This window comes from Aeromonas sp. MR7 (assembly GCF_963899385.1).
Lineage (GTDB): Bacteria > Pseudomonadota > Gammaproteobacteria > Enterobacterales > Aeromonadaceae > Aeromonas > Aeromonas bestiarum.
Genome location: NZ_CAWQXH010000001.1, coordinates 1 through 57671, shown reverse-complemented (window position 1 = coordinate 57671; position 57671 = coordinate 1). Strand labels below are relative to the sequence as shown.

50 protein-coding genes, 3 tRNA genes and 1 pseudogene (1 of these 54 running past the window's edge) are annotated in these 57671 nt (G+C 59.6%); 32 read left to right on the top strand and 22 right to left on the bottom strand.

Annotated elements, in window-relative coordinates; genetic code table 11:
• Positions 1-1193: the 3' portion of a basic amino acid/polyamine antiporter gene (locus tag AACW87_RS00270; RefSeq protein WP_241326260.1), read on the top strand. The gene continues 208 nt to the left of window position 1, outside the view; only the last 1193 of its 1401 coding nucleotides appear in the window; the start codon falls outside the window, past its left edge; it ends in the stop codon at positions 1191-1193.
• Positions 1194-1269: 76 nt separating this feature from the next.
• Here the strand turns inward: AACW87_RS00270 and AACW87_RS00265 are convergent, their stop codons facing one another.
• Positions 1270-2103 carry a sterol desaturase family protein gene (locus tag AACW87_RS00265; protein ID WP_241326259.1) on the bottom strand — a complete coding sequence of 278 codons (834 nt, stop codon included), beginning with the start codon at positions 2101-2103 and terminating at the stop codon, positions 1270-1272.
• A 273-nt stretch (positions 2104-2376) separates the two neighbouring features.
• Here AACW87_RS00265 and AACW87_RS00260 point away from each other — a divergent pair, with 273 nt between their 5' ends.
• A complete protein-coding gene (locus tag AACW87_RS00260; protein WP_241326258.1) occupies positions 2377-2739 on the top strand; it encodes a hypothetical protein in 363 nt (120 codons plus the stop codon).
• An 88-nt stretch (positions 2740-2827) separates the two neighbouring features.
• On the opposite strand, the gene AACW87_RS00255 is transcribed toward AACW87_RS00260, so the two are convergent.
• The 4 genes from AACW87_RS00255 to AACW87_RS00240 form a co-directional block, all read right to left on the bottom strand.
• The gene (locus AACW87_RS00255) at positions 2828-3571 is read right to left on the bottom strand and encodes an amino acid ABC transporter ATP-binding protein (RefSeq protein ID WP_042870747.1); all 744 of its coding nucleotides are present in this window, start codon (positions 3569-3571) and stop codon (positions 2828-2830) included.
• Positions 3555-3677, bottom strand: a complete 123-nt coding sequence (locus AACW87_RS00250) for a hypothetical protein (protein WP_276203900.1) — start codon at positions 3675-3677, stop codon at positions 3555-3557. The genes AACW87_RS00255 and AACW87_RS00250 overlap by 17 nt, the downstream gene beginning before the upstream one ends.
• On the bottom strand, positions 3661-4620 hold the full coding sequence (locus tag AACW87_RS00245; RefSeq protein WP_241326257.1) for an amino acid ABC transporter permease: 960 nt from the start codon (positions 4618-4620) through the stop codon (positions 3661-3663). The genes AACW87_RS00250 and AACW87_RS00245 overlap by 17 nt, the downstream gene beginning before the upstream one ends.
• Positions 4621-4714: 94 nt before the next feature.
• A complete protein-coding gene (locus tag AACW87_RS00240) occupies positions 4715-5503 on the bottom strand; it encodes a transporter substrate-binding domain-containing protein (RefSeq protein ID WP_042870751.1) in 789 nt (262 codons plus the stop codon).
• 499 nt (positions 5504-6002) lie between these two features.
• Between AACW87_RS00240 and AACW87_RS00235 the strand changes: the two genes are divergently transcribed.
• Positions 6003-7136 (top strand): GGDEF domain-containing protein, encoded by a 1134-nt coding sequence (locus AACW87_RS00235; RefSeq protein WP_241326256.1) that lies wholly within the window; start codon positions 6003-6005, stop codon positions 7134-7136.
• Between the two features lie 4 nt (positions 7137-7140).
• Here AACW87_RS00235 and AACW87_RS00230 read toward each other — a convergent pair whose 3' ends face one another.
• From AACW87_RS00230 to AACW87_RS00195, 8 genes are all read right to left on the bottom strand, one after another.
• A complete protein-coding gene (locus AACW87_RS00230) occupies positions 7141-8484 on the bottom strand; it encodes an MFS transporter (protein WP_241326255.1) in 1344 nt (447 codons plus the stop codon).
• A 24-nt stretch (positions 8485-8508) separates the two neighbouring features.
• On the bottom strand, positions 8509-10029 hold the full coding sequence (gene uhpB / locus AACW87_RS00225; RefSeq protein ID WP_241326254.1) for a signal transduction histidine-protein kinase/phosphatase UhpB: 1521 nt from the start codon (positions 10027-10029) through the stop codon (positions 8509-8511).
• Entirely contained in the window at positions 10026-10616 is a 591-nt protein-coding gene (uhpA, locus tag AACW87_RS00220) for a transcriptional regulator UhpA (protein WP_042036506.1), read from the bottom strand. Before uhpA ends, uhpB begins: the two co-directional genes overlap by 4 nt.
• A gap of 223 nt (positions 10617-10839) precedes the next feature.
• Positions 10840-11235 carry a nucleoside diphosphate kinase regulator gene (gene rnk / locus AACW87_RS00215; RefSeq protein WP_043137446.1) on the bottom strand — a complete coding sequence of 132 codons (396 nt, stop codon included), beginning with the start codon at positions 11233-11235 and terminating at the stop codon, positions 10840-10842.
• Between the two features lie 229 nt (positions 11236-11464).
• Positions 11465-12199 (bottom strand): substrate-binding periplasmic protein, encoded by a 735-nt coding sequence (locus AACW87_RS00210; RefSeq protein ID WP_241326253.1) that lies wholly within the window; start codon positions 12197-12199, stop codon positions 11465-11467.
• A gap of 80 nt (positions 12200-12279) precedes the next feature.
• Entirely contained in the window at positions 12280-12963 is a 684-nt protein-coding gene (locus AACW87_RS00205) for a hypothetical protein (protein WP_241326252.1), read from the bottom strand.
• 53 nt (positions 12964-13016) lie between these two features.
• Positions 13017-14408, bottom strand: coding sequence for an alkaline phosphatase (locus AACW87_RS00200; protein ID WP_241326251.1), 1392 nt, complete (start codon positions 14406-14408; stop codon positions 13017-13019).
• Positions 14409-14431: 23 nt separating this feature from the next.
• Entirely contained in the window at positions 14432-15823 is a 1392-nt protein-coding gene (locus AACW87_RS00195) for an alkaline phosphatase (RefSeq protein WP_241326250.1), read from the bottom strand.
• 331 nt (positions 15824-16154) lie between these two features.
• Between AACW87_RS00195 and ylqF the strand changes: the two genes are divergently transcribed.
• Together ylqF and AACW87_RS00185 are read left to right on the top strand one after the other, a co-directional pair.
• Positions 16155-17105 (top strand): ribosome biogenesis GTPase YlqF, encoded by a 951-nt coding sequence (ylqF, locus tag AACW87_RS00190; protein WP_241326249.1) that lies wholly within the window; start codon positions 16155-16157, stop codon positions 17103-17105.
• 437 nt (positions 17106-17542) lie between these two features.
• Positions 17543-18691 (top strand): MFS transporter, encoded by a 1149-nt coding sequence (locus AACW87_RS00185; RefSeq protein WP_241326248.1) that lies wholly within the window; start codon positions 17543-17545, stop codon positions 18689-18691.
• Positions 18692-18868: 177 nt separating this feature from the next.
• On the opposite strand, the gene AACW87_RS00180 is transcribed toward AACW87_RS00185, so the two are convergent.
• From AACW87_RS00180 to dinG, 3 genes are all read right to left on the bottom strand, one after another.
• Complete coding sequence (locus AACW87_RS00180; RefSeq protein WP_241326247.1) at positions 18869-19777, bottom strand: histone deacetylase family protein; 909 nt, start codon at positions 19775-19777, stop codon at positions 18869-18871.
• A 76-nt stretch (positions 19778-19853) separates the two neighbouring features.
• Positions 19854-20513, bottom strand: a complete 660-nt coding sequence (locus tag AACW87_RS00175; protein ID WP_241326246.1) for a YccT family protein — start codon at positions 20511-20513, stop codon at positions 19854-19856.
• Positions 20514-20687: 174 nt separating this feature from the next.
• On the bottom strand, positions 20688-22760 hold the full coding sequence (gene dinG / locus AACW87_RS00170) for an ATP-dependent DNA helicase DinG (RefSeq protein WP_043137422.1): 2073 nt from the start codon (positions 22758-22760) through the stop codon (positions 20688-20690).
• 382 nt (positions 22761-23142) lie between these two features.
• Here dinG and AACW87_RS00165 point away from each other — a divergent pair, with 382 nt between their 5' ends.
• The 3 genes from AACW87_RS00165 to AACW87_RS00155 all read left to right on the top strand — a co-directional run bounded on the left by AACW87_RS00165 (position 23143) and on the right by AACW87_RS00155 (position 26743).
• Complete coding sequence (locus AACW87_RS00165; RefSeq protein WP_241326245.1) at positions 23143-24219, top strand: porin; 1077 nt, start codon at positions 23143-23145, stop codon at positions 24217-24219.
• Positions 24220-24451: 232 nt separating this feature from the next.
• Entirely contained in the window at positions 24452-25393 is a 942-nt protein-coding gene (locus AACW87_RS00160; protein WP_241326244.1) for a hypothetical protein, read from the top strand.
• 159 nt (positions 25394-25552) lie between these two features.
• A complete protein-coding gene (locus AACW87_RS00155) occupies positions 25553-26743 on the top strand; it encodes an amino acid aminotransferase (RefSeq protein WP_241326243.1) in 1191 nt (396 codons plus the stop codon).
• A gap of 188 nt (positions 26744-26931) precedes the next feature.
• Here AACW87_RS00155 and AACW87_RS00150 read toward each other — a convergent pair whose 3' ends face one another.
• From AACW87_RS00150 to AACW87_RS00140, 3 genes are all read right to left on the bottom strand, one after another.
• Positions 26932-28434: a helicase HerA-like domain-containing protein gene (locus AACW87_RS00150; RefSeq protein ID WP_241326242.1), complete on the bottom strand. Its 1503-nt coding sequence runs from the start codon at positions 28432-28434 to the stop codon at positions 26932-26934.
• A 129-nt stretch (positions 28435-28563) separates the two neighbouring features.
• Positions 28564-29058: a DUF2062 domain-containing protein gene (locus AACW87_RS00145; protein WP_098983574.1), complete on the bottom strand. Its 495-nt coding sequence runs from the start codon at positions 29056-29058 to the stop codon at positions 28564-28566.
• Positions 29052-29570 (bottom strand): DUF2062 domain-containing protein, encoded by a 519-nt coding sequence (locus AACW87_RS00140; protein WP_241326241.1) that lies wholly within the window; start codon positions 29568-29570, stop codon positions 29052-29054. The genes AACW87_RS00145 and AACW87_RS00140 overlap by 7 nt, the downstream gene beginning before the upstream one ends.
• A 27-nt stretch (positions 29571-29597) precedes the next feature.
• On the opposite strand from AACW87_RS00140, the gene AACW87_RS00135 reads away from it, so the two are divergent.
• From AACW87_RS00135 to AACW87_RS00020, 24 genes are all read left to right on the top strand, one after another.
• Entirely contained in the window at positions 29598-31796 is a 2199-nt protein-coding gene (locus tag AACW87_RS00135; protein ID WP_241326240.1) for a DNA internalization-related competence protein ComEC/Rec2, read from the top strand.
• 260 nt (positions 31797-32056) lie between these two features.
• On the top strand, positions 32057-33826 hold the full coding sequence (gene msbA, locus AACW87_RS00130; RefSeq protein WP_241326239.1) for a lipid A ABC transporter ATP-binding protein/permease MsbA: 1770 nt from the start codon (positions 32057-32059) through the stop codon (positions 33824-33826).
• Positions 33826-34821, top strand: coding sequence for a tetraacyldisaccharide 4'-kinase (gene lpxK / locus AACW87_RS00125; RefSeq protein ID WP_241326238.1), 996 nt, complete (start codon positions 33826-33828; stop codon positions 34819-34821). Before msbA ends, lpxK begins: the two co-directional genes overlap by 1 nt.
• A gap of 167 nt (positions 34822-34988) precedes the next feature.
• Positions 34989-35177: a Trm112 family protein gene (locus tag AACW87_RS00120; protein ID WP_042036532.1), complete on the top strand. Its 189-nt coding sequence runs from the start codon at positions 34989-34991 to the stop codon at positions 35175-35177.
• A complete protein-coding gene (gene kdsB, locus AACW87_RS00115; protein WP_241326237.1) occupies positions 35174-35953 on the top strand; it encodes a 3-deoxy-manno-octulosonate cytidylyltransferase in 780 nt (259 codons plus the stop codon). Before AACW87_RS00120 ends, kdsB begins: the two co-directional genes overlap by 4 nt.
• 212 nt (positions 35954-36165) lie before the next feature.
• Entirely contained in the window at positions 36166-36810 is a 645-nt protein-coding gene (uvrY, locus tag AACW87_RS00110) for a UvrY/SirA/GacA family response regulator transcription factor (RefSeq protein ID WP_011706579.1), read from the top strand.
• 129 nt (positions 36811-36939) lie between these two features.
• A complete protein-coding gene (uvrC, locus tag AACW87_RS00105; protein WP_241326236.1) occupies positions 36940-38793 on the top strand; it encodes an excinuclease ABC subunit UvrC in 1854 nt (617 codons plus the stop codon).
• Positions 38794-39108: 315 nt separating this feature from the next.
• Entirely contained in the window at positions 39109-39663 is a 555-nt protein-coding gene (gene pgsA, locus AACW87_RS00100; RefSeq protein WP_042036538.1) for a CDP-diacylglycerol--glycerol-3-phosphate 3-phosphatidyltransferase, read from the top strand.
• A 183-nt stretch (positions 39664-39846) separates the two neighbouring features.
• Positions 39847-39922 (top strand) — tRNA-Gly (locus tag AACW87_RS00095).
• A gap of 35 nt (positions 39923-39957) precedes the next feature.
• Positions 39958-40031, top strand: a tRNA-Cys gene (locus AACW87_RS00090).
• Positions 40032-40072: 41 nt separating this feature from the next.
• Positions 40073-40159: transfer RNA gene (locus tag AACW87_RS00085), tRNA-Leu, on the top strand.
• A gap of 262 nt (positions 40160-40421) precedes the next feature.
• Positions 40422-41630 carry a tyrosine-type recombinase/integrase gene (locus AACW87_RS00080; protein WP_241326235.1) on the top strand — a complete coding sequence of 403 codons (1209 nt, stop codon included), beginning with the start codon at positions 40422-40424 and terminating at the stop codon, positions 41628-41630.
• Between the two features lie 82 nt (positions 41631-41712).
• Positions 41713-42639 carry a hypothetical protein gene (locus tag AACW87_RS00075; protein WP_241326234.1) on the top strand — a complete coding sequence of 309 codons (927 nt, stop codon included), beginning with the start codon at positions 41713-41715 and terminating at the stop codon, positions 42637-42639.
• Between the two features lie 117 nt (positions 42640-42756).
• Entirely contained in the window at positions 42757-42966 is a 210-nt protein-coding gene (locus tag AACW87_RS00070; protein ID WP_241326233.1) for a helix-turn-helix transcriptional regulator, read from the top strand.
• A gap of 140 nt (positions 42967-43106) precedes the next feature.
• A complete protein-coding gene (locus tag AACW87_RS00065; protein WP_241326232.1) occupies positions 43107-43964 on the top strand; it encodes an antA/AntB antirepressor family protein in 858 nt (285 codons plus the stop codon).
• Positions 43965-44294: 330 nt separating this feature from the next.
• The gene (locus tag AACW87_RS00060) at positions 44295-44465 is read left to right on the top strand and encodes a hypothetical protein (protein WP_162096738.1); all 171 of its coding nucleotides are present in this window, start codon (positions 44295-44297) and stop codon (positions 44463-44465) included.
• Positions 44462-44821, top strand: a complete 360-nt coding sequence (locus AACW87_RS00055) for a hypothetical protein (protein ID WP_241326231.1) — start codon at positions 44462-44464, stop codon at positions 44819-44821. Before AACW87_RS00060 ends, AACW87_RS00055 begins: the two co-directional genes overlap by 4 nt.
• Positions 44818-45072, top strand: a complete 255-nt coding sequence (locus AACW87_RS00050; RefSeq protein WP_241326230.1) for a hypothetical protein — start codon at positions 44818-44820, stop codon at positions 45070-45072. The genes AACW87_RS00055 and AACW87_RS00050 overlap by 4 nt, the downstream gene beginning before the upstream one ends.
• Complete coding sequence (locus AACW87_RS00045) at positions 45069-47873, top strand: DUF927 domain-containing protein (protein ID WP_241326229.1); 2805 nt, start codon at positions 45069-45071, stop codon at positions 47871-47873. The genes AACW87_RS00050 and AACW87_RS00045 overlap by 4 nt, the downstream gene beginning before the upstream one ends.
• Before the next feature lie 952 nt (positions 47874-48825).
• A complete protein-coding gene (locus AACW87_RS00040; protein WP_241326228.1) occupies positions 48826-49821 on the top strand; it encodes a hypothetical protein in 996 nt (331 codons plus the stop codon).
• A 248-nt stretch (positions 49822-50069) separates the two neighbouring features.
• The gene (locus tag AACW87_RS00035) at positions 50070-50294 is read left to right on the top strand and encodes a helix-turn-helix transcriptional regulator (RefSeq protein ID WP_106551751.1); all 225 of its coding nucleotides are present in this window, start codon (positions 50070-50072) and stop codon (positions 50292-50294) included.
• Between the two features lie 336 nt (positions 50295-50630).
• Positions 50631-50945: a hypothetical protein gene (locus AACW87_RS00030; protein ID WP_106551752.1), complete on the top strand. Its 315-nt coding sequence runs from the start codon at positions 50631-50633 to the stop codon at positions 50943-50945.
• 25 nt (positions 50946-50970) lie between these two features.
• Positions 50971-51798 carry a hypothetical protein gene (locus AACW87_RS00025; RefSeq protein ID WP_241326227.1) on the top strand — a complete coding sequence of 276 codons (828 nt, stop codon included), beginning with the start codon at positions 50971-50973 and terminating at the stop codon, positions 51796-51798.
• A gap of 90 nt (positions 51799-51888) precedes the next feature.
• The gene (locus AACW87_RS00020; RefSeq protein ID WP_241326226.1) at positions 51889-54351 is read left to right on the top strand and encodes a phage tail tape measure protein; all 2463 of its coding nucleotides are present in this window, start codon (positions 51889-51891) and stop codon (positions 54349-54351) included.
• A gap of 771 nt (positions 54352-55122) precedes the next feature.
• Here the strand turns inward: AACW87_RS00020 and AACW87_RS00015 are convergent.
• The 3 genes and pseudogenes from AACW87_RS00015 to AACW87_RS00005 all read right to left on the bottom strand — a co-directional run.
• Positions 55123-55917, bottom strand: coding sequence for a hypothetical protein (locus AACW87_RS00015; RefSeq protein ID WP_241326225.1), 795 nt, complete (start codon positions 55915-55917; stop codon positions 55123-55125).
• 699 nt (positions 55918-56616) lie between these two features.
• On the bottom strand, positions 56617-57258 hold the full coding sequence (locus AACW87_RS00010; RefSeq protein ID WP_241326224.1) for an acyltransferase: 642 nt from the start codon (positions 57256-57258) through the stop codon (positions 56617-56619).
• A 71-nt stretch (positions 57259-57329) separates the two neighbouring features.
• Positions 57330-57545 (bottom strand): annotated as a pseudogene (locus AACW87_RS00005) (hypothetical protein); the annotation flags it as partial.
• Positions 57546-57671: the final 126 nt, after the last annotated feature.

Here is a 57671-nt window from a genome sequence, read left to right as displayed (position 1 = left end):
GCGGCATCTACAGCTATGCCCGCGCCGGCTTTGGCGATCTGGTGGGTTTTTTCTCCGCCTGGGGTTACTGGCTGTGCGCCACCATAGGCGTGGTGGGCTATCTGGTGATCGCCTTCGCCGCCCTTGGCAGCTTCGTCGATACGCCAACCGAAATCTGGTTTGGCGAGGGCAACACCCTAACCGCCTTTATCGGCGAATCCTGCATCCTCTGGGCCGTGCACCTGCTGGTGGCCCGTGGCGTGCAGCAGGCCGCCCTGTTCAATCTGGTGGCGACCCTGGCCAAGAGTCTGCCGCTGCTGCTGTTCATCCTGTTCGCCTGCTACTGGTTCGACCCTGTGACCTTCGCGGCGGATCAGGGGGGCAGCACGCTTGCTGTGCCGGTCTCCGAGCAGGTGCGCAATACCATGCTGATCACCCTCTGGGTCTTCACCGGGATCGAAGGGGCGGCCGTGCTGTCGGCCCGTGCCAGAAACAAGCGAGATGTGGGCACGGCCACAGTGCTGGGGGTGGTGCTGGCGCTGCTGCTCTATGTGCTCATCTCTGTGCTGGCGCTGGGGATATTGAGCCGCCCTGAGCTCGCGGCCCTGCCCAACCCCTCCATGGCGGGGCTGATGGCCCAGATGACAGGCTCCTGGGGCAAGCTGCTCATCAGCGTCGGCCTCATCGTCTCGGTGCTCGCCTCTTACGTGAGCTGGACCCTGTTCTCGGCCGAGGTGCCCTTCAGTGCGGCGCGCCACGGCGCCTTTCCGGCCATCTTCCGGCGCCAGAATCGCAACGGCACTCCCATAGCGTCGCTGTGGCTCACCAGCCTGACGGTGCAGGGCTGCCTGCTGCTGGTGTGGTTGCTTGGCAAGGGGTATACCAGCCTGCTGCTCATATCCACCTCCATGATCCTGGTGCCCTACCTGCTGATCGGCCTCTTCCTGCTCAAACTCTCCTTGAGTGGCGAGGGCAATGGCCTGATGCGGACTGTAGCGCTGGTGTCGAGCGGCTACGGCCTCTGGCTGCTCTATGCCGCCGGGGTGGAATACCTGCTGCTCTCCTTGCTGCTGTACGGGCCGGGCCTGCTGCTGTTTCTCTACAGCCGCCGTCAGCTGGCTGGCGCCGAACGACTTAGTGGCCGCGAGCGACTGCTGGCCGGGATAACCCTGGTGAGCCTGATTCCCGCACTCTGGTCATTTGCCCATGTCTGATCCGGGCCTGTGACTGGTAATGAAAGAGAGCGCCCTGGTGGCGCTCTCTTTTTTTACTCTGCTGCAAGATTCAGATTCATACGCGGCCAGCCGGCTTGCCAAACAGCACGCCGAGTTTCTGCTGCCAGGGGAGGCCGCGGGCCTCGCGCAGCATGTCGCGCCACTCGTGGAAGGTGAGGGTGAGCGGATTGAAGCTGCGGACCGGCTTGGTGATGCCGAAGCGGCAGGGCTCGGCGGGGTCCTCCTCCACGAAGGTGCCAAACAGCCTGTCCCAGATAATGAGCACGCCGGCGAAGTTGCGGTCTATGTATTTGGCGTTGCTGGCGTGGTGCACCCTGTGGTGGGAGGGGGTATTGAAGACCCACTCAAGCCGGCCCAGCTTGCCCACCACCTGGGTGTGAACGAAGAACTGAAAACCCAGGCTGAGCAGCACGGTCGCCACCACGGCTTGGGGCGGGAAGCCGATGAGGATCATGGGGATCCAGAACAGCCACATGCCTGAGATTGGGTACATCAGACTCTGGCGAAAGGCGGTGGAGAGGTTGAGTCGCTCCGAGCTGTGATGCACCACGTGGGAGGCCCACAGCCAGCGCACATGGTGGCTGGCAAAGTGGAACAGCCAGTAACAGAGATCCTGCAGCAAAAAGAGCAACAAGATGCTCCAGAGATTGAGTTCTATGTCGAACAGGCGCCAGCCCCAGAGGGCGTCATACAGGTAGGCGATGGCGATGGCCGTCAGTGCATCGCCCCCCTGATGCATCAGGGCCAGGGTGGCGTTGGCGAACAAGTCTCGCCACTGGTAGGTGGCGGTGGGAAAGGCCGCCCCGTGCTTGCGCAGGTAGAGCATCTCCCAGCCGATAAAGGCCAGGAAGATCGGGGAGAGATAAAGCAGCAGCAGTTGCACATCCATGTCGGGCATCCGGTTTGACCAGTTGGGTTCCAGCATACCGAATAGATTTAAAATTTCATTAACATTTCATGTCCCAAGCCGTGCAGGCCCTGCCGGGGCACAGATTCAACGGCTTGTTTTTACTGACAAATAGTGACCGTTGATGACATGCCCTTGGATGCACCATCCCGAAGCCGGCACCCTGTCGTCTGGTGGGTCCTCGCTTACACTGGAACAATGAGCGTCCCGATTGGGGACTCGATGGGTGGCAAGGTGCCGGTAATGGAGGGGAGGATGAGAACGATCCATTTATATGTCGTGCTCGGCCTGCTGAGTGCGAGTGCGCAGGCGAATGACAGCTTCAACAGCGAGCTGAGTCATTTCATCGGTGGCGCGGCCATGGGGGCGGGCTTTACGGCGATCGCCGATCATTACGGCTATCGGGAACAGAGAGGCTGGATCGGGTTCGGGGTTTCCACCGGGATCGGGGTGGTGGGAGAGCTGGCGTCGAGAAACGGCGAGTTCTCAGCCCTCGACGCGGGTGCCAATGCGCTGGGGGCGGTGATTGGCGCCTTTGCCACCGAGCACTGGATCCTGGCCCCCGTAGTGCTGCCCGAGCAGCACTACGCAGGACTGATGACCCGTTATCGCTTCTAAGAGCCAGCCGCGCTGGCCACTTTACTGATGGGCATCAATAACAGAGGGAGCCATGGGCTCCCTCTTCTGCTCTCTACGGCTGTCAGCGTCAGAGCACCTGACTCAGGAACTGGCGCAGGCGCGGGGAGGGGGGATTGTCGAAGAAGTCGGTCGGCTTCTCATCCACCAGCAGCTCACCGTTTTCCATGAAGAGCACCCGATCCGCCACCTCGCGGGCAAAGCCCATCTCGTGGGTCACCACCACCATGGTCATGCCCTCGCGGGCCAGCCCCTTCATGACGTCCAGCACCTCGCCCACCATCTCGGGGTCGAGCGCACTGGTGGGCTCGTCAAACAGCATGATGCGCGGCTGCATGGCGAGTGCCCGGGCTATGGCCACCCGCTGTTGCTGGCCGCCGGAGAGCTGGGAGGGATAGCTCTCGGCCTTGTTCGACAATCCCACTTTCAGCAGCAGGGCCTTGGCCCTGTCCCGCGCATCGTTGCGCGACAGCCCGCGTACTTTTTGCGGTGCCAGGCAGATGTTGTCCAGCACGTTCAGGTGGGGGAAGAGGTTGAAGGACTGGAACACCATGCCAACCTCTTCCCGCAATTTGTTGACGTCACCCGGTTCGGTCAGGCTGATGCCATCGACCACTATGTTGCCGTCGTTGATGGTCTCCAGCTGGTTGAGGGTGCGCAGGAAGGTGGATTTGCCCGAGCCGCTGGGGCCCACTATCACTACCACTTCCCCTTCGGCCACCTGGGTGCTGACGTTTTTCAGGGCGTGCACCTCGGTGCCATAGAATTTTTCGACACCTGTCGCCTTGATGATGGGATCAGTTGCTGCGCGCATGTTTCACCTCCAGACGGCGTACCGGGAAGGTGCGGGGCGTGCCTGTGATGGCAGCACTTCTAGACTCCTGTTGAGCCTTGATAATGGGATCAGTTGCTGCGCGCATATTTCACCTCCAGACGACGTACCAGGAAAGAGAGAGTGCCAGTCAACACCAGATAGAGCAGGGCCACGGTGAACCACACCTCGAACGGACTGAAGGTGGAGCTGACCACCTCGCGCCCCGCCTTGGTGAGATCCGTGATGGAGATGACAGACACCAGGGAGGAGTCCTTGATGAGGTTGATGAACTGGCTCGCCAGCGGCGGCAGTACCCGCTTGAAGGCTTGCGGCAGTATGACGTAACGCATGGTCTGGGCCGAGGTGAGCCCCAGGCTGCGACCGGCCTCCATCTGCCCCTTGTGAATGGAGCTGATGCCGGCGCGCACGATTTCGGCCACATAGGCGCCGGTAAAGACGGCCAGCGCCGCGACCCCGGCGGTGAACCTGTCCAGGTTCAGCACTGTGCCGATGAAGAAGTAGACGATGAAGATCTGCACCAGCAGCGGCGTGCCGCGAATGAGCTCCACATAGGTGACCGCCAGATTGCGCAGGGCCGGGTTCGGGGAGAGGCGGGCCAGGCCTGCCAGGGTGCCGAGCAGGATGGCGAACACGCCCGCCACCAGAGAGAGCTTGACCGTGACCCAGACGCCCCAGGCGATGGGGCCTGCGGTCCAGGTGAGTTCGGTATCCAGGGTATCGCCCCGGAAGATGGTGTCCCCTTCGGCGACCTTCACCCCTGTGCTGGCGATGGCCTGGCGTTGATTGGGGTCGAGATCGTTTTGCAGGAACAGCTTGCCCTGTTCGGCGCTGGTGGTACCGGCGACCACTGTGCCGTCAAATTCGGCCAGGTTGTTCTGTTCCGCCTGATAGGCGATGTATTGGGGGATCCGCTCCCAGCGCCAGGTGTAATCCACGGACTGAACCGCTTTATAGATGCCGAATACGGCAGCCAGCAGCATCAGCAGGAAGACGCCGTGCCAGAGCAACTTATTGGGTTGTTTTTCCATCTGTCTTGTTGGGTTGTGCACTGTCGCAACCTCGTTGTAGTTATTTATTGTGTGGGGATCTGCGTGAAGGGGCGGCAGGCCGCCCCTTGCGAGGTTACTTGAGCTGATTCAGCCAGGCGTTGGATTCGAACCACTTCTTGTAGAGGCGGTCGTAGCTGCCATCACCCTTGATCTGGCGCAGGTAGTTGTTGAACCAGTTGAGGGTGTCCTGGTCGCCCTTGCGGATAGCCCAGGCCAGAGGTTCGAAGGTGAACGGCTTGTCCAGGTGCACCACGGCGCCTGTGTTCTGGGAGGCGAAGATGGCGTTGTAGGGCAGGTCATAGACGAAGGCATCGACCTTGCCGTTGATAACTTCCAGCTTGGCGTCGTCCTGGGTTTCAAACTGCAGCAGGGTGGCTTTGGGGATCAGACGCTTGACCGCCTGCTCGCCCGTGGTGCCGAGCTTGACCGCGATCTTGTACTTGGGATCGTTGAGATCGCTGAAGGACTTGATCTCGCCAACCTTCTCCTTGCGCAGCACTATGGTCTGGCCCACGACTATGTAGGGATCGGCGAAGTTGACGCGCAGGTTGCGCTGGGGGGTGACTGTCATGCCGCCCATGATGACGTCGAACTTGTCGGTCAGCAGCGCCGGAATGATGCCATCCCAGGCGGTGTTGACGAACTCGACCTTCACGCCCATCTCCTTGGCGACCATCTTGGCAAGATCCACATCGAAACCTATGTACTGGCCCTGTTTGTTGGTCATTTCGAAGGGTTGATAGCCGGCGTCGAAGCCGACCCGCAGCACACCGCGCTCCAGCACGGCGTCCAGAGTGGAACTAGGCGCGGCACTGGCCAGCCCGCAAAACAGCAAGGTAGATAGAATGAGTTTTTTGATCATAAGTGACGTCTCTGTCGATGTTGTGTTCAGCCTTGAACCTGCTCCCGTGCGACTCCGTGGCACAAGAGACTGCTGCATCCGGCAACAGGCAAGACAGGATTATTGTCTTGGTTGAGGCAAAAGCCCCATATGAGATTCCATTTCCTGTGTGCTGAGTGAAAAATGTACCAAATTCCGATTGTGCCAGATGACTCAATAGGTTAGTGGCGCTTTTTCCCCGTGACTGCACTCATAAAATCACACGAAAACAACATATCTATCTAATGGAGCGGGTTCAAGTCCAAAATGCCCGCGGGACACTTTGTTACACCGAGCCCTCTCATCAGCGGTGTCAAACGTTACTCACCTTGCGGTGGGTCGCAGGGTAGGGATTCTTATGAGGCATTTTTAGCGGAATTTTATGCAACAGGTGAACTTTTATTGAGGATTTACTCAGACGCCACTGGGTCTTGTTTTGCGCTTCAAATATACTCAGTTACCTTCGTTTAGTGGCACGGGTATGGACGCCTCAATACTGCTCAAGCTGGATGTATTCACCCTGATGATCATGGCCCTGGGTGGCTACAGCCTCGGTTTTATCACCCTCTCCATCATATGGTCGACCCACAGGGAGATCCCCGGACTCGGACTCTGGTGGTGGTCGAGCCTGTGCGCCCTGGCGGCCCAGAGTCTGTTCACCCTGCAGGCCTTCATGCCCAATCTGGCGGGGATCTGGCTGGCCAACCTGCTGATCACCGTCTGCCTCGCCCTGATGCCGCTGGCGCTGCAGCGCTTCTTCGGCAAGCCCCTCAGCTGGCGTGCCACCGCCCTGTTCATGCTGATCTATGTGCTGATCCTGAGCTGGAGCATCTTGTTCAACGAACAGATGGCGCCCCGGGTGCTGCTGGCCTGCCTGAGCTACATGGTGCTGGGGGCGGTGATCGTCTTTCTCATCTGGCGGCATGGCTATCCCGCCTACCTGCCCGCCGTGCTGGTGTTCACCGTGGTCAATATCCTGCTATACGGCTTCAACCTGATGCGGATGGGTTTTCTGCTGCAGGGGGATGCCCGGGTGCTGATGGATCAGAGCGGCGTCAATGTGCTGCCCTTTCTCTCCATGCTGATGGGCAGTTACCTCTCCACCTTCGGGGTGCTGCTGCTCTGTACCCAGTACCGGGCGCTGGCGCTGCGCCAGCAGGCCAGCCACGACTCCCTGACAGGTCTGCTGAACCGGCGCGGTTTCATGGAGCGGATGGCGGCGCGGCGGGTGAGCGAGTTTGGCGCCCTGGCCGTGCTGGATCTGGATGACTTCAAGCAGATCAACGATCGCTACGGCCACGAGGCGGGGGACAGGGTGCTGGCGGCCGTCGGTGCCTACCTGGGCGGACGGCCCGAGCTGGTGGCCAGCCGCTTTGGCGGCGAGGAGTTTGTCGTGCTGCTGCCGCAGGAGGATGAGCAAGCCCAGCAGGCGCGCTGCGAGCAGATATTGCAGGATCTGGCGGCGCTGGAGCTGGACGGCATCGGCATCACGGTCAGCATGGGGCTGGCGCGCTGCCAGCACGGCTGGCATTTCGACACCCTGTTCAGCCAGGCCGACGGCGCCCTCTATCAGGCCAAGCGAGAGGGCAAGAACCGGATCTGCCGCCTGGCCTGACGCCTCAAGGCGCCAACTCCACTTCCGGGGCCTGGGTGCGCGGCGCCTGGGCCTTGAGGAAGGGAAGCAGCAACAGGGCCGAGACCCCGGCCGCCACCGAGATCACCACGAAGAAGCCGTTCCAGTGCCAGATCTCCATCACCTTGGCCAGCGGATAACCCGACAGCGCCGCCCCCATGTAGGCGAACAGGCCGACGAAGCCGGTGGCGGCCCCCGCCGAGTTTTTGTGGGAGCACTCGGCCGCCGCCATGCCGATCAGCATCTGGGGGCCGAACACGAAGAAGCCGATGGTGAAGAAGCAGGCCGCCTGCATCACATAGCTGAAGAAGGGCATCAGCCACAGCGACCCCACCGCCAGCAGTATCCCTACCGCGAAGATGAGGTTCATGGGCCCGCGGTTGCCGTTGAACAGCTTGTCCGATCCCCAGCCCGCCACCAGGGCGCCGATAAAGCCCCCCACCTCGAACATGGAGATGGCCGAGTTGGCGCTCATCAGGTTGAAGCCGCGCTGCTCTGTCATGTAGAGATTGCCCCAGTCGTTGATGGCGGTGCGCACCACGTAGACCAGCACGTAGCAGCAGGCCAGCAGCCAGATGTAGGGGTTGCCGAGCACGTATTTGCGCAGGATCTGGCGAGGAGATAGGCCCGCATCCTGGGTCTGCTGGGCGATCTCCAGCGCATCCTGGCGCCACTCGCCGACCGTGGGCAGCCCCATGGCACTCGGGGTGTCCCGCAGCCGCCAGCAGAGGAACAAGCCGGTCAGAATGGCGATAACGCCGGGCACTATCATGCCGTAGCGCCAGCCGTGTTGCAGGGCAATGGTGCTGACGATGAGCGGGATCAGGGCCCCGCCCACGTTGTGGGCCGTGTTCCAGGCCGACCACCAGAAGCCGCGCTCGGTGCGCGAATACCAGCTGGTGAGCAGCTTGGAGCAGGGGGGCCAGCCCCAGCCCTGGAAGAAGGCGTTGGCGACCCAGAGTGCCGCAAACAGCCACAGCGACGAGGAGAGGCCGAACAAGATGTTGATGACCCCGGTGGCCATCAGCCCCAGCCCCATGAAGTAGCGGGGGTTGGCGCGGTCGCTGATGATGCCGGAGAAGAACTTGGAGCAGCCGTAAGTGATGTAGAACAGAGTCCACAGCATGCCGATGTCTGACTTGTCCAGCATGCCGTCCGCCAGCATGTCCGGCATGGCGAAGTTGAAGCTCTTGCGGGTGAAGTAGAAGACCGCATAGCCCAGGTACATGGTCAGCAGAATATGCAGCCGCCAGTGACGGTAGCTGGCATCGATCTCGGTCTGATCGCGGATGAGCGGCTGGGGCGGCGCGCTTCTCATAAAGCTCAGCATGCAGGGCCTCGCTGGATAAGGGGGTCAGCCATGAGGCTCCTCCCGTTTGCGATTGGGCAGGGCCACGGTCAGCTGGGTGCCGTGGATGCAGGAGAGTTGCAGGCTGCCGCCGAGGGCCTGCACCCGCTCGCGAATGCCGAGCAGGCCATACCCCTGGGGCGTGCGGTGCTCCGGCAGGCCGCAGCCGTCATCCTCCAGCAACAGCAGTAGGCGCTCGGCCTGGCGATGGGCGCGAATGGTGACCGAGCTGGCGTTGGCGTGTTTGACCACGTTGTTGAGCCCCTCCTGACAGACCCTAAACAGGGTGACCCGCTGGGCGTCGGAGAGCCCCTCGTCCGCCAGCTGCCACTCGAGCCGGGTGACGATACCGCGGCGCTCCAGCTCCAGCTCCCGCAGCAGGCCGCGCACCGCCTGCTCCAGACTCATGTCGTCGAGCTGGCGCGGGCGCAGGCGACCGAGCAGGCCGCGCACCGCATCGTAAATACCGAGCGACAGGGTTTCGATGAGGGCGCTGCTCTGACCGACGCCGGCGTTGTCCGGCGCGAGACGCCGTACTATGCCGGCCTGGGTGCGGATGGCTGTGATGGTCTGGCCTATGTCGTCGTGCAGCTCGCGGGCCACCTCCTTGCGGATGCTCTCTTCTGTCTCCAGCAGCCGCTCGGTGAGCTGGCGGTTGTGGGCGAGCTGGCGGGTCAGCGCCTGATTGAGCTCGCGCTGGCGCTGGATGCCGGCCCCCAGCAGCAGGCCGGTCAGGCTCTGGGCCAGCAGGGAGAGCAGCAGATCCAGCGGGTGTTCGTGCCAGGCCTGGCCCGCCATCAGGGCGACCGTGTTCATCAGGGTGGCGAGCAACGCCCCCTGCCAGCCGTAGCGCCAGGCCATGGCCATGATGGGAATGGCGAGGCAAAACGGGGTGAAGCGCACCAGCGAGTCCGGCAGGCCGAGCTGCAGCCAGAGGCTCAGCACGAACAGCAGCAGATACCAGACCAGATGACGAAAGCGCCAGTCCACCGGTTGATCCACCAGCGCAGGTCCGAGCGGCACCCAGGTGGCGCGGGTGAGGTAGTGCCAGATCAGCATGCAGGTGGAGGTGAGGGTCAGGCCGCCGGTCAGGGTGAGCAGCAGGGCTGTGAGGCCATCTTCCCCGGCCAGATGCCAGAGCAGGGATTGCAGCAGCGCCGCCACAGTGACGGTGGCGAGCAGCACCAGCAGCTGTTGCCAGTCGTTGCGCACCTGCTGGCGGCGGGCGATGAGCAGCGGCAGCAGGGTGAGCAGGCTGCCCGCCTGGATCAGCGGCCACAGCGGCAGTCCCACCTCCTGATTGAGCCAGTAGAGCAGCAGGGATTCACACAGCAGCAGCGGCGGCCAGTAGGCGATCGGGCTTTGCAGCAAGAGGCCGAGGCGCAGGCCGAACGGGAACAGCAGCACCGCCAGTATGGGGGATCCCGCCAGATGCAGGCTGATGCTCCACAGGCAAAACCAGCCGGCGGCAAAGATGAAGCTGGCCGCCAGCGAGATGGCGACATAGCTGGCGAGACGGGAGATCACCAGCTGTCCAGCATGCGGTGGGCCAGCTCCACGTTGTTGCTGACTTTCAGTTTGTCCATCAGGTTGGCGCGGTGCACGTGCACCGTCTTGGGGGAGAGGCCGAGCTGTTCGGCGATGGCTTTGACCTCGAGCCCCCGCGCCAGCAGCTGCGCCACTTCCCGCTCCCGGTTGGTGAGGGGATCCTGACTGTTGCAGGCCAGCTTGTGGGCTATGTCCGGGGTCAGGTAGCAGCCACCGTGGGCGGCGGTGCGCACCGCGGCGATCAGCTCATCCGGGCTGCAGCGCTTGGAGAGAAAGCCCTTGGCACCGGCCTGCAAGGCCTGTTCGATCAGTGCCGGACTGTCGTGCACCGACAGCATCACCACGGCGAGGCCGGAGGGGAGGCGCTTGAGCAGGTCCAGCCCGGATTGATCCGGCATTGAGATGTCGCACACGCACAACTGCACGCCGCTGCCCGGCAGCCCGGCGAGGGCGTCGGCGGCCGAGCCGAATTCGGCCACGACCTTGAGATCGGGCTCGAGATTGAGCAACTGGGCAAAACCGGAGCGGACGATCTGGTGATCGTCGATGAGGGCAATCTTTATCATGATGTCAGCCTGAAATCTGCGGCCAGGGTGCTGGCGCGGCCAACAAGATACCTGCCGCCTCGCTCGGGCTCAAGAGGAAGGGCGCATTGTGGTCGGTATGGTGGGTGCTTCCGCCCCAAAGCTTGATCGGGATCAGGGAGGGGATGGCTTTGCACCCGGCCTGGGCCTGGGAGAACACGCGCCGTCCCCCCGTGGTGCTCGGGTCGGCGCGTGCCCGTGGCGGCTAGCGGTGCAGCTCGCCCGCCCGTTCCGGCTGATAGACCACTTCCAGGATCTCGACCTGGATGGTGCGCCCGGCGGGGCCCGGCCAGGCGATGCTGTCACCCACCTTCAGCCCGAGCAGGGCGCTGCCGACCGGAGCCAGCACTGAGATTTTGGACTCATCCCCCTGCACATCCTTCGGATAGACCAGGGTCAGACAGAAGTCGTTGCCGCTGCTCTGCATCTTGAAGCGCACAGTGCTGTTCATGGTCACCACGTCCGGCGGCATGTCGGCCGGCTCGCGCATCTCGGCGCGGTCCAGCTCCTCCTGCAATGCCAGGTGCTGCGGGTGGTTGCCGAGCAGTTGCTCGATGCGATCGAGATCCAGGCTGGAAATCACGAGATGAGGTCTTTGCATAGGATATTCCTTATCAATGGGTCATATGACCAGGATGGCGGGCAAGCTGGTCGCAAAAGGGGGTCGATACGAAAAAACAGATCGGGAACGCATGCCCCCGAACGACTCGCTGTCAGGGGCGAGGGCGGGGGCTCAACGGGGTGTGAGCTGGCTTGGAAAAATCATGAACGCTTTCATGGGGATACCATAACCATTCTGGACTGCTTTGGCAATTATCCTGATAGGCTTGTCAGGGGGCCTGATAATCGTACTGCTTGATGATGCGCGCCAGGCTGCCATCGTCGCGCATGGCGAGAATGGTCTTGCGCCAGCGCAGCGCCTCGGCAGGGGGAAAGCGGGGGCTGGCGGCAAGGTAGAGTGCCGTCTGTTGCAGGGTGTCGCCGCGCACCAGATCCGCCAGCGGCAAGCCGGCCTGCTGCTGGTTGTCGCGGGCGCTGTTCCAGGCCACGGCCCAGCCCTGAATGCGATCCAGCGCCAGCTTGCTGGCATTGCTGACCTCCTCGGCCACCACATCCTGTTTCACCTGGCCAAGCGGCTGGATCAGGCTCTGGCCATAGGATCCGCGCATCACCCCTATGGTCAGGCCGGGCAGTGCCTTGACCGAGAGTGGCTCGGGGTGGTGCTGGCGATGGCTGACCAGCACGAAGGCTTCGTCCAGCAGGGGGGCAATCCAGAGAAACAGCGGCTCGCGCTGGGGGCTTTTGACCGGTGGCACCAGCAAGACGTTCTGGCGATGGCGGGTCTGGCTGAGGGCGCGGGCCAGCGGCATCAGCTCTATGGTCAGCGGCTCCTTGAGGCGGCGGGCGGCTTCCTCCAGCACCTCTATGGCCATGCCGCTCGGGGCGCCCTGATAGGAGCGGATGACATAAGGGGGGATCTCGGCCGCGATGACCACAACGGCATGGGCCTGAATGGCCGGAAAGAGCAGGCTGCAGCACAACAGCATGAGAACGGGAATGCGCATAGGAGACCGGATCAGGGATGAGTACACAGAGTGTAACATCCCGTTACCGCAAGTCAGCTCACCCCATTCAGGGTGGCGCGTCAGTCGAAGAAATCCCTCAGATCCAGGGTCTGGTAGCCCTCCAGCTGCAGCCAGGGCAGCTGCTTTGGCAAGGGCTTTAGGGTCACCTCCATCCGGTAGCTGCGATAGCCGTCCAGGCTTGCCGACTCCACCACCAGCGGCAACTGCCAACGGCTCGACCAGAGGATGCGGGTGCGCTGCCTGCCCTCGCGCCCTTCATACCAGCGCGCCTGCTCGGGGGCGGCCTCATCGAGGGGCGTCATCCCTTGCAGCAGGGCCGGGTTGACGAGGTAGCGGATCCGCTCCCAATCCGGCTTGAAGGCCACCTGGCCATACTCTTCCTCCGGCACCTCCACCAGCTGGTTGTGCCAGCTGTCGGCGTAGCGCAGTTGCAGATCCCCCTGTGCGTCGCGGGTCACCCAGCGCGCCGCCATCTGATGGGTGAAGTGCTTGTGGCCCGGGTTGGCATCGTGGGTGGCGTGATAGGCGCGTGCCAGCGGCAGCGGGATCAGCCGCTGGCTCCACACCTGGTTGCCGACCCGCATCCACTTCTCCTGCCAGCTGTTTTCCTTGGCGATGCCATCGCTGCTGGTGACCCTGTCGTGATAGCTGATCCGGGCGGCCAGATCGGGGGTCTCCTCGGCATGAGCCTGAAAGGAGAGGGCGCTGCCAAGCAGCCATAACGGAAGTAACAGTCGCATCATGCTTGATCGCTCGAAAGAGCAGGGCCCGGGTTCAGGAACCCGGGCCCTGCCGCTTACAGGCCGAGCGCCTCCCGCAGTTTGCCGAACACCTTGGTGTTGTCCAGCGTGCCCTTGAAGCGGCTGCTGCCGGCGCCGTCCGCGAACAGCATCACATCGCCGCCGCCGTGGGTCTCTGAGCCCAGCTTGACGCCCGTCTCCTGCAGGTAGTCATCCGCCATCACCTCATCGCTGGTGAGGGTGGGGCGCACCGCCGGGCGGTTGGGGCCGTTGCCGAACACTAGCGTGGTGAAGGGTTTGCCATCCACGTCGTTCTGGGTCGAGCCGTCGGCGTTCTTGACCAGATCCAGCACCTTGTTGCCCTTGGCGGAGTAGCCGTTGATGGTCATGGTGTGGTCGTGGTCGGCGGTGACCACGATCAGGGTATCTTTCAGGTCCACCTTGCCGAGCGCCGTCTTGACCGCTTCATCCAGCGCCACCGCATCGGTCAGCGACCGCTTGGCATTGGTGCCGTGCAATGCGTGGTCGATGCGGCCCCCTTCCACCATCAGGAAGTAGCCCTGGCTGTTCTGGCTCAAGAGATCGATCGCCTTGGCCGTCATCTCCGACAGGGACGGCTGGGTATTGGCCGCCCCCTTGGCGACGCGGTCCAGCTCGTAGTCGAGGTGGGACTTGGCGCTGAACAGGCCGAGCAGCTTGCCACTGCTGATCTTGGCCAGATCGCTCTGGGTGGTGACATAGCTGTACCCCTGGGCGGTCAGCTCGGCGGTGAGATCCCGGCCATCGGCGCGGCCGCCCTTGTTGCTGGCGCTGTAGGGGGTCCAGTGATTGGCACCGCCCCCCATCAGCACGTCCACCCCGTCCCCGAGGGCGGCGTTGAAGCCGGCCCCGCCCGGTACCGCCTGCTCGGCGATGGCATAGGCGGCATCCCGGTGGCATATATGGGCATAAGTCGCGGCCGGGGTGGCATGGGTCAGCTCAGTGGTGGTGACGGCGCCGACCGACTTGCCCGCCGCCTTGGCCAGCTCCAGTATGCTGGGCACAGGCGTGCCGTTGTCGCTGGTGCAGTTGTTGATGCCCTTGTTGCCGTTGGCATCCTTGGCCGGTGCGACGGCCCTGGTGTCGCTGCTCATGGCGATCACCTCGTTGTTCATCTTGACGCCCGTGGTGTAGGCCGCCATTGAGGGGGCCGAATCCGTGGTCTGGGCATCGTTGGAGAAGGTCTTGATGCGGGCGCTGCGTGGCAGCTTCATCATCTCCAGGTTGCCCTCTTCACCCACCTTGAACAGGCGGGTGGCGGTGAGCACAGTGGGGCCCATGCCGTCACCGATGAACAGGATGACGTTCTTGGCATCGCTGGCCTGGGCCTGGGCTGCGCCGCCGAGGGCGGTGAGCAGGGCGGTGCAGACGAGGGTTCTGTGCAGGTTGTTTTTCATGGTTCTTTTCATGGATCCTTTCATGGGAATGCTCCTTACAGCCCGGCTGCAGCCTTGACCTTGCCAAACACGGCGGTGTTGTCGAGTGAGCCGTGGAAGCTGTCCGCTCCCTGGCCGATGGCGCCGAGGAAGACATCGGTGCCGCCATGGGTCTCGTTGCCGATCTCGCCCACCTTGACCACTACCTCCTGGTGATAGTCGTTGGCGGAGACGGTGGCGTCATCCAGCGCGGCGACGTTGCTGCGCGGGCCATCCACCCGGTTGTAGCCGTTGCCAAAGCCGATGATGGTGTAGGGCATGCCATCGCTATCCTTGCTCGGTTCGCCTGTCTCGTAGTTCCTCACCAGCCCGAGCACGCCCGGGTTGTCGGCCGTGGTCTTGCCGGTGCGCTTGGCATAGCCGTTGAGCACCAGGGTATGGTCGTGGTCGGCGGTGACCACTATCAGGGTGTTTTTCAGCTCGGGGTCGGTTTTCTTCACCTCGTCGATGGCGGCCTTGATGGCGTTGTCGAAGGCGAGGGTATCTTGCAGGGCGCGCTTGGCGTTGGTGTCGTGCAGGGCGTGATCGATGCGTCCCCCTTCCACCATCAGGAAGTAGCCCTTCTCTTTATCCTTGAGCTGCTTGATGGCAGCCAGGGTCATCTGGGTAAGGGAGGGCTCGCTGGCGGGCCTGTCCAGGTCATATTTCATGTGACTCGCCCCAAACAGCCCAAGCAGCGGCTTGCCCGCCTCGGCCTTGTTCAGCTCGTCCAGGTTGCTGGTGAACTGGTAGCCCTTGGCCTGCATCTCGCTGATGAGGTTGCGGCCATCCTCCCGCTTGCCCTTATCGGCTTTTGGCAGGAAGAAGCCGCTGCCACCGCCGAGCACCACGTCCAGCCCCTCTTTCAGGGCGCCGTTGTAACCGGTGCCGCCCGGCACCAGCTGGACGGCGATGTCATTTTCCAGATCCCGGTTGCAGATGTGGGCATAGGTGGCGGCCGGGGTGGCGTGGGTGACCCGGGTGCTGGTGACCACACCGGTGCCGCGGCCATCGGCCTTGGCCAGCTCCAGCAATGTGGTGACCGGCTTGCCGGCACTCTTGCTGCAGTCGCTCTCATAGGTGGCATCGCCGTCCATGCTGATGACACCGTTGTTGCTCTTGACCCCTGTCATGTAGGCCGCCATGGAAGGGGCCGAGTCTGTGACCTGGGAGTCGTGGGAGAAGGTCTTGATGAAGGCCGTCTCCGGCAGGGTGTCCATGGTGAGACTGCCCTCTTCCCCGACGCCGTAGATGCGGGCCGCGGTCAGGGTGTTGAGACCCATGCCGTCACCGAGGAAGAAGATGACGTTCTTGGCGCCGGGCGCCGGAGTGTCGCTGTCGTTGTTGGAGTTGCAGCCGGCGGCCAGGGCGGCGCCGATCATCAATGCAAGTCCTGCCATTTTTCTCATTGGGGTTCGCTCCTTGTAAAACCTGAGCGAAGCCTAGAGGGATCAGATGACACTTTTAGTGGTTATCGATGACAATCCGGTGAAGGCAGGGTTTGAATGTGATGTTGTATCAATCAGTTATCTGCAAATCTCGGTCGAGTGACGCCAAGGTCTTCGCTGGCGGCAAGGGGGCGCGATCCTTGGTGGTTTGCGCTCATGAGGCTAGAATGGCCTGTCAAATCCGGGCATCCACAGGTAAAATACGCCCCCTTGCGACGCCTGACGTCCGCCATTGCCCGCCGCTCGTTCCATAGCAAGCCAGCGCCCGCAGCCCCTACAGAGAGTAACGGATATGTCCATCAACTGGTTCCCCGGCCACATGCACAAGGCCCGCAAAGAGATTGCCGAGGTCATGCCCCAGGTCGATGTCATCATAGAGATGCTCGATGCCCGCATCCCCTTCTCCAGCGAAAACCCGCTGGTGCCAGAGTTGCGCGGTGATACCCCTGTTATCAAGGTGCTGAACAAGGCCGATCTCGCCGACCCCGAGATCACGGCGCTGTGGGTGGCCCACATGGAAAAAGAGAAGGGGATCAAGGCGCTGCCGCTGACCCAGCAGGAACCGGAGAAGATCAAGCAACTGCTGACCCTGTGCCACGAGATGCTGCCGGAGCGCAACCTCGACCTGCGCGGGGTGCGCGCCATGATCATGGGCATTCCCAACGTGGGAAAATCCACCCTGATCAATACCCTGGCCGGGCGCATCATAGCCAAGACAGGCAATGAGGCGGGGGTGACCAAGTCCCAGCAGCGGATCAAGCTGGACAACAACGTCATCCTGACCGATACCCCAGGCTTCTTGTGGCCCAAGCTCAACCCGCCCTCCTGCGGCTATCGGCTGGCGATCACCGCCGCCATCAAGGACACGGTATTTGACTACGCCGACATCGCCATGTTTGCCGCCGATTACTTCATCAAGGCCTATCCGGAGCGTGTCAAGGCGCGCTACCAGATAGCCGATCTGCCGGAAACCGAGATCGAGCTGCTGGAGCTGATCGCCCGCCAGCGCGCCTTCATGCGCAAGGGGGGCCTGGCCGATCTGCACAAGGCGTCCGAGATCCTGGTGAACGAGTTCCGCGCAGGCTTCTTGGGTCGCATCTCGCTGGAAACCCCCGAGATGGTGAGTGCCGAGATAGTGGCGGCCGAAGAGGACGCGGCGCAGAAGGCCAAGGAGAAGGCCGAACGGGAAGACGAGCGTCAGGCGCGCGCCCGTCGCAAATACGCCAGGAAGCGTCAGAAATAGCCGCTATTGTGCTTTATATAAAGAAGAGGCGACCCCGGGGTCGCCTCTTCTGTTAGGGCGTTCAGGGTCAGAACAGGGGCCAGGCAAGCCAGTGGTGCGCCCAGGTCGACATGATGGTGTGCCCCTCGAACCGGTAGCCGTTACCGGCCACTGTTTGTTTTTTCCGTCTGCTGTTGAGCGCCAGCAGCCCGTCGCCACACTCATGACGTCGCTAAAGGTTGATGACGATGATCGACCGACCATGCCCCGCCATGGCGGCCAAAAATCCCGTTAATCAAGGGGATAAGCCAGATATCGAAAGGGGGTCGTGAGGTGCCGATCAACGCGGCAACGCCTGCGCGGAGAAAAACATCGCCTGCGCGATTTCAGGCCGATTGACAATGCCGTTGGCGGTGGCATGATGCGCTCGCATTTTGACTCTCCTCACGGTTTTATCCATGACCACATACACCCGCCCAGTGCTGTTGTTGCTCTGCGGCCTGCTGCTGCTGACCCTGGCCATCGCGGTGTTGAACACGCTGGTACCACTCTGGCTTGCCCATGACAATCTGCCGACCTGGCAGGTGGGCATGGTCGGCTCCTCCTATTTCAGCGGCAACCTGTTGGGAACCCTGCTGGCGGGGGCGCTGATCAAGCACTGCGGGTTCAACCGCAGCTACTACCTGGCGTCCGTCCTCTTTGCCGCAGGCTGTGTCGGCTTGGGGCTCACCCTTGGCTTCTGGAGCTGGCTCACCTGGCGATTCATCGCCGGCATTGGCTGCGCCATGATCTGGGTGATAGTGGAGAGCGCGCTGATGTGCAGCGGCAATGCGCGCAATCGCGGACGGCTGCTGGCCGCCTACATGATGGTCTATTACCTGGGAACCGTGCTCGGGCAACTGCTGGTCAGCAAGCTGTCGACCGCGCTGATGGATGTGCTGCCCTGGGTGACCGGTCTGGTATTGGCGGCTATCCTGCCGCTCTTGTTCACCCGCATCGTCAGTGAGCGCAGCGAACAGCAGGGGGCAACCCGGGTCTGGCCTATGCTGCGCCTGCGGCAGGCGCGGCTCGGGGTCGATGGCTGCATCATCTCCGGCATGGTATTGGGGTCGCTGTATGGCTTGATGCCGCTTTATCTGAACCACCGCGGGGTGAGTGATGCCGGCATTGGCTACTGGATGGCGGTGATGGTGAGCGCGGGCATCCTGGGGCAGTGGCCGGTGGGCCGTCTGGCGGATCGGTTCGGGCGCCTGCCGGTGCTGCGGGTGCAGGTGCTGGTGGTGATCCTGGGGTGCGGGGCCATGCTCAGCGGCGTGGCGATGGGCCCGGCGCTGTTTGTGCTGGGCGCCGCCGGTTTTACCCTCTACCCGGTGGCCATGGCATGGGCCTGCGAGAAGGTCGAGCACCATCAGCTGGTGGCGATGAATCAGGCGCTGCTGCTGAGCTACACCATCGGCAGCCTGCTGGGGCCGGCCTGTACCGCACTCTTGATGCAACACTACTCGGATAATCTGCTGTTCATCGTGATCGCTGGTGTGTCGTGCATTTATCTGCTGATGTTGCTGCGCAAGCTGGGTGAACATCCGACGCCGGTGGCCCACGCCTGATGCTGCTCGCGCGTCGATGTGCAGCGCATGACGCGTTCACGGGTTGGCTTTGCTCATGGTGACCTCGGCACGGCGCAGTCGTGCTGCACATTAAAGAAGAGGCGGCCCCGGGGCCGCCTCTTCTTTTACGGGAACCCACTTTTACAGGAACCCAGATTTGGTCAGCAAGCGGACTGTTTATGGAGCGTCTTGACCGAAGCGACGGCGCGCCTCCTCGAACAGAGAGAGGTGCAGCGGGATCAACTGCTGCCAGTCGCGCCGATAACCGCCGCCCGGTACGGCCGCAATGGGCAGTCCGTGCCGGTAGGCGCAGTCAAATACCATGGCATCGCGCTGGCGTACCCCCTTGTCGCTCAAGGAAAGGTAGCCAAGCTCATCGCCCTGGTGCACATCGACCCCGGCCTGATAGAGGATGAAGTCGGGGGCATAGAGCCGCAGCGCCAGGTTGAGCGCCTCTGTCAGCGTGGTGAGATAGGCATCGTCCGCCATGCCGCTTGGCAGGGCAAAGTCCATGTGGGAGGCGGGCTTGTGGCGGGGGAAGTTGTGCTCCCCGTGCAGGGAGAGGGTGATGATGTCGCGCCGGCCCAGGCACAGTGCTGCACTGCCATCCCCTTGATGTACATCGAGATCGACGATCAATACCTGCTCGCAGCGCCCTTCGTCCAGACAAACCTGGGCGGCGATCACCAGATCGTTGAACAGGCAGAAGCCGCTGCCAAAGTTCCGATGGGCATGGTGATAGCCGCCGGAGATCTGCAGGCCGCAACCCTGTTCGAGGGCATGGCGGCTGGCGGCAAGGGTGGCGCCCACCGAGCGCAAGGTGCGTTCAATGAGCATGGGGGACCAGGGAAAACCGAGCTGGCGGATGGCGCCCGTATCGAGGTTGCCGGCGAGGGCAGCATCCACATAGGCGGCATGGTGCACCCTTTTTATCTGCTCAGGGGTGGCGGGTGCGGCTTCTGTCAGCGGATAGCCGAGGTTGCCGAGGCGCTCAAACAGCGCCTGATACTTGGCCAGCGGGAAGCGGTGACACTCGGGCAGGGTCAGGGCGGAGTAGAGAGGATGATAAAAGATGCGCAGTGACATGAAAGCAGGGCCTTGGCGGATATGAAGAAGGGGAGCCAGGCTCCCCTTCTTGCACTAGATGGCATTCAATACGCCATTACTGCTGCTGAATAACCCAGATCTGGAAGGCTTTGCGGGTTTCTGCATCGGCCTTGTTGTACCAGCTCTGCAGCTGGGTCAGGGCTTCCGGGTTGCTCTGAGCCTTGCTCGGGGCAACCTGGACCGGCGCGCTGGCGGCGGCCATGACGGCGGCGCTGGAGACGGCGACAGTGGCCGGCTGGTTGAAGGCCTTGCCTATGCCCAGCAGCTCTTGCTGATAGTCACGGGTCAGCTGGAAGCCTTCGACTTTCGGCAGCACGAACTGTTCGCTGGCGACGACTTGACCGCTGCTCTTGTCTTTCAGGACCACTTTTTGATCCTTGACGAACTGCTTGGCTTCGGTTTCGTTGCGCGGCTTCTTGTAATCCAGCACCAGCTTCTGGTTGTCGGCGGCGGTGAAGTTGATTACCAGCGGCTCGGCGGTCACCAGCTTGATGTCGCTGCGGCTGGAGTAGTTGCCTTCGAAGGCGACGACCAGCTGATGCTCACCCGCCTTGATGGGGAAGGTGCTGGTCTTGTCGAGCAGCTTGGGATTGGTGGACTGGCCATCGATCAGCTGAACGATATAGGGGTTGGTGACTTCCAATTGGGCATCGGCCAGGGCACTACCTGCCCACAACAGACCAGCCAGGGCCGGCACCAGAACAGTCAGTTTCATTTCATCTCCTTGAACAGTCAGGCGAGTGCCCACTGAAAAACAGGGGCTCATTTTTACAGGTTTGCCCAAGGGCAGCAATAGGCGTTTATGACGCCATGGATTGGCCCGGCTGCCCATCTTTCTATCAAAAGGGGTATGTGCCAGTCGGACCTGCTCCCACCGGGTGTCAGGACCCTATTCAATCCGGCGGCTGAACGGTGGCAGCGCATCGAGCAGCCCCTTGCCGTAGCGCTTGGTCAGCAGGCGCCGGTCGAGTATGGTGACCCGGCCCCTGTCCGCCTCCTTGCGAATGAGGCGGCCGCAGGCCTGAATCAGCTTGCGGGAGGCCTCCGGCACCGTCAGCTGCAGGAAGGGGTTGCCGCCCCGTTTCTCGACCCACTCGGCGGTGGCTTCTTCCACCGGCGAGTTGGGCACCGCAAAGGGCAGCTTGGTGATCACCAGGTTGGTGAGGTAGTGGCCGGGCAGGTCCAGCCCCTCCGAGAAGCTGCCGGTGCCAAACAGTATGCTGGCCTGGCCGCCGTCGCACTTTTGCTTGTGCAGGGTGAGCAGGGCATTGCGGGAGGCTTCTCCCTGTACCAGCAAGGAGAGCCCCTTGGCTCTCAGCCCCACCGCCACCTCGTTCATCTGCCGGTAGGAGGAGAAGAGCACCAGGCTCGCCTCCTTGCCGGCCAGCAGGCGGGGCAGGGCGCTGATGAGCTCCTGGGTGAAGGCGGGGGAGCTGGGTTCATGCTCCATCCTGGGCAGATAGAGCTCGGCTTTCTGGTAATCAAACGGGGATCGCAGACGCAGATAACGGGTGCCGTCGTGCTCTTTCAGCCCTACCTGATGGCGAAAATAGCTGAATGAAGAGAGGGCAGTGAGGGTGGCCGACACCAGCACTGCGCCCAGACAGCGGGACCAGAGCCACTCCTCCAGCAGATAGCCCACTTCGATGGGGGAGGCGTGCAACCAGATGTCGCCGTCATCGCTCTTGGCCATCCAGCGGGCGAGCGGTGTCTTGCCCTCGGGCACATGGCGCCCCAGCATCTCCCACAGGGCGCAGAAACTCTCCAGCCGCTGCAGGTGAAAACCGGTTTCCGCCAGCAGGGGCTCGGCCTCCTTGCGCCGGATCTCGCCATCCTTCAACGCCTCGCCGATGGCGCCCTGCATCCGGTCCAGTGCCCGCAGCGCCTTCTTGCTCGCCTCCTTCAGGTTTTCCGCCAGCATGGGCAGGGGATCTGGCAGCACACCTTCGGTGAATCGATAGTGTGCCTCGCCATTGAACAGCCGGTCGTTGGCGCCGAGCCACTGCTCCAGGGCCTTCAGATCCGGTTGCAGGGAGGCCAGCGCATCCTGCAGCTTCAACTGGGGGTCGAGCAAGCTGTCCTTGTTCAGCGTCCTGGCCAGCTTGCCGGCACTCTGTACCAGCTTCTCCAGCCAGCGACGAGAGCCCTTGACGCTGGCCGAGGCGGCGCCGTGATCCCGGGCTATGGTGGGCAGGTGATGGGCCTCGTCCAGCACATAGAGGCACTCGTCGGGGGGCGGCAATATGATGCCCCCGCCCATGGTGAGATCGGAGAGCAGCAGGGCATGGTTCACCACCAGCACATCGGCGGCATCCATGTCGTTGCGGGCGCGGTGGAAGGGACAGTGCTGATGATGGCTCAGCGCCTTGTTGCAGGTGTGGCGGTCGGCGGCGATGCGATCCCAGCACAGGTCCGGGATGGGCTTGGGCCAGTTGTCCCGGTCGCCATCCCATTTCCCGTCCGTGTAGGCCTGCCACAGCGCCTGATAGCGCTCTTTGTCAGAATCTGACGGCTTGTGCTTGCTTAAGCTACCGAAATCGAGCTCGAAGTTGGCCATCTCGGTGCCGCTTGCCGCTTGTTCAAGCAGATGTTCGCAGCAGTAGCGCTGGCGCCCCTTGACCAGCATGAAACGAAACGGCAGCTCGCTGTGACGGTGATAAAAGGGCAGGTCCTTGTGGATCAGCTGCTCCTGCAATGCGACGGTTGCGGTGGAGATCACCAGCTTCTTCTGGGTCAGGCGTGCCACCGGGATGGCACCCTGGGCATAGGAGAGGGATTTGCCGATGCCGGTACCGGCTTCGGCCACCAGGATGCGACGCTGCTTGTCATACTCCCCCGTCAGGGTCTTGGCTATCTCCGCCACCAGAAAGTTCTGCTCTTTGCGTGGCACAAAACCGGGTAAACCATCGGCGATTTGGCGATAGGTATTGCGAATGGCGGCTTTGAGGCGGGTAGACAGCATGAAAGAAAAGACCGTTGCGGGGGGTGAAGAAGGACAGGATACCCGTAACTGCCAACCTGGGTCGAGGCATGGTGCAACGCACAGATCAGACCTCTTCTTCTATTTATAAGGCGGGCCCTCGTTACTGTGCGATAAATCACCAGCATGGGCCGCTAAAGCCAGCCATTATCGCTGTAAACGTTTTCCCAAGAGGTGCAAACAATGTGGGATTCAGGTCACAAATTTTCCGCTATGACTATGCTTTTCGTAAAAAGTTCCAAGTTTTTTCATTGCGGATTGGAAAACCCGGTGCTAGTCTCGGGCCCCATAGTGATGCAAAGAACATCGCTAACACAGGGAATAACAACAACTTAGTGTTTAATTACAGTAGGCATTGGAAACTATGAAAAAGACAATTCTGGCTATTGCTATCCCGGCTCTGTTTGCATCCGCCGCTAACGCTGCAGTGATCTATGACAAAGACGGTACCACTTTTGACGTATACGGCCGTGTTCAGGCTAACTACTACGGTGACACCAACGAAGCTGATTCTACCGCTGTTTCTGGTTACAAAGATGTTGATGGTGAGCTGAAAGGTTCCTCCCGTCTGGGTTGGTCCGGTAAAGTTGCGCTGAACAACACCTGGTCCGGTATCGCCAAGACCGAGTGGCAAGTTGCCTCCGAAAACTCCAATAACGAAAGCGACAAGAATGGTGACTCCTTCAAGGCTCGTCACATCTACGTTGGTTTCGATGGTACCCAGTACGGCAAAATCATCTTCGGTCAGACCGATACCGCCTTCTACGACGTGCTGGAACCGACCGATATCTTCAACGAGTGGGGCAGCGAAGGTAACTTCTATGACGGTCGTCAAGAAGGCCAGGTCATCTACTCCAACGCCATCGGCGGCTTCAAGGGCAAAGTGTCCTATCAGACCAATGATGACAAGGCTGTGTCAGTGACAGACGTTGCTGGTGGCGTGAAGACTACCGTCTTCCCGGACGTGAAGCGTAAATATGCTTACGCCGCTGCTGTCGGTTATGATTTCGACTTCGGCCTTGGCTTCAACGGTGGTTACGCTTACTCCGACCTGGAAGGCAAAACCACAGACGCTACCGGCAAGAAATCCGAGTGGGCGCTGGGTGCACACTACGCCATCAACGGCTTCAACTTCGCCGGTGTCTACACCCAAGCTGATGTGAAGAACGACACCACTGGCTACAAAGATGAAGGCCGTGGTTACGAGCTGGCTGCTACCTACAACGTTGATGCCTGGACTTTCCTGGCTGGCTACAACTTCAAAGAAGGCAAAAAGAATGCCAACCTGAGCGGTTCTTCCTACGAAGACCTGATGGATGCCACTCTGCTGGGCGTGCAGTACAGCTTCACTTCCAAGCTGAAAGCCTACACCGAATACAAGATCAACGGTGTTAGCGGCAAGGATGACGACTTCACTGTCGCCCTGCAATACAACTTCTAATCTAGCCCCTGCGCTGATTTAGTTGATAAACGGCCAAGCTTGCTTGGCCGTTTTGTTTTATCTGTTGCCAGTCATTTTATTGCCCGCTTTCGTCCGCGTTAATCACTTCCCCTTGACCTCTTTGGCCTGCGCCAGCTCACGTTGTCTCTTTTTTGTCCTTGGCTCCCGGCCGCTGAATCGCTAGATTATTCAACTCGTTGAAGGACGCTCGACAAACAGGGAAGGACGACGCTTGATTGACTTCAGTCACCCGCAATGGCGGGAACTGGCCCGCCAGCTACTGGATCACTCCCCCCTGGTGATCCGGGCTCGCCAGTATCTGCCGCTGGTAGGCCTGCTCAAGGACAACCAGTTGCTGCTCGCCCTTGGCAATCACAGCTATGAACTGACCCCGGCCGGGCGGCGCTATCTGACTCGCGAGTTGACGCTGGCCGAAATTGTCACTGCGCCGCCGACCCCCGAGGAGTGGCTGCAGGCCCATGGCTGGCAGCTTGGTGAGCGAGTCAATGAGCGAGTACTGGCGGCGCTCTATCGCAAACCGGAGGCAACCTTCAGCCCCAACGAGCAGATCGATTTCGAGGACAAGGGCATTCGGCTCTGCGCCGATCAGCTGCTGCGCTTGCGTGCGCCGCAACCCTTCAGCCTGTTTTTCAGCGGCGGAACCCTGCTCGATGCGGCCCCCTGGTTGCAGGCACTGGGGGAGTTGGCCTTGCCTGAGCGTACCCTGGCCGGGCTTGGCAAGATCCTGTGGGGAGAGGGGAATATCGAGCGGGTGATCACCACCGACAGCGTCGGTGCCTTTGCCGAGCTGGCGCTCTGTGCCGGCTCCCTGCTGGTATGGGCCCCCACGACGGCGCAAGTCGCCTGGCAACAGGTCGTGGCCGCTCTGCCGCCCAATGTACAGTGGAGCCACCTCACCTCACTCGATCCCGCCGGTGTGGATCGGACACTGGCGCTGGCCCAGCGGCTGGGCCGTCCGGCCAGCTGGTGGCTGCCAACCGCCTTCTCCCCCATAGTGTCGGCCTATGCCCAGCCGTTGGGTGATGGCCGCCCCTGGGAACCGAGCCGGATCCCCAAGCCATTGTTAGCAGTTTGTAGCGGTTTGGTTGAGTCCAATGGTGGCTTGTCCGCCGAGGTGTGCGCGCTGGCGCCAGAGTGGCATGCGGTCGGTTGATATTGCCGCAGATGTCGTTGAGAAAGCGGTTTTCCCCCATTGAGCGCGATGATATAAAGAGTTGACGAAGCGCTCGCCAAACGGGCGCTTTCGTGTGTCACAGACGGTTTGCCGACACGCTTTGCCACCCAACGAACTCAACGGAATACAGGGAATACCATGTTTGAAAAGGTTGTTGCCGCCCCAGCGGATCCGATCCTGGGCCTGACCGAAGCCTTCCGCGCTGACTCTCGCAGCCACAAGATCAATCTGGGGGTCGGGATCTACAAGGATGAGACCGGTGCCACCCCTATCCTTCACTGCGTCAAGAAAGCCGAGCAGAAGCTGCTCACCGACGAGAAGACCAAGAATTACCTCGGTATCGAAGGCAATATCGAATACGGCCGCATAGTGCAGCAACTGCTGTTCGGACAGGCGTCCGCCTTGATCGCCAGCGGCCGTGCCAAGACAGCCCAGGCGCCGGGCGGTACCGGTGCCCTGCGCATCGCCGCCGAGTTCGTGGTGCGCAACGGGCTGGCCAAGACCATCTGGATTTCCGATCCCACCTGGGCCAACCACGTCAGCGTGTTCCAGGCCGCCGGTTTGACCGTCAAGTGGTACAAGTACTACGACGCCGCCACCAAGGGGCTCGACTTTGCCGCCATGCAGGCGTCGCTCAGTGACGTACAGGCCGGTGAGCTGGTGTTGCTGCACGGCTGCTGCCACAACCCGACCGGTATCGATCCGACGACCGAGCAGTGGCGCGCCCTGGCCAAGCAGAGTGCCGCCGCCGGCTGGCTGCCGCTGTTTGACTTTGCCTATCAGGGTTTCGCCCGTGGTATCGAAGAGGATGCCGAGGGTCTGCGCATCTTCGCCGAGTGTCACGACGAGCTGTTGGTGGCGAGCTCTTTTTCCAAGAACTTCGGCCTCTACAACGAGCGGGTCGGCGCCTTCACCCTGGTCAGCGCGACCAAGGCGATCGCCGACGTGGCCTTCACCCAGGTCAAGACCGTCATCCGTGCCAACTACTCCAACCCGCCGTCACACGGCGCTGCCGTGGTGACCACCATCGTCAGTGACCCGGCCCTCTATGCCGAGTGGGTGGAAGAGGTGGCGGCCATGCGGGTGCGCATTCGCGAGATGCGTGAGCTGCTGGTGGAGAGGTTGGCTGTCCTCGGTGTGAGCCAGGACTTCAGCTTCATCCGCGAGCAGAACGGCATGTTCTCCTTCTCCGGTCTCTCCAAGGATCAGGTTGAGCGCCTCAAGAGCGAGTTTGCCATCTACATCGTCGGTTCAGGCAGGATCAGCGTGGCCGGGATCACCCGTGCCAACATAGATCCCCTGTGCGACGCCATCGCCAAGGTGCTGTAACAGAGGCGAGCAGGCTGCACTTGACATCACCCGCGTCAGATAGCATCGATCCTCTGTGTGACGCTATCGCCAAGGTGCTGTGATGCTCCAGCCGTGATGGCTGAGTGTTTGCGTAGGTGATGTTGCCTGAGCAGTAAAAAGCCCGCCGGGTCTCCCCGGCGGGCTTTTTCGTTCCTGCTGTTTTCACCTCAGCGGCGTCGCTTGTTGCCCCCCAGCAGGGAGCCGAGTACCCCGCGTACCAGCTGGCGCCCCACCTCACTGCCTATGGTGCGGGCCACGCTCCTGGCGGCGGTCTGCACCACGCCGTCGTGCTGGCCACCGCGCGGGCCTGTGCGGCCAAACAGGATGCCATTGAGGGCATCGAGCAGACCGCCTTCGGCGTCGGTCTTGGTTTCGCCATCCGCTGTGGCGGCAGCCTTGCCGCCATTGAGCCGCTCGAAGGCGGAATCCCGGTCCTCGGTCTTTTCATATCTGCCGTACAGCAGGGAGCCCCGGATCAGGGCCAGCCGCTCGGCCTCGCTCAAGGGCCCGATACGGCTGGCTGGCGGTGCTATAAAGGCGCGCTCCACCACGTTCGGGCGCCCCTTCTCATCGAGCAATGAGACCAGGGCCTCGCCCACCCCCAGTTCGGTAATGGCGCCGGCGGCATCGAAGGCCGGGTTGGCGCGCAGTGTGTTGGCGGCGATCCGCACCGCTTTTTGATCGCTCGGGGTGAAGGCGCGCAGCGCGTGCTGCACCCGGTTGCCGAGCTGCCCCAGCACGCTGTCGGGAATATCGGCCGGGCTCTGGGTCACGAAGTAGACGCCGACCCCTTTCGAGCGGATGAGACGCACCACCAGCTCTATCTTCTCCAGCAGCGCCCTGGGGGCATCGTTGAACAACAGATGAGCCTCGTCGAAGAAGAACACCAGCACCGGCTTGTCCGGGTCGCCCACCTCGGGCAGTTGCTCGAAAAGCTCCGACAACAGCCAGAGCAGGAAGCAGGCATAGAGCTGGCTGGACTGGGTCAGCTTGCTCGCCGCCAGCACATTGATGTGGCCGTGACCGGCTTCGTCGGTCTGCAACAGATCCTGAATATCCAGCATGGGCTCGCCGAAGAAGTGATCGCCCCCCGCGCTCTCCAGGGTGAGCAGGTTGCGCAGTATGGCGCCGATGGAGGCGGTTGACACATTGCCATAGCGGGTGGTCAGGGATTTGGCATTTGCCCCGGCAAACTGCACCATGGCGCGCAGATCTTTGAGGTCGAGCAGCAGCAGGCCCTCGTCGTCCGCCACCTTGAACACCAGCTCCAGCACCCCGCTCTGGGTGTCGTTGAGGCCGAGCAGCCGGGCCAGCAACAGGGGGCCCATGTCGGAGACGGTGGCCCGCACCGGGTGCCCCTGCTCGGCAAACAGATCCCAGAACAGGGCGGGACTGGCGGCAAAGACGGGAGCCGGCATGGCAAGCTGGGCCAGACGGGCATCCAGCTTGCTGGATGGGGTGCCGGCGGCGCCCAGTCCACTCAAGTCCCCCTTCACATCCGCCAGAAAAACCGGTACCCCGAGGCGGGAGAAGCCCTCTGCCAGCACCTGTAGGGTGACGGTTTTGCCCGTGCCTGTGGCGCCCGTGATGAGGCCGTGGCGATTGGCCATGGCGGGCAGCAGGGAGAGGGGTTGGCCATTGGCATAGGCCAGCGTCAGCGGTTCTGTCATGGTGGGCTCCTTGTCCTGGCAGGTGGCGCGCAGCAGTTAGCTACAAGGAGTGTGGCGGCAGAGCCAAATGATGGCAAGAGAGGGGGAAATCACCTTGTCAGAACAAGGGTTGTCCTGACAAGGGGCCGGTCAGCGTGCGCGCGCCAGCTTGGCCAGTTGCAGCAGCAGCAGGGTGAGGAGGCCACCGCAGGCGGCGGTCAGCACCGCCAGCAAGAGGCTGCCGAGCAGGAAGGGAGGCACCAGGGTAGCTGCCTCCTGTTCCAGCCAGTGCAGGGACCAGGTGAGATGAAACGGCTCCGGCGTTTTGTGCAGCACCAGACAGCCGGTGCGGTAGGCATAGAGATACATGAAGGGGAGCGTCACCGGGTTGTTGAACCAGACCGCCAGCAGGGCCAGCGGCAGGTTGAGGCTGAAGGCCAGCGCCAGCGCGACGGCGATCAGCGAATGCATGGGGACCGGGATCCAGCAGGCGAAGAGGCCGGCTGCCACGGCGCCGCTCAGGGCCCGTGCTCCCCCCTGCCAGAGTGCGGGTGCCAGCAGACGTTCACCAAACAGGGCGAACCACTTCTGTTGGCGCAAGGTGTCCGGATCTATCTTGAAACGGGCAAACCAGCGGCTCAGCATGCCCGCGCCTCCTTGCGCTTTTGCCACTGGCGTACCGTGCTGATGCGCCAGAAGGTGCGGATCAGGGCATAGCCGATCAGCGAGCTCAGCAGGGCGAGCACCAGGGAGCCCAGTAGCAGGGGCGGGGCCAGCGTCTCGAATACCGACACCAGCCAGGCCCAGGTGAACTCGATGTCGATGTGCTGGGAAGGTTGCCCAAGCAGCTGGCAGCCGGTCAGGTAGGCGCCGTAAAACAGGGGCGGCATGGTAAAGGGGTTGGAGAGCCAGACCAGGGCGACCGAGAGGGGCAGATTGACCCGACAGGCGATGGCGCCACCGGCCGCCAGCAGCATCTGGCAGGGGAGGGGGATCCAGGCCATGAAGAGGCCGACCGCGAACGCGCCGGCGGCGGAGCGCCGGTTGAGATGCCACAGATTGGCATCGAGCCGCAGCTTGCCGAACAGCCGCAAGTGCTTGTGTTCCTTGAGTCTCTCTTGATCAGGCATCCAGCGTTTTATGAGTCGTTTGGGCATATTGAAACCTTGCTAAATACTTGCACCATGGATCTGCGCTTGTTGTCGTTTGCCCTGGGGGCAAGCTCCTCGCTACTCTGGCCATGGTTACCTTCATGGGAATGGGGGGGCCTGATGCTGCTGATCGCGTTCCCCCTCGCCTGTTGTCGCTGCTGGCGTCTGCTGTTTCTGCTGCTCGGCATCCTCTGGATGCAGGCCAGTCTGCAGTACCGGCTCGCCTGGCTGGATCAGCTGGAGGCACAGGCGAGCCACATCATAACCGCACGCTTGCAAAGTGCAGAGCCCGAGGGCGATAAATTTGTCCGGCTGCTGCTGCAGGTGGCGTCCCTCGATGGTCAGGCGCTGACCCCGGCACCGCTGGTGCGGATCAATGCCTACCAGACCCTGCCCGCTCTGCCGGCGGGCAGCCAGGTGACGCTGGTGGTCTCTCTCAAACCGGCCCATGGGCTGGCCAACGAGGCGGGCATGGATGGACGGCGCCTGTTGCTGGGCAAGGGCATCACAGCCACCGGCAACCTGCGCCGCATCATAAAGACGCAGGCCGCCGCGCCGGGCTGGCGGGATCGCTGGCTGGATGAGGCCGCCGCCAGCTGGCAGGGGCTGACCCATGCTCCCCTGTTGTCGGCACTCACCTTTGGCGAGCAGAGCGGCATCACGGATGAGCAGTGGACGCTGTTTCGCGGCAGCGGGCTGACCCATATCATCGCCATCTCGGGTCAGCACATAGCGCTGGTGGCCGTGCTGGGCTGGTGGCTCGGGCGGTTGTTCGGGCTGCGCGGGGCCATACTGGTCGCCCTGCTGTTTGCCGCCGTCTACAGCTGGCTGGCAGGGTTTGCGGTGGCCACAGAGCGGGCGCTCATCATGGTGCTGGTGTGGAGCCTGCTGCGCTGGCGCCGGCGCGAGTGGCCTGCTTATCGCATCTGGCTGTGGGCCTTCGTAGCGCTGGTGTTGTGGGATCCCTTCGCCCTCTACTCGGCCGGCTTCTGGCTCTCGTTTCTGGCGGTGGCCCTGCTGCTGGCGGCGGGTTATCTGGAGGCCAAACCCGGTCTGGTGCGGCTGCAGGGCTTGCTGCTGCTCGGCTTGCTGCCGCTGCAACTGGCCTTGTTCGAGGGCATAGCACCGCTGGCGCTGCTGCTCAATCTGCTGGCGTTGCCGCTGTTTTGCATCGGGATCATTCCGCTGGCGCTGATCGGCGTCCTGCTGGCGCCGCTCTGGGGCTGGCTGGCCCACGGTTTGTTCTGGCTGGCGGATCTGGGGTTGCAGTGGGTGTTGTGGGGGCTGACGCAGCTGGCCAGCCAGTGGCAGCTCTGGTGGCCCGTGCCGGGCTGGGTGGTGCCGGTCAGCGCAGTGCTGACCCTGCTCTGGTGCGCCTGGCACGTGCCGGGGGCTCGCCCGCTATGTATGCCCGTGGTCGCGGCCCTCTTGCTTGCCGCCTGGCCCACACCAACGAGCTGGCAAGTGAGGGTGCTGGATGTGGGACAGGGTTTGTCCGTGCTGATCACCCGAGGGGAGCGTGGCATCCTCTACGATACCGGCGATCGTTATCCCGGCGGCTACAACATGGCGGATGCCGCCATCCTGCCGCTGCTCAACCGGCTCGATGTGCAGGTGCTGGATTATCTCGTCATCAGCCATAAGGACAGGGATCACGCCGGCAATCGCCGGGCCATATTGCGGGCGCTGCCGGTGCGCCATGAGCTCTCCTCGTTTGCGTTTGGCAAGCTCACCACCCTGTGCCGGCGTGGCCAGCGCTGGCGCTGGCAGGGGCTCGACTTTGCCGTGCTCTGGCCCGAACAACCTGGGCGCGGCCACAACAACGACGGCTGCGTGCTGCAGATAAGCGACGGCAACCGGCGCATTCTGCTCAGCGCGGACATAGAGCAGGAGACGGAGCGCCGTCTGCTGGCGCTGGATCGGGGCGAGTTGGCCAGCACCCTGCTGGTGAGCCCTCATCATGGCAGTCGCACCTCGTCCACCCCGGCTTTCGTCGCGGCCGTGAATGCCCGGTATGTGGTGCACAGCGCGGGATTTATTAATCAGTGGGGCTTTCCCCGTCCCGAGGTGGTGGCCCGCTATCGGCAGGCCAGCCAGTGGGTCACCGGGCTGGATGGCGCCATCCTGATTGAACCCCAGGCTGACGGGTTCGGCATCCGTACCGAGCGCGACCATGGCCCCTGGTATCGCCGGGGCGGCGCCTGGTGGCGTCCTGCGGGCTGGCCCAGATGACCTTCTGCCATTTCCCGCCAGGATCCGCTGTGGCGAGGGGCCGCCGGCCCGGAGCCGGCCAGGAAATAATCCATCATCTCCCTCTAGCGAGGGGCGGATGTTGGCTATCAAGATGGCGGTGCCTGGTGGATGCGCAGGCGTTGGCTTGGGCATTAATCCGTCATTTCCGGTGCGGACTCTGGCTATCAAGATGGCGGCGCTTGGTGGATGCGCAAGCTTTGGCTAGAATACCCCGTCATTTCCCTTATTAACGGCTATTCATGCAACAAGAAACCTCACAAGACAGCTGGCCCGTCTTCAAGCGTCTGCTCGGTTATGTCCGGGATCGCAAGCTGGGTCTGGTCGGCGGCATCATAGGGATGCTGGGCTATGCCGCCGTGGATACCACCTTCGTCTACTCCATCAAGCCACTGATCGATCAGGGCCTCAATGGCAATGACAGCGGCGTGCTGAAATGGATGCCTTTCTTCGTACTCGGCATCGTTGCCCTGCGTGGCTGCGCCACCTTCCTCTCCAACTATTGCATGGCCTGGGTCGGCAACCATGTGGTGATGCGGCTGCAACAGCAGGTGTTCAGCCACCTGATGGCCATGCCCATGAGCTTCTTCGACCGCCAGAACACCGGCAACCTGCTGGCCAAGGTGACCTATGACGCCGGTCAGGTCTCCTCTGCAGCCAGCTCCACCCTGGTCTCGCTGGTGCGGGAAGGGGCGACCGTGGTCGGTCTGCTCGGCCTGATGTTCTGGCACTCCTGGCAGTTGTCGGTGATCTTCCTGGTGGTGGGCCCTGTGGTGGGCATACTGATTGGCCTCATCAGCCGTCGTTTTCGCAAGATCAGCCGCCACATCCAGCAGGCGGTGGGCGACATCACCACCTCGACCGAGCAGATGCTCAAGGGTCATAAAGAGGTGCTGATGTTCGGTGGCCAGCAGGTCGAAGAGAAACGCTTCTTCCGCGTCAGCAACCACATGCGCCAGCAGACCATGAAGATGGTCGCCGCCGATGCCATCGGCAGCCCCATAGTGCAGATGGTGGCCTCGGTCGCCCTGGCCGTGTTCCTCTACGTGGCCACCATAGACTCGGTCAAGGCGACCCTGACCGCCGGTACCTTCACCGTCATGGTCACCTCCATGATGATGCTGCTCAAGCCGCTCAAGAGCCTGACCGACGTCAACAACCAGTTCCAGCGCGGCATCACCGCCTGTCAGAGCCTGTTCGGTCTGCTCGATTCCACCCCGGAAGAGGACACAGGTACCCGTACTCTGGATCGCGCCCGTGGCGAAATCGAGTTTCGCAACGTCACCTTCACCTACCCGACCAAGGACACCCCTGCGCTGCACAATGTCAGCTTCAAGGTGGAAGCGGGTAAATCCGTGGCCCTGGTGGGGCGCTCCGGCTCAGGCAAGAGCACCATCGCCAGCCTGCTGACCCGTTTCTACGACGTGGAGCAGGGCGAGATCCTGCTGGATGGCGTCAATATTCGCGAGTATCGCCTGAGCGAGCTGCGCAAGCAGTACGCCCTGGTCTCCCAGCACGTGCACCTGTTCAACGACACTGTCGCCAGCAACATCGCCTATGCGGCGGAAGAGAAATACAGCCAGGAAGAGATCCAGCAGGCGGCCCGCATCGCCCATGCCGACGAGTTCGTCAGCAAGATGACTCAGGGGTACGATACCGTGGTCGGCGAAAACGGGGCTTCACTGTCCGGTGGCCAGCGCCAGCGTATCGCCATCGCCCGCGCTCTGCTGCGCGATGCCCCCGTGTTGCTGCTGGATGAGGCGACCTCGGCGCTCGATACCGAGTCCGAGCGTCACATCCAGGCTGCCATCGACGAGCTGTGCAAGGCGCGCACTTCGCTGGTGATCGCCCACCGCCTCTCCACCATAGAGAAGGCGGACGAGATCCTGGTGATCGACGAGGGTCATATCGTCGAACGCGGCAACCACGAAGCCTTGATGGCCAATCAGGGCACCTATGCCCAGTTGCGCGCCATCCAGTTCGGCAACGTAGCTGCGGGTAACAAGGGCTAATGCTGCAGCAACTCTGGTATGGGCAGAGCCGCTGGCGCTGGTTGCTGGCACCCTTTGCCCTGCTGTTTGCCATCATCAGCGGCGCTCGTCGCGTCGTCTATCGACGCGGCTGGTTCAGGGCCTATCGGGCCAGCCTGCCGGTGATAGTGGTGGGCAATATTTCGGTGGGCGGCAACGGCAAGACCCCGGTCGTGGTCTGGCTGGTGGAACAGCTGCAAGCCCGTGGGTTCAGGCCCGGAGTGGTGAGTCGCGGCTATGGCGGCAAGGCGCCCCATTATCCCTACCTGCTCGATGCCAATAGCAGCACGGCGCAGGCGGGTGACGAACCTGTGCTCATCGCCCGTCGCTGCGGCTGCCCCGTGGTGGTCGCCCCGAAACGGGCCGATGCGGTGCGTCTGCTGGAGCAAGGTGGCGAGGTGGACATCATCATCACAGACGACGGTCTGCAGCACTATGGGCTGGCCCGCGACATCGAACTGGTGGTGGTGGACGGAGTGCGTCGTTTTGGCAACGCCTGCCTGCTGCCCATGGGGCCGCTGCGCGAGCCCGTGACCCGGCTCAAGCGGGTGGATGCCATCATCTGCAACGGCGGCACGCCAGCCCGAGGGGAGTACCCCATGGCGCTGGTGGCCGATGCACCGCGCCGGGTGCGCGATGACGAGCCCGCCGGCGAGCCCTTGCCCCGCAGCGTGGATGCCCTGGCCGGCATAGGCCATCCCCCCCGTTTCTTCGCCACCCTGACCAGCCTCGGTTATGAGCTGCAGCAGAGCGTCGGTTATGCGGATCATCAGGCGTTTGAGCGGGATGAACTGCTCGCCCGCTTCGGCGAACGGCCGCTGCTGATGACCGAAAAAGACGCGGTCAAGTGTCGGGGGTTTGCGCCGGATAACTGGTGGTATCTGCCGGTCAGTGCCGAGTTGCCTGCTTCCTTGCTCGACAGCCTGTTGCAGAAATTGCATCCGGCAAAGGCGCCCGCTTCCGACACTGAACACTGAAGAATGGCATGCCGGCTGGTCCGGCATCCTGGCCCGCTCGATAGAGTAGAAGGAGCCGCGATTTGGCTCCGGGTTTTAGAATATCAATGGCTCGACATCATAGCGTGCCCGGCATTTTGGCCCGCTCGAGATAGTCGCTTGCTCGACATCGTTGAAGGAGTTTCGTTTTGGCACTGGATATCAAATTGCTCGACATCATCGCCTGCCCGGTTTGCAAGGGGAAGCTGCACTACAACAAGGCCGTACACGAGCTGGTCTGCCGTTTCGACAAGCTGGCCTATCCGCTGGAGGAGGGGATCCCTGTGCTGCTGGAGAACCGCGCCCGTCACCTCAATAGCGACGAGATGCCGTCATGAGTTTCGTGGTGATCATTCCTGCCCGCTACGCCTCCACCCGCTTGCCGGGCAAGCCGCTGGCGGACATCCATGGCAAGCCCATGGTGCAGCACGTGGTGGAAAAGGCCCTGCAATCCGGCGCGGATCGGGTGATCGTCGCCACCGATGACGAGCGGGTACGCAGCGCGCTGGCCTCCTGTGCCGCGCTCGCGGGCTTTGAGGTGTGCATGACCTCGCAGGATCACCAGTCCGGCACCGAGCGTCTGGCGGAAGTGTGCCGTCACTACGGCTTTGCCAGCGATACCATCATCGTCAATGTGCAGGGGGATGAGCCGCTCATTCCGCCCGCCATCATACGTCAGGTGGCCGACAATCTGGCCGCGGCGACGGCGCCCATGGCCACCCTCTCAGTGCCCATTGTGGATGCGGAGGAGGCGTTCAACCCGAACGCGGTCAAGGTGGTGACCGACAAGGATGGCTACGCCCTCTACTTCAGTCGCGCTTGCATTCCCTGGGACAGGGATCGCTTTGCTGCCAGTGATCGCGCTGCTGGGAGCCACGAGCAGATTGGCGATCACTACCAGCGTCACATCGGCATCTACGCCTATCGCGCCGGTTTCATCCAGCGTTACGTGGACTGGGCGCCGAGCGTGCTGGAGCAGGTCGAGGCCCTGGAGCAGCTGCGGGTGCTCTGGTACGGGGAGAAGATCCACGTGGCCCAGGCGCTGCAAGCGCCGCCGGTCGGGGTGGATACCCAGGCCGATCTGGACAAGGTGCGTGCGCTGCTGGCGAACTGATGCCAGCACCACCGACATGACTCTGAACGGTGCCTGCGGGCGCCGTTTTTTGTGTTGAATCCTTGCATAATTATTTGATTACAAACGTCATTTATGAGCACTTTCAAACTTTTCCCGCCCATGGTTTGCCAAACCAGCGAGTTTGGTTATGATGCAAGACGCCGTGTTAACCCTAACTGGCATATAACGAGATAAAAAAACGGGGTGTTTGGGTGATAAATGTATTCCTGGTCGATGATCATGAGTTGGTGCGTACAGGGATAAGACGCATTTTGGAAGATGTCCGCGGGATCAAGGTGGTGGGCGAGGCGCAGAGCGGGGAAACCGCAGTCACTTTCTGTCGTCAGCACCATCCAGACGTGATCCTGATGGACATGAACATGCCGGGCATCGGCGGCCTGGAGGCGACCCGCAAGATACTGCGGATCCGGCCCGATGTGCGCATCATAGTGCTGACCATTCATTCAGAAAATCCGTTCCCCACCAAGGTGATGCAGGCGGGCGCCGCCGGTTATCTCACCAAGGGCGCCGCCCCGGACGAGATGATCCACGCCATTCGCCTGGTGCACTCGGGCCAGCGTTACATCTCCCCCGAGATCGCCCAGCAGATGGCGCTCAGCCAGTTTGCGTCGGCGGATGAAAATCCCTTCAAGTCCCTCTCCGAGCGCGAGTTGCAGATCATGATGATGATCACCAAGGGGCAGAAGGTGACCGACATCTCCGAGCAGTTGAACCTGAGCCCGAAGACGGTCAACAGCTACCGTTACCGCCTGTTCAGCAAGCTCAACATCAACGGCGATGTGGAGCTGACCCATCTGGCCATTCGCTATGGCATGCTGGACGCCGACACCCTGTAAGCGGGTGGCGGGCAGTCAAAAAGGCGGCGGGTGCCGCCTTTTTGCATTTCGCCGGCCTGGCGCAGTATGCTCTCCCCGTTGATGCCGACTTCTATCGTTTTCGCCCCTTTGTGTTGAGCCGAGTAGCCGATGACCCTTTCTCCCGAGCCCCTTTTTGACAGCAAGGCCTTTCTGAGCGCCGTGACTCACCAGAGCGGCGTCTACCGCATGTACGACAGCGGTGGCACCGTCATCTATGTGGGCAAGGCCAAGGATCTTAAAAAACGGCTCGCCTCCTACTTTCGCACCAAGGTCGACAGCATCAAGACCCACACCCTGGTGCGTCAGATCGCCGATATCCAGGTGATGGTGACCCACACAGAGACAGAGGCGCTGATCCTCGAACACAACCTCATCAAGCAGTACCAGCCACGCTACAACGTGCTGCTGCGCGACGACAAATCCTACCCCTGGATCATCATCACAGGGCACCGGCATCCCCGCATCGGCGTCCATCGCGGCGCCCGCAAGGTGAAGGGGGAGTACTTCGGCCCTTATCCCTCCGGCGGCGCCGTGCGCGAGAGCCTGCATTTGATGCAGAAGATCTTCCCGGTGCGCCAGTGCGAGGATGCCGTCTATGCCAACCGTACCCGTCCCTGCCTGCTCTATCAGCTCAAGCGCTGCGCCGGCCCTTGCGTGGCGGGGTTGGTGAGCGAGGCGGAATATGCCCAGCAAGTGGAGCTGGCCAAGCTGTTTCTGGCGGGCAAGAACCAGCAGGTGATAGGGGAGCTGGTGGGCAAGATGGAGTCTGCCAGCGGCGATCTGCGCTTCGAGGATGCGGCCCGCTACCGGGATCAGATCCAGGCCCTGCGCCGGGTGACCGAGCAGCAGTCGGTGAGTGGCAACGTGCTCGATGAACTGGATGTGGTGGGTGTGGCGTTCGAGCAAGGCGCCGCCTGCATCCATGTGCTCTTCATTCGCCAGGGCAAGGTGCTGGGTTCCCGCAGCTACTTCCCCAAGGTGCCTAGCGATACGCCGCTGGAGGAGGTGGTGCAATCCTTCCTGCTGCAGTTCTATCTGTCGGGGCAGGGGGGCAGGCAGATCCCGAGCGAGGTGCTGCTGGACGTGGCCCTCGAGGATGAGAGCGTGATTGCCGAGACCCTGAGCCAGACCGCAGGTTACAAGGTGCGGGTGGTGAGCCGTACTCGTAGTGAACGAGCGCGCTTTATCAAGCTCGCCTCCATCAATGCGCAAACGGCGCTGCGCTCGCGCCTCGCCCACAAGAGCACCACCCAGGCTCGCTTCAGCCAGCTGGAAGAGTTGCTGGAGCTGGAGCAGCCCATCGCCCGGATGGAGTGTTACGACATCTCCCATACCATGGGGGAGCGCACAGTGGCTTCCTGCGTGGTGTTCAACCGGGAGGGGCCGCTCTCCTCGGAATACCGCCGTTTCAATATCGACGGCATCACGGGGGGGGATGACTACGCCGCCATGGAGCAGGTGCTGGAGCGGCGCTTTGGCAAGCTGCAGGAGCCGGACAAGGTGCCGGACGTGCTGTTTATCGACGGCGGCCTGGGTCAGCTGCGCCGCGCCGAGGAGATCCTGGCCCGTCAGCTGGAGTTCCTCGGTGGCAAATACCCGCTGCTGGTGGGCATCGCCAAGGGAGTAACCCGCAAGGCGGGGCTGGAGACCCTTATCCTGGGGGACAGTCACGAAGAGTTGCACTTGCCGGCAGATATGCCCGCTTTGCACCTTATTCAGCATATTCGCGACGAATCTCACCGTTTTGCCATCACGGGCCACCGGGCGCGGCGCGCCAAGGCCCGCACCACCAGCACTCTGGAGGATATTCCGGGGGTGGGGCCCAAGCGGCGTCAGGCCCTGCTCAAGTACCTGGGCGGGCTGCAGGAGGTGAAGAAGGCAGGGGTGGACGAGCTCGCCAAGGTACCCGGCATCAGCCAGGAGCTGGCCCAGTCCATTCATGATGCCCTGCACTCGCTCTGAGCCGGCAGGGTACTGGGCATCAGCCCGGCGTGGCCCAGTTTGTTCCATTCACGATGCCCTGCGCTCGCTCTGAGCTGGCGGTCAGGGCTCGTCGCGCTCGGTATTCAACCCAGTCCATCCATTCGCTCTGAATCGTGGCCGCAATCCCGCCTTTGGACGCACAAGAGCCGTGACGCAGGGGGCCCGTAAATGCCATAATGGCCCGCATCCTGAGGTTGTTGATGGATTAATAGACCAAGGCGGGCGCCTGTCCGGTTGCATCCGTGATCGGCTTGGGGCTACCATGTAGCGGCATACAAGAAGTGGCTGAAAATAATGACAAATATTCCTAACCTGCTGACGTTTTTTCGGATCTTGCTCATCCCCGTCTTCGTCATCCTGTTCTATGTACCCTATCAGTGGTCCTATCTGGCGGCGGCCCTCGTCTTCATTCTGGCGGCCGCGACCGACTGGTTTGATGGCTACCTTGCCCGCAAGCTGAACCAGTCCACCGCCTTCGGCGCCTTCCTCGATCCGGTCGCCGACAAGATCATGGTGGCGGCGGCGCTGGTGGTCATAGTCGAACACTACAACACCATCTGGGTTACCATACCCGCCATGACCATGATTGGCCGCGAGATCATCATCTCCGCCCTGCGTGAATGGATGGCCGAGCTCGGCAAACGCTCCTCGGTGGCGGTCAGTTGGATTGGCAAGTGGAAGACCATGATCCAGATGGTGTCGCTCACCGGCCTCATCTGGCAGTACGACATCTGGATGGTATGGCTCGCCTACGTGCTGCTCTATGTCGCCACCGTGCTCACCTTCTGGTCCATGTTCCAGTACATGAAGGCCGCCTGGGGCGATCTGACCTATCACTCCCGCTTCTAGTGCCTGCCCTGGCATAAAGCATCGTTTCCCCGCCGTTGGGGCAGGGAAACGATCATGAGTGGTAAAAGTGCAGGAAAAGGGTAAAAAACACCCGAACGATCAGGGTATTAAACATTTTTGGTTGACTGGGCGAGGAACATCGCTAGAATGCGTCCTCGTAGTCAGGCAGTCAGCCAGACCAATGCGGGAATAGCTCAGTTGGTAGAGCACGACCTTGCCAAGGTCGGGGTCGCGAGTTCGAGTCTCGTTTCCCGCTCCAAATTCAGACAATAGAGAGCCAACTCTCTTTTGCATGGCGCGTTAGCAAAGCGGTTATGCAGCGGATTGCAAATCCGTTTAGTCCGGTTCGACTCCGGAACGTGCCTCCATATTGACAAGCCCGCCGCGCGGACTTGATACCGATTGCGGTGCCCGAGTGGTGAAATCGGTAGACACAAGGGATTTAAAATCCCTCGACGTTCGCGTCGTGCCGGTTCGATTCCGGCCTCGGGCACCATTAATGAATATCACATCGTATCACCTCATATCTGAAACCCGCATAGCGTAAGGCTTTGCGGGTTTTTTGTTATGTCTTATCGTATCATATCGAGTCATAGCATACCCCCAGCTTTGGGGGTACATCTGGGGGTATCGGTTCTGATAGGGGTAAAAAATACCCCCAAATTTGCCAAACCCGTGTCCTGTCTGGGCTGCAGCGCAGCAATAGATACCCCCAGTGTGTGCAAGTACCCCCAAGCAAACACGGGAGATACCCCCATATGCCCCTATCTGATATCACTGCCCGGCAGGCTAAGTTCAATGGTAAGCAGCAGAAGCTATCCGATGAGAAAGGATTGTTCTTGTTGGTCAACCAGTCTGGCAAGTATTGGCGGCTCAAGTATCGCCACGGCGGCAAAGAGAAGACGCTCGCCTTGGGTGTCTATCCCGAGGTGTCACTGAAAGAGGCAAGGGCGAAACGGGATGATGCTCGTCGGCAACTTGCTGAAGGGGTGGATCCGGGTCTCGTCAAGAAACAGAGCAAGATCGCTAACAAGCTGGCCAGCGAGAACAACTTTGAAGCACTGGCGCGAGAGTGGCACCAAAGCCAGCTCGCTCGCTGGACGCCTGTTCATGCAGCCAGGGTGCTCAAGTCGCTTGAGGTGGATGTTTTCCCCGATCTTGGGGTTGTGCCCGTTGCCGAGCTGACCGCGCCCATGATGTTGGATGCTTTGCGCAAGGTCGAGAAGCGGGGGGTTACTGAAACAGCGGGACGGATCCTACAGCGGATCGGCGCTGTCATGCGCTACGCCATTCAGACTGGACGAGCCAGCTACAACCCAGCTCAAGACCTGAAAGGGGCACTCAAGGCCACCAAGCTGGAGCACAGACCCGCTTTGCCCCGTTCTGAGTTGTCAGAGTTCTTCCGCCGTCTGGAGGCCGAGCCACTTAATCCGGCGACTCGTCTTGCCCTCCATCTGCTGATGTTGACCATGACCCGCCCTGGTGAAGTGCGTTTTGCACGTTGGGATGAGTTCGATATGGAACGGGCAGAATGGCGGATCCCTGCTGCGCGGATGAAGATGCGGACCGAGCACCTTGTCCCCCTTTCTCGTCAGGCGTTGGCCGTGCTCGATGAGTTGCGCCAGCTGACAGGCCATTGTGAGTTGGTGTTCCCGAGCGAGCGCAAACTGACCAATCCCATGAGTGAGAACACCTTGAGCTATGCAATGGGGCGGATGGGTTATAAAGGGATCGCTACACCGCACGGATTCAGGGCATTAGCCTCTACCACCTTGAACGAGGAAGGCTTTGATCCGGACGTGATAGAGCGCCAGCTTGCCCACTCTGAACGCAACAAGGTGCGGGCAGCCTATCACCGGGCTGAATACCTGGACGACCGGCGCAAGCTGTTGCAGTGGCTGGCTGATTTCTATGATTCGCAACGAGGTAGCAATGTGCTACCAGTGAATTTCAACCGAGCGGGTTAACTGCTTGGCTGGGCCTATCTTGACGGAGAGAAAAGTGGGAAGCCTTGTCAGGCTTACCTGTAACTTATTCAAGGCAAACAATATGGCAACTTTAAACAGCAAACAAACTGAGTCAAATAATAAACCCTTGCTACCACTAGAATATTGCAGTCCTGGACGTGCAGCCAAGTTACTGGGGTGTGAAGTTGAGGATATATATCACTGGGCTGATGTAGGGGCGATCAATCTATATGCTCAGTTCCGTGATAGAGACATTAGTGATGGTGAAACATATCTTGTTGGAGAGGTATATTCCAATGAAGATCTTATTACATACGAAGAGCGCCGAGATGTTGAATATGAATATGATGGTAATAAATATTTAAAATCGATGGTTGTCTCGGAAGAAGGGGCCATACATGTAACGCCAAAAGTTCTTTATTCAAATGCCAAGTTGTTTAAATTTGGTGCGGCTATCCGTTTGATGGATCCGGCTGTAAATTTACAGGACTGCTTTGTTGATATTTCTGGATTTTGGAAAATAAGCAAGTTCAACTTCATTCAGGAGCAATACGCTAAATCAATCGATGAGAATACATCATGGTTTCTCTCTGCAAATTATATTGGTGATGAGTCGTCACCAGAAGATACTTTTGGTATCGATTTAATCGCAGCAGAAATACCTAACATGTCGTCTAGGATACGAGTGATGCGTGAGGATTTGTTGAAAATGCACCATCATATTACTACTGGTGAAATGATGAGTAAGAATGAAAATGTTTTTGATTCAGAAAAAATGCATTTATTACAAATGAATGTTAATCCAGCTATTAGCAATGAACGAGTAACTAGTAAACAGTGCGGTTTCATTGTTGAGTTGCTAAGGTCATACGGTCTGGATGATACCGATTTTCAGGGCAGCATTGGTGAGCTACGCAATAAGATTGCTAGCAGGGTTCCAGGTGTTGGTGACCCTGACATTGATGATAACACACTGATAAATTGGCTAAAAAAAGGTGGGGTCAGGTAAGTAATCCTCATGATTTATGCATAACTCCGCTGAGTTTTCTATAACTCAGCCATTTCCTCAAAGAGCTATGGTTTGATTGCTCCAGAAACGACACGACACGTAAAGGAGCAATAAACCATGTCATTACACACATCATCTGAATTGCCAGCAGAAGGGTTTGTCCGGGTGGGTACACTGGCCAAACTGCTGGGGATCGCCACTGTGACAGTCTGGCGCTGGACTGCTAATGGTAAATTACCTAAGCCGGTGAAACTGTCTGAACGTGTGACCGCTTGGCGTGCCGAAGAGGTACGGAATTGGATGAATGCCCAGGGTAAGGCTGCTTAGTATCCGGGTGTTAGCCAAAAGAAAGGGCCGCCCGTAGCAGGAGCAGCCCAAACCAATCATTCACCAATTACCGCTGATCAATAATATCAGTATTCTGATTGCTAAGCCAGTCAGCGGAACCGCTTAAGGTTTTTATTGCCATGAATAACAAACAACAGGGGCATATCGCTCGGGGCGAAGCCTTGCCCAAAAGCAACACTGCTCATACTATCCATTCTAATGATATTGCGATCGCCATGGCTGAATTGTTGCCACTGCATGAAAATATGGTTGGTAGTGAGCGCCTCCAGACCATTAATGCTCGTGAGCTGCACGCCTTCTTGAAATCGGGACAAGAATATTCCCATTGGATTAAAGCCCGTATTGCTGAATATGAGTTTATTGAAGGGACTGATTTCGCCAGATTCGATGAAGTCATTTTGAGCACGATAAATTCATCAGATACAAATGAGGCACGGCTTTATCAGCGAAATAGCGCCAAAGCGCGGGGGCGGAGAGTCAAGGGGTACGCCCTTACTTTGGACATGGCCAAGGAGTTGGCCATGGTCGAGCGAAACACTGAGGGCCGCCGTGCGCGCCGCTACTTCATCGACTGCGAACGGCGGCTGGCCGAGGTTGCCCCGCAACAGCAAGTGTCGGCACAAGCCCATTGGCAAGCCGAACGGGACGCCAGCAAGGACTATCACGGGCTAATGTGTCGCGCTCTGCAGCAGCACCGTACCAGTCAGGGTAAGGAGACTGCCGGTCACCATTACAGCAATGAGCTGGGCATGATCAATCGGTTGGTGCTTGGGATGGATGGCAAAGCATGGCTGGCCGAACACGGCCTGAAAGGCGAGGTACGGAAACACCTGAGCGCATATCAACTGGCGTTGGTCGCCTTTCTTGAACGCAGTAATGCCACGTTCCTGGACGCGGATATGCCTTTCGCGGAACGCAAGATGAGGCTAACAGCCATGCTGGCTGCCCGGGTTGAACGCGAGGGCGGCGAAAAATGATATTGCGCGACACGATCCGACACGGTACGATCTTATCTGTTGGGGCTACTAACCCTAACAGTACTACTTCCACGAGCGGTTACCCGCAACCGACAATTAGCGGTTTTTTTGTGCCTGCCATTTGGGCTACTACCCCAGGCTGTCGCACAGATGAACTTCACATTCACGCCCAACGCGGCGGGAGTGTATCCGCTTTTGCGGTATGGTTGAGAGGCCCCAATAAGCCCGCAAGGGTGAATAAGGCCCGCCTTCTCGTGGAGGTAGTTGACGCCATGCCGCATCCCCATTTGCAGCATGGCCGACTCACTAAACCACGAGAGAGTACAGGCCATGATCTACACCTTCTTGATCCAGCATTCCCGTACCTGCCGCTTGGCAGACCTACGCCGTATCCGCACCATTTCCGCCTTTGCCAACAGCGAAACACAAGCCCGGTCTGCGCTGGCCGGTCTACCCCTGGTGTTTTTGTCCCGCACCCCGAGCAAGGGGGTTGCAGCATGAAACGCACCATTCGAACTCGCCAGGTTATTCAGGCTGAGGCACTGTTTGAAGAGTCTGCAATGCTCGCTTCTGCTTTGAGCTGCATCTGTGAGTCCAATACCGAAAGAATGCTCTATTTGGAGCTCTCCGATCTACTGCATCCATTGCAGACCCAGCTTGATGAATTGGAGGCGTGCTGTACCGGCACACCGCTGGAGGACCCTGCTGAACGGATCAATCGTTATGCCTCCGTCCTGCTCAAGGTTCTCAATGGCAATCAGTCCCATATCGAGCCTTGTGTGCTCAGTGTTCTGCTCGCACCAGTCCTTGCCGAGTTTGAGGCCGTCGAACTGGCCAAGCACAGGGAGGGTGTATGACCTATTTCGCATGGGCTCCAGCGGCTCAACAACCCTCATTCGTTGGCCCGGCCAACCCCAAGACTGGCAAGCGTTCACAAGCGGGTAGCCTGAGCGCATTTGCCTGCCGTCGGCAGCGCGATGACTTTATTGCCAGCACCGACGGCATGGCGGGGGCTGTTACTGCCAAACAGGCCCGCCAGCTAAAAGCTGGTTTAGACGAGCGGGCTTTCAACGAGCTGGTAACCGTTTTGGTTGGGGGTGAGGCATGAACGGGGCAACGTTTGTTTCTGATGTCACCGCCGCGGCTTGTGGCCACTGGCCGGAACTGCTGGCAAATCTGGGGGTGACGGTACCGCCACGTAAGCAGCATGGGCCTTGTCCGGCTTGTGGTGGGAAAGATCGCTTTCGACTCGATGACAAGGGCGGGCGCGGTACCTGGATTTGTAGCCAGTGTGGCGCGGGTGACGGGCTGGATCTGATCCGCCGTGTCACCGGTAAGTTGCCGAAGGATGCTGCGGAATTGGTGGCGGGGGTGCTTGGCATTTCCCATGTTGCCATATCAGAAGCAGATCGAGAGCAATTGCAGCAGCAACAGCGCGCACAGGCTGATGTAGAGCAACAACAGCAGCAGATTAAGCGCCAGAAAGCCGCCAGACGCGCTGCAGATATCCTGCGCGACTGCAAGCCTGGCCAATCCCATTATCTGTCACACAAGCGCTTGAGCTGGCCCGGTGGGCTGTTGAATAGCTCCCTGATCCGGGTGGGGGAAGAGACGTTCCCCGCTGGCTCCTTGGTGGTGCCGCTCTACAGCGAGACCGGCGAACTGGTGAACGTACAGCTGATCCGCCATGACGGGGTGAGGCACTACCTTGCCGGTGGCCAGAAGCAGGCTGCCTGCCACCGGATCCCGGGTAGTGCCCTGGTGGCGGTTTGCGAGGGCTATGCCACCGGGCTATCAGTGCATCTGGCGACCGGGGCAACCGTCTATTGCTCCATGGATGCGGGTAACTTGCTGGCCATCGCTCAGGTGGTGAGGGGGATGGACGACCCCTTGCAACCGTGCCGGTTATTGCTTGCCGCCGACAACGACGCCACCACAACGGGTAACCCGGGTAAGACCAAGGCCGAGCAAGCCGCCGTTGCGGTGGGGGCCGTGGTCGCACTACCGCCCACTGCAGGAGACTGGAACGACTATTACCAGGCCCATGGGCTTGAAGAGACCAAGAGAGCCATCATGAGCCAGATTGAACAGACCCAGGAGCAAGACGCCAGCCAGAAGGAAGGGCAGCTAGCCGAGGTGATCCCATTGCATTCTGTGTCAGATGTGCAAGGCGAGCAGGATCAACCAATTGATGGTGAGGAACTGCCCGAGGGCTATGAAATCAGGGACGGTATGCTCTACGTGCACGAATGGGTGGGCTCAGGGCAGAACGGCAGGCAGGAGGAAATCCTGATTTCCCCTGAGCTTCGGGTGGTTGCCGAAACTTCTGATGAGGCGGGGTATGGCCAAGGGCGCTTGCTGGAGTGGCAGGATCGTGCTGGCCGAACCCGGCAATGGGCGATGCCGGTCAGCATGCTGGTACACCGTGGTGGCCAGGAGGCGCTGGCGTCCTTACTCAATGGTGGCTTGCCATTTGTGAACCTCAAGAAGCTCGACAAGTTGGCGGTCTATCTGATGATGAGTCAACCCGAGCGGCGGGTGACCTGTGTTGAACGTACCGGCTGGCACGGCAAAGCCTATGTGCTGCCGGGTGGGGGAATCGGGCCGGATGCTGAGCAGGTGATCCTGCAATCGGCCGGCTATTTGAGTAGCGACTTCACCTGCTCGGGGGAGCTGGCCGACTGGCAGCGCCAGATCGCTGCAATGGCCGTGGGTAACTCCCGCCTGTGCTTCGCCTTGTCGCTGGCCTTCGCCGCCCCCCTGTTGTCACTGGTGGGGCAGGAAGGTGGCGGTTTCCACCTCAAGGGCGAGAGTACTGATGGCAAGTCCACCATCATGAAGGCCGCCGCCAGCATCTATGGCCAGCCCGATCGCTACTGTCACACCTGGCGGGCGACCGGTAACGCCATCGAGGGGATCGCCAGTCGGCGTAACGATGCCTTACTGTGTTTGGACGAACTTGGCGAGCTGGACGGGCGCGAGGCCGGACAGGTGGCCTACATGCTTGCAAACGGCCAAGGCAAGGGCCGCAGCAAGCAGGATGGTGAGCTGAAAGAGCGCAAGGCATGGCGGTTGCTGTTCCTCTCCACGGGTGAACTATCCCTAGAAGATCACGCCGCCGAAGCGGGTAAGCGTACCCAAGCCGGGATGGAGGTACGTACCATCCAGATCCCGAGCAGTACCGGCAAGCACGGTGCGTTTGAGGTGCTGCACAACCAACCAGATGGGCGAGCCTTTGCCGATGCCCTCAACGAGGCCTGTAAGCGCGAATACGGCACCGCATTTCGTGCCTACATCGAGACCTTGGCAACAGGGCTGGACGCACACAAGGAACGCCTGAAGGCGGAGATCAAGCGTCTGGCTGTCGAGCTGACCCCCGCGGGGGCCGGTAATCAGGTTGGGCGGGCTATCAATCGCTTTGCCATAGTGGCCGCAGCGGGTGAGCTGGCCACTGAACTGGGGATCACCGGTTGGCCACAGGGTGAAGCGACCAGCGCCGTGCGGATATGCCTCAAGGCGTGGCTGGATGAACGGGGGCACTTGGGAAACAAGGAAGACAAGGCCACACTGGATCAGGTGCGCGGTTTTGTTGTGGCGCATCAGCACAGCCGCTTTGCCGACTGGTTCGACCCCAACCATCGTCCGGCCAATATGGTCGGCTATCGCAAGAAGGAAGCCGATGGCGTGAGCTTTATCGTGCTGCCTCCCGGTTGGAATGAGATCACCCGAGGTCGGGATCCCAAGCGGGTGGCCCAGCTTTGTTTGGAGGCGGGCTATCTGTTGCCCTCGAATGATGGCAAACGAGCCCAGCGCAAGATCCGCCTGCGGGATGGCGGCGCAACGGTCTGGATCTACATGCTGACCGAGAGAGTGCTAGCCGATGAGGCCGATGGGCCGGAAGACGAGTAGCCAGCCAGAAGAAAGCAAGGGGTCGCCATCGTGCGGCCCTTTACTTTTTGTGGCTGCTCATGCTATTCGCGCATGTGCGCCCGCAGGGGTGAATTTAATAAAAGTATGGGAACAGTGGGAACAAGATAGGTAAATGACCTTCAAAGCCTTATCCAGCAAGTGATACTAATGTTCCCACGCTCACAGAATTTCGTGGGAACAGATTGGGAACAGTGGGAACAAGTCGGAAATGTTCCCAACCCCTGTTCCCTTTGTTCCCACACCTTCCAGCGATTGTGGGAACAGAGAAACCCAGTAGTGGCAAGGGTTAGCGGGCAATGTTCCCATGTTCCCACTGTTCCCATCGTTTTTACATCACACATGCATGTGTGCGTGCGCGAATAGCAAAAAGCGATGCTTTTTGTCAAATCCTTTCTCTGGCTGGCCGTGTTTAGGGCTCGCAGTTTCCCTCCCATGCTGGTGTTGCCAGCCGCGCCCGCGCCCCGCAGGGCCGACGCTTATGCCGAAGAGGACGAAGGACTCAAGCGCATAAGCAAAGTCGGCCACTATGCGTAAGTTTTCGCCCACTCATTTTCGCTTTTGCGGTAGCGTGGAATGAGAGCAAGCAGGGGGAGGCAGGTCAGGTATGGCGGGATGTCAGTTTGCACACATTGACGGGTATGCACGACAAGGCGGGAAGACAAAGACGGGGCGGGTACTGTCAGCCCAGCAGATAGCGGATGAGGCTGAGCGTAAACCCGGTGCTCATCCACATGTGAAAGAGCCTAATCCGCCGATCCTACGGTTTGGGGTTATGCCATCGGAGGCAGTACAGCAGGCCATGGCATGGGCGGAGCAGGCCGTTGACCCGCGAGGGCGTAAGCTGAGGATTGACGGACTGTGTTTAGGGGCTGGCGTGGTCAGTGTCCCGGAGAACCTGCCCGATGAGCTCTGGCCAAGGTATCGTGACGCCATGATTGGGTATCTGAAAACAAAGCATGGCGACAGGCTGAAATCGGTAGTCGAGCATGTTGATGAGCCGCATCGGCACATCCACTTTTACCTGGTACCACAGCCAGGCGAATCATTCGGTGCTGTACATCCTGGGGTTGCGGCGGCGCGGGCCTCAGCTGCTCGAGGGGAGCGAAAGGGTCTGCAACGTCTCGCGTTCAATCAGGCCATGAGAGCTTGGCAGGACGAGATCCACATTGTGTCCGCGGACTTTGGGCTTGCCAGGATCGGCCCGCGTCGGCGGCGACTACCGAGGGAAGTGTGGAACGCGGAGCAGCGTGCTTTGTCTGCCCATGCTGCGCTCATTAGTGCAACGAAGCCGAAAGGGCCAACCATGGGGAAAATCAACCAGATCATCGCCATGCAAGAGGTTGAGCACCGAACCGGGTTGTTGGGGCGGGGCGCTCCGCTCTACACCGAGGAGCAGCTACTGGCCGCGACGAAGGCTGCTGCACTGTATGGTGCTCGACACATGGCCGATCAGCGTCAGGACTTACTGGAGGCGGTGATCCTGCGAACCTCTGAGATTGAGGCCGCAGAGAGTCGGCTGGCCGAACTGGCCACCCAGGAAGCCGCAACTGCGCTCCGGTTGGCTGAGGCTGCCGAGAGAGTAAAGGAAGCCAACTGCAAGGCTCAGGCACGCATAGACGCTTCTTTGCTGCAGGCCGAGCAGGCGGAGGCAATGGCAATACGGGCCGAACGCTGGGCCAAGCAGGCCGTCACTGCCATGGAGGGTCGAATGAGAGAGATTTTGTCCCCCATCCTTGTCGCATTTACGGCGATCCTTCGCGACCCCAAGGCAATAGAACCCAAGGTCGAAGCAGATGCCGCGATTGCAGCGTTGGCGGAGCTACAGCCTCTTGCCACAGAGATCCAGCAAGCACTCTATCCCGTCGCAAAAGCAGTCAAAAAGACCCATAAAGTTAACCAAGCACTTGGGCTTGACCTTCATCCGTAACGACCTGATTACCAATAGCCATTAAGGGGTGATTCCCCTCAGTCCAGCTGAAATATCCAACTCCACCAGTGTGTCCGCCCTGGATACACTGGCCGCTGCTCACATTTCGCTTGAAACCGCCGCATCATCTCTCATAGCGGAGACCGTCATAACCGCCATTGTGTAACGCCATTACACAATGGCGGTGGCTCGTCTCCCTGCGTAAACCGTTGCAACCTCCATAAAGTAACCAACAGCAGGAGTGCATGATGACCAACCAAGTGTTCATTGAGCGTAAGCGTCTGACCGTACTAATCGGCTGTCGCTACGACACGATCGACCGCATGGTTGAGCGTGGAGAATTACCGCGCCCAATTCGCCTAGGTCGCAATGGCCGGTATCGCTTCATTCGTGCCGAAATTGAACCCGCGTTAAAGCTACATGGGATCGATCTGGCGAAGCTTGAAGCCGCCCATGCTGAAAGTGCTGTCTGATCATGCCAATCACCACGACACATGACCGAGGCGGGATCTTCCAGCCCGGCTCGACCTGGTTAACGATTTGCCAGGCTGTGTGTGGCGTATTGCACATAGCAGGACCGCTTTCTCCTGAACAGGCGCGATTGCTACTTACGATCTTACGCAAGGAACTGGCGAAAGCTGCCCTACCGGCTCAATCCGAGGCTAGGTTAGACCCTTGGCACTACCTTACCGAACACTCCAGAGGGGTGGTCGTCTTAAGTGCTTCAGGTCAAAACATCTTGCGACAGCAGCCTAGCCGAACCGCCCAAACCCTCGTCAAGAACACCATCAACCACTGGAGAGAAAACCATGAGCAAGCCGCTTAATCATGGCGCCATTTGCGGTCGTATTTTTGCCGCCATGCCCAAGCTTACCCCGCAACAGGAGGCCGTGTTGCTAGATAACCTGGATGGCATGACCAAAAGCGAACTACGTGAATATGCCTCTAATGCCAGCGAGCTGGCAAAAATCCCTCTTCACCTGCGTGAAGAAAAGATGCTGCTGAGTTTGTCGCAGCAATTTGGCCTGGGATCTACTGGCCAGCCAGGTGTGATGAACTTCACGGCCGAAAACATGGATCGTCTCACTGCTGAACTGAAGCACCTGACCGAAACAGATTGCTGAATTGAACCCGATTTGGAGACCGGAAATGCATAACATCACAAATTTAGTCCAGGCAGCCCAACAAGCGCACCTTGAATATATGGGGTGGCATGATGGGGAGCATCGGTTGCTGACTTGCATCAGCGCATCACGTATCGATGAGATCAAGCAGGATATCCAGAGAGGGCGTGAGCTCCGCCGAACAGCGATTGCCCAAGGGAAGACGTCTGGAAAAGAGTACCGGCAGCTCTCCACTCATATCTCGTCACTTGAGAGTGAGTTGGCTGACATGGCGGTCGTTACCGAAGAGTTGGAAGATGGTGCATTTGAGCGCTCATGCTCTGGGCAGGCGTTGTGGTGTCATCACCTGAAGGAACGTTCCGCCCTTGCACAAACCTATCTGGATGAATTGATCGCCAGCGACTTGGATGAAGCCCGAGGGGCCCTGACTCCACTTTTGCCAATGCTGGCCAGACTAGTGTCCAGAGGCAGACAGAAGGTGGTCATCGGTTCATTCTTGAAAGATGACACCAACTCTTTAGTCGTTCCCCCCGGCTTGAGCGATATAGAGCCAGCAGAAATTCTCCCGCTCGATATGGTTAAGTCATTGGTGGCTGAGTTGCTTGAACCAATCTGGAGAGATACGGACCCGGAACTGGACCCGGTGGTCATGGAAGAGATTAAGCGCATTCCTCCGAGCAATCTGATCCGTCTTGATTTGGTAGGCAGCCCGTCAGCCAAAAGAAGTGCTCGTGCAAAACAGGCTTTGCGAATGGAGCAAACGGAAGAACCCAAATCTGCAGTGCAGGCAAAACGTGATAACTGGTCGCCGGAGGCAATGCTGAACAGAGCTAAACAGCTAAGTGAGTTGTGATTGTCCCCATAACCATTACAGAGCAAGGGGCATTCCAAATCGTGGTTACCCCTTGTTAAAAACCAACAGTTAAATCAATGGGTAAGAACAATGAGCTCTCTCAAACTTCAAATCCTGCTCGGGGCGGTAGACAAGCTCACCGCCCCCCTCAAAGCTGTTAGCGGCCAGAGCCGCCTGACCGCCAAAGACCTGGTCGACGCGAAAAATCGCATCAAAGAGCTGGAAACCCAAAGCGGCCAGATTGAAGGCTATCGCACCCTGGGCCGCCAAATTGGCGCTACCCGTGCCCAGCTCACCCAGGCCCAGCGCGACGCCCAGCAGATGGCCCAACAGCTCGCCCACGTAGAACAGCCCACCAAGGCCATGACCCGCGCCATGGAACAGGCCAAGCAGAAGGTGCGCGACCTCTCCCAGCAAGAGCGTGAAATGGTCGCCCGTCACGGCAGCCTGAAACGCGCCATGAACGAAGCCGGCATCAATACCAGGCAACTCGGCGAACACCAACGCCGCCTCAAGACCGACCTGGCCGCCGCCAACGGCCAGCTTGACCAGCAGCGCGCCAAACTGGGCCAGCTGGCTGACCAGCAAAAGCGCCTCAACCAGGTCAAGGCCAGCTACCGGCAGACCCAGGAACTGCGCGGCCAGCTGGCAGGACATGGCGTTGCTGCGCTTGCCACTGGAACAGCCATGGGCCTGACCACCATTAAGCCGGTGATCGAGTTTGCCAAGGCTGAAACAGCTGCCGTCGATCTCAAAGTCACCATGATGGGCAAAGGCGGAGTGGTAAATAAAGACTTTCAAGCGATCAGCAATCTGGCGACCCAGCTAGGCAATAAGCTGCCGGGTACCACAGCTGATTTCCAGAACATGATGAACACCCTGAGCAAGCAGGGTATGACTACCAAGGCCATCCTTGGCGGCTTGGGAGAAGCAACAGCCTATCTGGGTGTGCAGCTCAAAATGCCATATGACCAGGCAGCGCAATCAGCCTCAAAGCTGCAAGATGCCACCAGAACAACCGAAAAGGACATGATGGGCCTGATGGATGTAATCCAGAGGGCAAACTACCTGGGGATGGATATAGGCAACCAAGAGGCGGCCTATGCCAGCTTGTCGCCGATCCTGAACTTGATAAAGAAAGACGGTCTCGATGCCGCCAAGGCACTTAGTCCGCTGCTGGTCATGGCTGACCAGGCAAGCATGGGTGGTGAAAAAGCAGGTAACGCTTATCGCAAGGCGTTCCAACGCAGCATGAATGCCAAGAATATGGATAAGGCCAACGACCTGCTGAAAGGCAATGGCATCAAACTCGACTTCACCGATGGTAAGGGCAATTTTGGCGGGCTGGATAAGATGTTCGCTCAGCTTGGCAAGCTCAATAAGTTGAGCGAACAGAAGCGGCTGGCCGTGTTCAATCAGGTGTGGGGTGACGACAGTGAAACCCAGCAGGTGCTCACCCTGATGATGACCAAAGGCTTGGCGGGGTATAACGAGACCATCGCCAAGATGGAGGCACAAGCTTCGTTGCAGGAACGGGTAAATGCCCAGCTGGGCACACTGGGTAACCTATGGGATGCGGCCACAGGCACATTCACCAACGCCATGGTCAATTTTGGTGAAGCGATTAGCCCGGAAATCAAAGGCATCATCGAATTTATTGGCAACCTGTCAGAACGACTTGGTAACTGGTCAAAGCGTAATCCTGAACTGTCCAACACCCTGATGCGAATTGCTGCGATAACCTCTCTGGTTACTGCTGCTCTTGGTGGGCTATCACTGGTTCTGGCCACTTTGCTTGGTCCAATGGCGATCATGAAACTGACTTTCGGGGTGCTGGGGGTCACCTTTGGCGGGATGCTTGGAGCTATCGGTGCGATATTGGCTCCACTAGCTGGGTTAGCTGTATTGGGTATTACTATCGTCAAACTATGGGAGCCAATCAGTTCATTTTTTAATGGGCTCTGGAAAGGGATCTTGGTTGGGTTGTCCCCTGTATTTGAATCTTTAAAGCCATTCTCTCCTTTGGTTGAGGGGATTAGCCGCAGTGTGAAAGCCCTAACGGGTTGGTTCGGTGATCTACTTGCTCCAATCAAGTTTTCCAAAGAAATACTGCAGGGTTTTGGGAATGCTGGTGAGCTTGTTGGCCGCATACTTGGTGAGGCATTTAATTTCGCCCTTACCCCTCTCAAGGCTTTCCTGAAAGGCATAGAGTGGCTACTCCAATCTCTGGGGGTACTGGAAACCAAAAAAATTCCAACATTCAAGCTGCCGGCCGCAGATGCCTTGGGGTATCCGAATGGTAACTTTGGTGTGCCTGCATACTCATCTGCATACACCTATGGGGCTGGTAATCGACCTCGTATCGTTGAAGCTCCAAAGCTAGCCCCAAGGGCGAGTAAAACCATCAACAGCCAACCGTTCTATCAGCTGAATGTAACGGCTACACCAGGGATGGATGAGTCACGACTGGCCCAGATGATGGTCGACAAAATTAAAGAGCATGAGCGAGCTAACAAGCGATCGGCTCTGGCCAGCTTGTCTGACATCAACTGAGTGCAACCATACCGATAATCCAAATTTGAAAGCTCGGCCATTTGGCTGGGCTTTTTTACTACGAGCAGAATGACTTGAAGGCGCACAGATAGAGCTCAGCTGTCCAAAAACACATAAAGCTTCTTCGGAGTCGATCTGTAATTGACCTGAGTTGAGGTGCCGTCTGCCGATCACCCTCAGCACCCAGAGCGCGCAGAAGCCCCCGCCCGCCTGCACGCGCTTTGTGTGTGGATAATCCTTCATGCAACAGATCGGGTTGAGAGTGCGCCAGCACTGGTTGGAGTTAGGGATACTGGGGACGAATTAATCCTTCAGAATCCTTCAGAATCCTTCAAAATCTTTCACTTTCCGTCACGCCGATCTGGTGGTTTGGGAGTGCTCATGCAAAACGAGGCTAAAACCGTGATTTTGGGCATGGTTTTATCTGTCTTGCGGGTTATGCCGTGCTTGCACATGGCATTGCGGAGTCCACAAGCATTTCATTCATGGGGGTACTTTTGGGGGTATTAACGTTTTTGTGTTTTACGTTATTCATTTAAAATCAATGGCTTGACGTTTAAATTCGATAGAGGCCTCGGCACCATTAAAATCAAAGACTTACGAAGGCCACTAGCAATAGTGGCCTTTTTGTTTTTGGTCAAATGGCGACAGAGTGGCGACAGCGATTGTGTCGAGTCTATAGCGTCAAAACAACAAAGCCTGCTCAAGGCAGGCTTTTATAGGGTTCTGTATATACCCGAGGATTTGCCGTGTGGGGTAGGGGATGGTCGACTACTTCCACCACTCCTTGCTCGGTAAGTTATTCCATTCTCCAATCGGATATTCATGGCCATTGAAGCGCAGAGTGGTACTCAATGTTCTTTGACTGATTGGTCGAGAGGAGCCATCCGGATTATGAGTCTCAGTCTTTGCTTTGGTTACCACTTTAAGGTCGTATAGACCGTTCGACATATTTGGCAGAACTTGGATGTAGGATATTCCTTGTTCTAAATCAATTTTCTCTGGCAAGCAAGGCACGCCTTTTCGGATGTAGGTGTGGAGCATAGGGGCGCCGTTCATTACGCGTTGAAGGGTTCCATTATGTTGTCTGAATAGATGTAAGAATCTGGATCTATAACCATCAGCACAAGAGGGGCCATAGCCGATATCAAGTCTCACCCCAAAGGCTCGTTCTCCTTTGGCCAGTAGGTAGGGAGCTGTATCGAGCCATATACTGGAGCTACCGATACGGATACTGGCATCTTCTTCAATGAGCTCTTCAAACTGCTGTTTTACTTTTCCCTGAGAAATGAGTTCTACTCGCCAGAGACTTGTGGGTAGAGATATATCATCATTGCGCTCCCCATTATCTGGGAAAATGTAGGAGATTAAGGTTACTTCTGGCTGGTTTGGCAACGTCTTACAGGCACTGGCTGTCAGTTCGGTGTGTGAAGGCAAACGAGTCTTGATGGCCGCGAGTTGATTCGACGAGCAAATTTGTTCTCCTTCAGCCCATGCGCCAAAGCTGATTCCTTGTAGCAGCAGTGTAGGTATCGTTGCGCATACCAGAGACTTTGTTATCACCATAGCTTTTGCCTTCAGTCTTACGCGTTTTATCGGTTGTTGAGTTTTATGCGGACTGGCACTTTAACAATGTTTTAGGGGTTGTGCGAGTCCACATTGTTTGGGGGAACAGACCGCACAATCGTGGGGGGGGGAGGGCATCAAGACTGATCGGCCCCTTTCAACATTTCAGTTATCAGATCAGCGCTCATCACACCTAACTATCTGAAACAAAACTCCTTCTAGCTGTTCCCTCGCAGCAAACTGGACCTTTCCCGATAGTTCAAATTCCCACGAAAAGTACAACCATCCCAATATATTCAACGACTTACGTTTTCGACGCCGCTAGTCAGACTCCTTTCAAACTGTAAAATCCTGCAATTTCTTTCGATCCTTTCAGATCCTTACCTCGCCCGAGATCCTTTATCTGGCGCGGTCTGGGCCATGGTCTTGCGGCAATCTACTTTTGCAAAAAATTTTATTGGTGCGGCGTGCAGGCGGGAGCGGAAGAGCGCGGTTTCCGTGGCGCAGACGCGGCGGTGGGCGTCGCCGCCGTGCGTTAGGAGGCTGTGAGCATGATCAGGCTTTACGTATGATGCAGCGCTGCCCGATGGGCGGCCTCTTCATGCGGCGCCATTCCCTGGCCATGCTCAGGCGCTATCAGGCAGATAGAAGAAGGCCCCACATTGTGGGGCCTTCTTCACCTGAACTTGATAGCCAGCCCTAGTAAGTCAGGTGCTCATCCCACGTGACATTCGAGCGGATCGATTTGGCTGGGTTACCAACAGCGATGCTCGCGGTTTCGATTCTGCCAGTTACGATGGAGCGGGCACCAATAACAGAGCCATCTTCGATGCGGGCTCCCTTCAATATTATTGCTTCTTGGCCGATCCATACTTTCGTACCGATGATGATATCTTTCGCTGGGTTGATGCGTGTTCCGGCGGTGCCATAGATATCGTGGCCATCGCTGGTCAGCATCGTGATCCCGGTGGCTAAAAGTGAGTTGTCACCAATGAGCAGACGGGTGCCTTCTTCACGACATGATAATTTTCCAGGGCCGGTATTCTTCACATTCTTGCCAATCTCTAGGGTGCAGTTGTTCCCTAGCACCTCGATCACCAAGCCTCTCAAGTTACAACCTTTGTGAATGATTAGACGATTGCCTCGCCCCTCAATCGTGATGTTGCACCTTCTTATCTGGGCATCTTCATCCACTTGGAAGTGGTTCTCGCCATCCCCAATTGAGATTGCACATTTTCTGAGACGCGTACTAGGAGATAGGTGGATGTGATTACTGGACGATGAATGAACCTGATTGAGCAGGTTCATTGCGATTTTTCTCAGGATGGTTTGCAGAGCCACAGGGGTCATTCCTCTAATCGTTATTGCAGTATCTTACCATGCTGAGTCTCTCCTCAGATTCGTCAGAAACATCATAATACCCACGTCGTTAGGGTGATTACTACGATGATGGGGGATAGCTGGCCGGCCAACTGCTTGGCCTGTTGGCCATGTCCTGTCATGGCCTAGCTGTTACCGGGCATTGGCCTGCTGCCGTGGGTATGGCTGGCTGTCGCTGCGGCCAACTGCTCCACCACGTTCATCAACTGCAGCAGCAGTCGGAAGATGTTGATGCTGTCGGTCCCAAGTGTAGTGGTCAACTAAATCCGGACACACAGTTAAGCCGATTCTCGGCCTCTGCTGGCGGTATCCCATCATTGTGTTGATGTGGACGCCGCCAGTTATAGTAATCCATCAGGTAGGAACTGATATCC

What these genes read in the sequence shown, in the direction of transcription:
- AACW87_RS00265 (WP_241326259.1), bottom strand. Translation starts at nt 2,103, where the DNA reads ATGGATGTGCAACTGCTGCTGCTTTATCTCTCCCCGATCTTCCTGGCC.
- AACW87_RS00260 (WP_241326258.1), top strand. Translation starts at nt 2,377, where the DNA reads ATGAGAACGATCCATTTATATGTCGTGCTCGGCCTGCTGAGTGCGAGT.
- AACW87_RS00255 (WP_042870747.1), bottom strand. Translation starts at nt 3,571, where the DNA reads ATGCGCGCAGCAACTGATCCCATCATCAAGGCGACAGGTGTCGAAAAA.
- AACW87_RS00250 (WP_276203900.1), bottom strand. Translation starts at nt 3,677, where the DNA reads ATGCGCGCAGCAACTGATCCCATTATCAAGGCTCAACAGGAGTCTAGA.
- AACW87_RS00245 (WP_241326257.1), bottom strand. Translation starts at nt 4,620, where the DNA reads ATGGAAAAACAACCCAATAAGTTGCTCTGGCACGGCGTCTTCCTGCTG.
- AACW87_RS00240 (WP_042870751.1), bottom strand. Translation starts at nt 5,503, where the DNA reads ATGATCAAAAAACTCATTCTATCTACCTTGCTGTTTTGCGGGCTGGCC.
- AACW87_RS00235 (WP_241326256.1), top strand. Translation starts at nt 6,003, where the DNA reads ATGGACGCCTCAATACTGCTCAAGCTGGATGTATTCACCCTGATGATC.
- AACW87_RS00230 (WP_241326255.1), bottom strand. Translation starts at nt 8,484, where the DNA reads ATGCTGAGCTTTATGAGAAGCGCGCCGCCCCAGCCGCTCATCCGCGAT.
- uhpA (WP_042036506.1), bottom strand. Translation starts at nt 10,616, where the DNA reads ATGATAAAGATTGCCCTCATCGACGATCACCAGATCGTCCGCTCCGGT.
- rnk (WP_043137446.1), bottom strand. Translation starts at nt 11,235, where the DNA reads ATGCAAAGACCTCATCTCGTGATTTCCAGCCTGGATCTCGATCGCATC.
- AACW87_RS00210 (WP_241326253.1), bottom strand. Translation starts at nt 12,199, where the DNA reads ATGCGCATTCCCGTTCTCATGCTGTTGTGCTGCAGCCTGCTCTTTCCG.
- AACW87_RS00205 (WP_241326252.1), bottom strand. Translation starts at nt 12,963, where the DNA reads ATGATGCGACTGTTACTTCCGTTATGGCTGCTTGGCAGCGCCCTCTCC.
- AACW87_RS00200 (WP_241326251.1), bottom strand. Translation starts at nt 14,408, where the DNA reads ATGAAAAGAACCATGAAAAACAACCTGCACAGAACCCTCGTCTGCACC.
- AACW87_RS00195 (WP_241326250.1), bottom strand. Translation starts at nt 15,823, where the DNA reads ATGAGAAAAATGGCAGGACTTGCATTGATGATCGGCGCCGCCCTGGCC.
- ylqF (WP_241326249.1), top strand. Translation starts at nt 16,155, where the DNA reads ATGTCCATCAACTGGTTCCCCGGCCACATGCACAAGGCCCGCAAAGAG.
- AACW87_RS00185 (WP_241326248.1), top strand. Translation starts at nt 17,543, where the DNA reads ATGACCACATACACCCGCCCAGTGCTGTTGTTGCTCTGCGGCCTGCTG.
- AACW87_RS00180 (WP_241326247.1), bottom strand. Translation starts at nt 19,777, where the DNA reads ATGTCACTGCGCATCTTTTATCATCCTCTCTACTCCGCCCTGACCCTG.
- AACW87_RS00175 (WP_241326246.1), bottom strand. Translation starts at nt 20,513, where the DNA reads ATGAAACTGACTGTTCTGGTGCCGGCCCTGGCTGGTCTGTTGTGGGCA.
- dinG (WP_043137422.1), bottom strand. Translation starts at nt 22,760, where the DNA reads ATGCTGTCTACCCGCCTCAAAGCCGCCATTCGCAATACCTATCGCCAA.
- AACW87_RS00165 (WP_241326245.1), top strand. Translation starts at nt 23,143, where the DNA reads ATGAAAAAGACAATTCTGGCTATTGCTATCCCGGCTCTGTTTGCATCC.
- AACW87_RS00155 (WP_241326243.1), top strand. Translation starts at nt 25,553, where the DNA reads ATGTTTGAAAAGGTTGTTGCCGCCCCAGCGGATCCGATCCTGGGCCTG.
- AACW87_RS00150 (WP_241326242.1), bottom strand. Translation starts at nt 28,434, where the DNA reads ATGACAGAACCGCTGACGCTGGCCTATGCCAATGGCCAACCCCTCTCC.
- AACW87_RS00145 (WP_098983574.1), bottom strand. Translation starts at nt 29,058, where the DNA reads ATGCTGAGCCGCTGGTTTGCCCGTTTCAAGATAGATCCGGACACCTTG.
- AACW87_RS00140 (WP_241326241.1), bottom strand. Translation starts at nt 29,570, where the DNA reads ATGCCCAAACGACTCATAAAACGCTGGATGCCTGATCAAGAGAGACTC.
- AACW87_RS00135 (WP_241326240.1), top strand. Translation starts at nt 29,598, where the DNA reads ATGGATCTGCGCTTGTTGTCGTTTGCCCTGGGGGCAAGCTCCTCGCTA.
- msbA (WP_241326239.1), top strand. Translation starts at nt 32,057, where the DNA reads ATGCAACAAGAAACCTCACAAGACAGCTGGCCCGTCTTCAAGCGTCTG.
- lpxK (WP_241326238.1), top strand. Translation starts at nt 33,826, where the DNA reads ATGCTGCAGCAACTCTGGTATGGGCAGAGCCGCTGGCGCTGGTTGCTG.
- kdsB (WP_241326237.1), top strand. Translation starts at nt 35,174, where the DNA reads ATGAGTTTCGTGGTGATCATTCCTGCCCGCTACGCCTCCACCCGCTTG.
- uvrC (WP_241326236.1), top strand. Translation starts at nt 36,940, where the DNA reads ATGACCCTTTCTCCCGAGCCCCTTTTTGACAGCAAGGCCTTTCTGAGC.
- pgsA (WP_042036538.1), top strand. Translation starts at nt 39,109, where the DNA reads ATGACAAATATTCCTAACCTGCTGACGTTTTTTCGGATCTTGCTCATC.
- AACW87_RS00080 (WP_241326235.1), top strand. Translation starts at nt 40,422, where the DNA reads ATGCCCCTATCTGATATCACTGCCCGGCAGGCTAAGTTCAATGGTAAG.
- AACW87_RS00075 (WP_241326234.1), top strand. Translation starts at nt 41,713, where the DNA reads ATGGCAACTTTAAACAGCAAACAAACTGAGTCAAATAATAAACCCTTG.
- AACW87_RS00070 (WP_241326233.1), top strand. Translation starts at nt 42,757, where the DNA reads ATGTCATTACACACATCATCTGAATTGCCAGCAGAAGGGTTTGTCCGG.
- AACW87_RS00065 (WP_241326232.1), top strand. Translation starts at nt 43,107, where the DNA reads ATGAATAACAAACAACAGGGGCATATCGCTCGGGGCGAAGCCTTGCCC.
- AACW87_RS00060 (WP_162096738.1), top strand. Translation starts at nt 44,295, where the DNA reads ATGATCTACACCTTCTTGATCCAGCATTCCCGTACCTGCCGCTTGGCA.
- AACW87_RS00055 (WP_241326231.1), top strand. Translation starts at nt 44,462, where the DNA reads ATGAAACGCACCATTCGAACTCGCCAGGTTATTCAGGCTGAGGCACTG.
- AACW87_RS00050 (WP_241326230.1), top strand. Translation starts at nt 44,818, where the DNA reads ATGACCTATTTCGCATGGGCTCCAGCGGCTCAACAACCCTCATTCGTT.
- AACW87_RS00045 (WP_241326229.1), top strand. Translation starts at nt 45,069, where the DNA reads ATGAACGGGGCAACGTTTGTTTCTGATGTCACCGCCGCGGCTTGTGGC.
- AACW87_RS00040 (WP_241326228.1), top strand. Translation starts at nt 48,826, where the DNA reads ATGATTGGGTATCTGAAAACAAAGCATGGCGACAGGCTGAAATCGGTA.
- AACW87_RS00035 (WP_106551751.1), top strand. Translation starts at nt 50,070, where the DNA reads ATGACCAACCAAGTGTTCATTGAGCGTAAGCGTCTGACCGTACTAATC.
- AACW87_RS00030 (WP_106551752.1), top strand. Translation starts at nt 50,631, where the DNA reads ATGAGCAAGCCGCTTAATCATGGCGCCATTTGCGGTCGTATTTTTGCC.
- AACW87_RS00025 (WP_241326227.1), top strand. Translation starts at nt 50,971, where the DNA reads ATGCATAACATCACAAATTTAGTCCAGGCAGCCCAACAAGCGCACCTT.
- AACW87_RS00020 (WP_241326226.1), top strand. Translation starts at nt 51,889, where the DNA reads ATGAGCTCTCTCAAACTTCAAATCCTGCTCGGGGCGGTAGACAAGCTC.
- AACW87_RS00015 (WP_241326225.1), bottom strand. Translation starts at nt 55,917, where the DNA reads ATGGTGATAACAAAGTCTCTGGTATGCGCAACGATACCTACACTGCTG.